The 57,671-nt window shown below is 29.5% G+C and carries 48 protein-coding genes and 3 pseudogenes (2 of these 51 running past the window's edge); 27 read left to right on the forward strand and 24 right to left on the reverse strand.

Annotated elements, in window-relative coordinates:
* On the forward strand, window positions 1-376 hold the 3' portion of the coding sequence (locus N5A56_RS03645; protein WP_265726338.1) for a nitroreductase family protein. It extends 362 nt beyond the left edge of the window; only the last 376 of its 738 coding nucleotides appear in the window; its start codon lies off the left edge, out of view; the stop codon is at window positions 374-376.
* Between the two features lies 1 nt (window position 377).
* On the opposite strand, the gene N5A56_RS03650 is transcribed toward N5A56_RS03645, so the two are convergent.
* Both N5A56_RS03650 and N5A56_RS03655 read right to left on the reverse strand, forming a co-directional pair.
* Entirely contained in the window at window positions 378-974 is a 597-nt protein-coding gene (locus tag N5A56_RS03650) for a lycopene cyclase domain-containing protein (protein ID WP_265726337.1), read from the reverse strand.
* 100 nt (window positions 975-1,074) lie between these two features.
* Window positions 1,075-3,453, reverse strand: coding sequence for a penicillin acylase family protein (locus N5A56_RS03655; protein ID WP_265726336.1), 2,379 nt, complete (start codon window positions 3,451-3,453; stop codon window positions 1,075-1,077).
* Window positions 3,454-3,526: 73 nt separating this feature from the next.
* On the opposite strand from N5A56_RS03655, the gene N5A56_RS03660 reads away from it, so the two are divergent.
* Window positions 3,527-4,675, forward strand: coding sequence for a DegT/DnrJ/EryC1/StrS family aminotransferase (locus N5A56_RS03660; protein WP_265726335.1), 1,149 nt, complete (start codon window positions 3,527-3,529; stop codon window positions 4,673-4,675).
* A gap of 19 nt (window positions 4,676-4,694) precedes the next feature.
* Complete coding sequence (gene galE / locus N5A56_RS03665; protein WP_274270188.1) at window positions 4,695-5,708, forward strand: UDP-glucose 4-epimerase GalE; 1,014 nt, start codon at window positions 4,695-4,697, stop codon at window positions 5,706-5,708.
* An 87-nt stretch (window positions 5,709-5,795) separates the two neighbouring features.
* On the opposite strand, the gene N5A56_RS03670 is transcribed toward galE, so the two are convergent.
* The 4 genes and pseudogenes from N5A56_RS03670 to N5A56_RS03685 all read right to left on the reverse strand — a co-directional run bounded on the left by N5A56_RS03670 (window position 5,796) and on the right by N5A56_RS03685 (window position 9,625).
* Complete coding sequence (locus tag N5A56_RS03670) at window positions 5,796-6,338, reverse strand: DUF2911 domain-containing protein (protein WP_265726334.1); 543 nt, start codon at window positions 6,336-6,338, stop codon at window positions 5,796-5,798.
* Between the two features lie 214 nt (window positions 6,339-6,552).
* Window positions 6,553-8,663: pseudogene (gene feoB, locus N5A56_RS03675) on the reverse strand (ferrous iron transport protein B).
* Entirely contained in the window at window positions 8,663-8,893 is a 231-nt protein-coding gene (locus N5A56_RS03680; protein WP_265726332.1) for a FeoA family protein, read from the reverse strand. The pseudogene feoB and the gene N5A56_RS03680 overlap by 1 nt, the downstream one beginning before the upstream one ends.
* 51 nt (window positions 8,894-8,944) lie before the next feature.
* Entirely contained in the window at window positions 8,945-9,625 is a 681-nt protein-coding gene (locus tag N5A56_RS03685; RefSeq protein ID WP_265726331.1) for an SCO family protein, read from the reverse strand.
* Window positions 9,626-9,800: 175 nt separating this feature from the next.
* Here N5A56_RS03685 and rseP point away from each other — a divergent pair, with 175 nt between their 5' ends.
* Window positions 9,801-11,147 (forward strand): RIP metalloprotease RseP, encoded by a 1,347-nt coding sequence (gene rseP / locus N5A56_RS03690; protein ID WP_265726330.1) that lies wholly within the window; start codon window positions 9,801-9,803, stop codon window positions 11,145-11,147.
* Between the two features lie 602 nt (window positions 11,148-11,749).
* Here rseP and bioB read toward each other — a convergent pair.
* From bioB to N5A56_RS03710, 4 genes are all read right to left on the reverse strand, one after another.
* Complete coding sequence (gene bioB / locus N5A56_RS03695) at window positions 11,750-12,847, reverse strand: biotin synthase BioB (RefSeq protein ID WP_265726329.1); 1,098 nt, start codon at window positions 12,845-12,847, stop codon at window positions 11,750-11,752.
* A 48-nt stretch (window positions 12,848-12,895) separates the two neighbouring features.
* A complete protein-coding gene (locus N5A56_RS03700; protein ID WP_265726328.1) occupies window positions 12,896-14,056 on the reverse strand; it encodes a beta-ketoacyl synthase N-terminal-like domain-containing protein in 1,161 nt (386 codons plus the stop codon).
* Between the two features lie 157 nt (window positions 14,057-14,213).
* On the reverse strand, window positions 14,214-15,479 hold the full coding sequence (bioA, locus tag N5A56_RS03705) for an adenosylmethionine--8-amino-7-oxononanoate transaminase (RefSeq protein WP_265726327.1): 1,266 nt from the start codon (window positions 15,477-15,479) through the stop codon (window positions 14,214-14,216).
* Window positions 15,480-15,521: 42 nt separating this feature from the next.
* Entirely contained in the window at window positions 15,522-16,817 is a 1,296-nt protein-coding gene (locus tag N5A56_RS03710) for a Y-family DNA polymerase (protein ID WP_274270189.1), read from the reverse strand.
* A 34-nt stretch (window positions 16,818-16,851) separates the two neighbouring features.
* On the opposite strand from N5A56_RS03710, the gene N5A56_RS03715 reads away from it, so the two are divergent.
* The 9 genes from N5A56_RS03715 to N5A56_RS03755 all read left to right on the forward strand — a co-directional run bounded on the left by N5A56_RS03715 (window position 16,852) and on the right by N5A56_RS03755 (window position 22,374).
* Entirely contained in the window at window positions 16,852-17,844 is a 993-nt protein-coding gene (locus tag N5A56_RS03715) for an aminotransferase class I/II-fold pyridoxal phosphate-dependent enzyme (RefSeq protein WP_420793185.1), read from the forward strand.
* A 194-nt stretch (window positions 17,845-18,038) separates the two neighbouring features.
* A complete protein-coding gene (locus tag N5A56_RS03720) occupies window positions 18,039-18,533 on the forward strand; it encodes a YdcF family protein (RefSeq protein WP_265726326.1) in 495 nt (164 codons plus the stop codon).
* A gap of 2 nt (window positions 18,534-18,535) precedes the next feature.
* Entirely contained in the window at window positions 18,536-19,153 is a 618-nt protein-coding gene (gene bioD, locus N5A56_RS03725; protein ID WP_265726325.1) for a dethiobiotin synthase, read from the forward strand.
* Window positions 19,154-19,165: 12 nt separating this feature from the next.
* Window positions 19,166-19,600 carry a LexA family protein gene (locus N5A56_RS03730; protein ID WP_265726324.1) on the forward strand — a complete coding sequence of 145 codons (435 nt, stop codon included), beginning with the start codon at window positions 19,166-19,168 and terminating at the stop codon, window positions 19,598-19,600.
* Between the two features lie 73 nt (window positions 19,601-19,673).
* Window positions 19,674-20,897 (forward strand): hypothetical protein, encoded by a 1,224-nt coding sequence (locus N5A56_RS03735; protein ID WP_265726323.1) that lies wholly within the window; start codon window positions 19,674-19,676, stop codon window positions 20,895-20,897.
* Window positions 20,898-21,140, forward strand: a complete 243-nt coding sequence (locus N5A56_RS03740) for a hypothetical protein (protein WP_265726322.1) — start codon at window positions 20,898-20,900, stop codon at window positions 21,138-21,140. It abuts the gene before it with no gap.
* A gap of 3 nt (window positions 21,141-21,143) precedes the next feature.
* Window positions 21,144-21,659 (forward strand): DUF2975 domain-containing protein, encoded by a 516-nt coding sequence (locus tag N5A56_RS03745; protein ID WP_265726321.1) that lies wholly within the window; start codon window positions 21,144-21,146, stop codon window positions 21,657-21,659.
* Between the two features lie 3 nt (window positions 21,660-21,662).
* Window positions 21,663-22,166 (forward strand): DUF2975 domain-containing protein, encoded by a 504-nt coding sequence (locus N5A56_RS03750; RefSeq protein ID WP_265726320.1) that lies wholly within the window; start codon window positions 21,663-21,665, stop codon window positions 22,164-22,166.
* Window position 22,167: 1 nt separating this feature from the next.
* Window positions 22,168-22,374, forward strand: coding sequence for a helix-turn-helix domain-containing protein (locus tag N5A56_RS03755; protein ID WP_265726319.1), 207 nt, complete (start codon window positions 22,168-22,170; stop codon window positions 22,372-22,374).
* 213 nt (window positions 22,375-22,587) lie between these two features.
* Here N5A56_RS03755 and N5A56_RS03760 read toward each other — a convergent pair whose 3' ends face one another.
* Complete coding sequence (locus tag N5A56_RS03760; RefSeq protein WP_265726318.1) at window positions 22,588-25,107, reverse strand: S9 family peptidase; 2,520 nt, start codon at window positions 25,105-25,107, stop codon at window positions 22,588-22,590.
* 96 nt (window positions 25,108-25,203) lie between these two features.
* Window positions 25,204-25,653, reverse strand: coding sequence for a nucleoside deaminase (locus N5A56_RS03765; protein WP_265726317.1), 450 nt, complete (start codon window positions 25,651-25,653; stop codon window positions 25,204-25,206).
* A gap of 56 nt (window positions 25,654-25,709) precedes the next feature.
* Here N5A56_RS03765 and dxs point away from each other — a divergent pair, with 56 nt between their 5' ends.
* Window positions 25,710-27,476: a 1-deoxy-D-xylulose-5-phosphate synthase gene (dxs, locus tag N5A56_RS03770; protein WP_265726316.1), complete on the forward strand. Its 1,767-nt coding sequence runs from the start codon at window positions 25,710-25,712 to the stop codon at window positions 27,474-27,476.
* A 43-nt stretch (window positions 27,477-27,519) separates the two neighbouring features.
* Here dxs and N5A56_RS03775 read toward each other — a convergent pair whose 3' ends face one another.
* From N5A56_RS03775 to N5A56_RS03800, 6 genes are all read right to left on the reverse strand, one after another.
* Window positions 27,520-30,312, reverse strand: coding sequence for a PA domain-containing protein (locus N5A56_RS03775; protein WP_274270190.1), 2,793 nt, complete (start codon window positions 30,310-30,312; stop codon window positions 27,520-27,522).
* Window positions 30,313-30,406: 94 nt separating this feature from the next.
* Entirely contained in the window at window positions 30,407-30,688 is a 282-nt protein-coding gene (locus tag N5A56_RS03780; protein WP_265726313.1) for a hypothetical protein, read from the reverse strand.
* A gap of 55 nt (window positions 30,689-30,743) precedes the next feature.
* Window positions 30,744-32,078, reverse strand: a complete 1,335-nt coding sequence (gene dgt, locus N5A56_RS03785) for a dGTP triphosphohydrolase (RefSeq protein ID WP_265726312.1) — start codon at window positions 32,076-32,078, stop codon at window positions 30,744-30,746.
* Window positions 32,079-32,148: 70 nt separating this feature from the next.
* The gene (locus N5A56_RS03790) at window positions 32,149-32,820 is read right to left on the reverse strand and encodes a hypothetical protein (RefSeq protein WP_265726311.1); all 672 of its coding nucleotides are present in this window, start codon (window positions 32,818-32,820) and stop codon (window positions 32,149-32,151) included.
* A gap of 354 nt (window positions 32,821-33,174) precedes the next feature.
* Window positions 33,175-35,571, reverse strand: coding sequence for a ribonucleoside-diphosphate reductase subunit alpha (locus tag N5A56_RS03795; protein WP_265726310.1), 2,397 nt, complete (start codon window positions 35,569-35,571; stop codon window positions 33,175-33,177).
* Between the two features lie 143 nt (window positions 35,572-35,714).
* Window positions 35,715-36,686 carry a ribonucleotide-diphosphate reductase subunit beta gene (locus N5A56_RS03800; protein ID WP_265726309.1) on the reverse strand — a complete coding sequence of 324 codons (972 nt, stop codon included), beginning with the start codon at window positions 36,684-36,686 and terminating at the stop codon, window positions 35,715-35,717.
* 399 nt (window positions 36,687-37,085) lie between these two features.
* On the opposite strand from N5A56_RS03800, the gene N5A56_RS03805 reads away from it, so the two are divergent.
* Both N5A56_RS03805 and N5A56_RS03810 read left to right on the forward strand, forming a co-directional pair.
* Window positions 37,086-37,277, forward strand: coding sequence for a cold-shock protein (locus N5A56_RS03805; RefSeq protein WP_249980345.1), 192 nt, complete (start codon window positions 37,086-37,088; stop codon window positions 37,275-37,277).
* A gap of 89 nt (window positions 37,278-37,366) precedes the next feature.
* Window positions 37,367-38,389, forward strand: a complete 1,023-nt coding sequence (locus N5A56_RS03810; RefSeq protein ID WP_265726308.1) for a COX15/CtaA family protein — start codon at window positions 37,367-37,369, stop codon at window positions 38,387-38,389.
* 49 nt (window positions 38,390-38,438) lie between these two features.
* On the opposite strand, the gene N5A56_RS03815 is transcribed toward N5A56_RS03810, so the two are convergent.
* Window positions 38,439-38,861, reverse strand: coding sequence for a molybdenum cofactor biosynthesis protein MoaE (locus tag N5A56_RS03815; RefSeq protein ID WP_265726307.1), 423 nt, complete (start codon window positions 38,859-38,861; stop codon window positions 38,439-38,441).
* 91 nt (window positions 38,862-38,952) lie between these two features.
* On the opposite strand from N5A56_RS03815, the gene N5A56_RS03820 reads away from it, so the two are divergent.
* Window positions 38,953-39,225 (forward strand): DUF3817 domain-containing protein, encoded by a 273-nt coding sequence (locus tag N5A56_RS03820; RefSeq protein WP_265726306.1) that lies wholly within the window; start codon window positions 38,953-38,955, stop codon window positions 39,223-39,225.
* A gap of 5 nt (window positions 39,226-39,230) precedes the next feature.
* Here the strand turns inward: N5A56_RS03820 and N5A56_RS03825 are convergent, their stop codons facing one another.
* Together N5A56_RS03825 and N5A56_RS03830 are read right to left on the reverse strand one after the other, a co-directional pair.
* Window positions 39,231-39,404 (reverse strand): MoaD/ThiS family protein, encoded by a 174-nt coding sequence (locus tag N5A56_RS03825; RefSeq protein WP_274270191.1) that lies wholly within the window; start codon window positions 39,402-39,404, stop codon window positions 39,231-39,233.
* 93 nt (window positions 39,405-39,497) lie between these two features.
* Entirely contained in the window at window positions 39,498-41,963 is a 2,466-nt protein-coding gene (locus N5A56_RS03830) for a DUF5686 and carboxypeptidase regulatory-like domain-containing protein (RefSeq protein ID WP_265726305.1), read from the reverse strand.
* A 318-nt stretch (window positions 41,964-42,281) separates the two neighbouring features.
* Here N5A56_RS03830 and N5A56_RS03835 point away from each other — a divergent pair, with 318 nt between their 5' ends.
* The 7 genes and pseudogenes from N5A56_RS03835 (at window position 42,282) to N5A56_RS03865 (ending at window position 53,762) form a co-directional block, all read left to right on the forward strand.
* Window positions 42,282-44,558 carry an NADP-dependent malic enzyme gene (locus tag N5A56_RS03835; protein WP_265726304.1) on the forward strand — a complete coding sequence of 759 codons (2,277 nt, stop codon included), beginning with the start codon at window positions 42,282-42,284 and terminating at the stop codon, window positions 44,556-44,558.
* 31 nt (window positions 44,559-44,589) lie between these two features.
* A complete protein-coding gene (gene ruvA, locus N5A56_RS03840) occupies window positions 44,590-45,171 on the forward strand; it encodes a Holliday junction branch migration protein RuvA (RefSeq protein WP_265726303.1) in 582 nt (193 codons plus the stop codon).
* A gap of 4 nt (window positions 45,172-45,175) precedes the next feature.
* Window positions 45,176-47,128, forward strand: coding sequence for a T9SS outer membrane translocon Sov/SprA (sov, locus tag N5A56_RS03845; protein ID WP_274270192.1), 1,953 nt, complete (start codon window positions 45,176-45,178; stop codon window positions 47,126-47,128).
* 14 nt (window positions 47,129-47,142) lie between these two features.
* Window positions 47,143-52,226 (forward strand): annotated as a pseudogene (gene sov, locus N5A56_RS03850) (T9SS outer membrane translocon Sov/SprA).
* A gap of 30 nt (window positions 52,227-52,256) precedes the next feature.
* Window positions 52,257-52,637 carry a glycine cleavage system protein GcvH gene (gcvH, locus tag N5A56_RS03855; RefSeq protein ID WP_265726301.1) on the forward strand — a complete coding sequence of 127 codons (381 nt, stop codon included), beginning with the start codon at window positions 52,257-52,259 and terminating at the stop codon, window positions 52,635-52,637.
* On the forward strand, window positions 52,603-52,986 hold the full coding sequence (locus N5A56_RS03860) for a VanZ family protein (protein ID WP_265726300.1): 384 nt from the start codon (window positions 52,603-52,605) through the stop codon (window positions 52,984-52,986). Before gcvH ends, N5A56_RS03860 begins: the two co-directional genes overlap by 35 nt.
* 57 nt (window positions 52,987-53,043) lie before the next feature.
* A pseudogene (locus N5A56_RS03865) lies at window positions 53,044-53,762 on the forward strand (energy transducer TonB).
* 317 nt (window positions 53,763-54,079) lie between these two features.
* Here the strand turns inward: N5A56_RS03865 and N5A56_RS03870 are convergent.
* On the reverse strand, window positions 54,080-54,433 hold the full coding sequence (locus N5A56_RS03870; RefSeq protein ID WP_265726299.1) for a toxin-antitoxin system YwqK family antitoxin: 354 nt from the start codon (window positions 54,431-54,433) through the stop codon (window positions 54,080-54,082).
* Window positions 54,434-54,592: 159 nt separating this feature from the next.
* On the opposite strand from N5A56_RS03870, the gene N5A56_RS03875 reads away from it, so the two are divergent.
* From N5A56_RS03875 to N5A56_RS03885, 3 genes are all read left to right on the forward strand, one after another.
* Window positions 54,593-54,793 (forward strand): dodecin family protein, encoded by a 201-nt coding sequence (locus tag N5A56_RS03875; protein WP_265726298.1) that lies wholly within the window; start codon window positions 54,593-54,595, stop codon window positions 54,791-54,793.
* Between the two features lie 44 nt (window positions 54,794-54,837).
* Window positions 54,838-55,167 (forward strand): DUF1304 domain-containing protein, encoded by a 330-nt coding sequence (locus N5A56_RS03880; protein WP_337994745.1) that lies wholly within the window; start codon window positions 54,838-54,840, stop codon window positions 55,165-55,167.
* Window positions 55,168-55,247: 80 nt separating this feature from the next.
* Window positions 55,248-56,048: a mechanosensitive ion channel family protein gene (locus N5A56_RS03885; RefSeq protein WP_265726296.1), complete on the forward strand. Its 801-nt coding sequence runs from the start codon at window positions 55,248-55,250 to the stop codon at window positions 56,046-56,048.
* Here the strand turns inward: N5A56_RS03885 and tsaB are convergent.
* Entirely contained in the window at window positions 56,038-56,724 is a 687-nt protein-coding gene (tsaB, locus tag N5A56_RS03890; RefSeq protein WP_265726295.1) for a tRNA (adenosine(37)-N6)-threonylcarbamoyltransferase complex dimerization subunit type 1 TsaB, read from the reverse strand. The genes N5A56_RS03885 and tsaB overlap by 11 nt on opposite strands.
* A gap of 93 nt (window positions 56,725-56,817) precedes the next feature.
* Window positions 56,818-57,671 carry the 3' portion of a TolC family protein gene (locus tag N5A56_RS03895; RefSeq protein WP_265726294.1) on the reverse strand. Its footprint extends 478 nt past the window's final position, so only the last 854 of its 1,332 coding nucleotides appear in the window; its start codon lies beyond the right edge, outside the window; its stop codon occupies window positions 56,818-56,820.

Genomic DNA, 57,671 nt, shown 5'->3' on the forward strand with positions numbered 1-57,671 from the left:
TAGAAACTATTATGGAAAGATAATACCTTTTGCGTATGGTGATTTTCTTGGTATTCTTGGTTTATTAAAATATGTTATGGTGTCAATTATCGGAATTTTTAAACCAATATACAGACAGGTTAAAAAAAGTGACATGAGAATTGTGGCTCATAAAACTTGTGGTTTAGCTGCAGAGAATTTTATGATTTCTATGGCTGCAGAAGGATATGATACCTGCCCAATGGAAGGTTCTGATACATTACGCGTAAAAAAACTATTAGGCTTACCATTTGGTGCTGAAATAAATATGATTGTTTCCTGTGGTATTAGAACAGAAAAAGGAGTTTATGGCGAACGTTTTAGAATCCCTTTTAACGAAGTTTACAAAGAAATATAATCTAAAAAGAGACTCTTTTCTTTCCTGAAACAAACTCATAAAAAATACCAATCGTTAAACCCATTGTAATAAAATACAACATCTCCGTTAACGGAATATTTAAAAAAGTAATATCATATTTAGTATTTGCCAATAAATAATATTTTCTCCAATAAGTAGGACTGTAAAAAGTAAACAATGGAATGTAAAACACCAATTGTATACACCAACTTAAAAGAGCCGTAACTAACGATTCCCTAAGCATATCTCTTCTAAAATAAAGCATAATAAATGCATAAAGTATATAAATACTACTGTATATAAAAATTGAATTTATTTTTAAAACTCCAGTTAAAACATACACTACAACAAAACTAACAACAAACATTACATAAAACGTATGCTGTAGTTTTTTCTCTTTTCTATAAGGAATCAATTTTAATTTAAAAACAGTTTCATAAATTGTAGATACTACACTTATTATTAACGCACCCATTAAAACATCTTCAAAATAAGCATATTCCAAATCTATAATAGAAGGAGGAATCCAATAATCTCTAAAATGAAAATAATCTGTAAAAGGGGCAATTATTCCTCCTGCAATAGATGTTCTAATCAACTTTTTTCTTAAGTCTTTTCTTTTAAAAAAAATATATAGCCAAATTGGAACATAACAAAGGCACAAATAAAAAAAGCGTATTCCTCTTTCATAAAATATCTTACTTAGGATTAATAATTAAAACATTCTTACTTTTTAAAATTTCTTCTTTATTAATTTTCATCTTTACAAAATCTCCATTTAAGTACTTTTTTACTTGATCTTTATAATGTTTACTAAAAACACGACCAGATTGCCCTGTTGGTAAAATTGACAAACTATTTTCTACATCAGAAAAATCTACAATTCTCCTTGTTGATGGACCAGCTTTTACTTTATAAACACCTGTAGAATCGATATCATAAATTTGATTATTAATTACTTGATCTCCTCCATTAGTTACAAAAGGACCAACATTAAAGTATTTTCTTAAAGCAGCAACCTCACCAACGGCATGTTTGTATTCTACAGAAACAACTCTATCCCAAGTCCAATTTTCTACATTTTCTCCTAATTGACTTTGTAAGAAAGAAAATGTATTTCTAAAAGAACTTGTTACTATTTCTTCTTTAGTTTCTATTTTATTTTTTGTGGTAACATCATCCCACCAAACAGAGTTCACTCTTTTAGATTGTACAGGTAAAACTTTTTCAATAAAAGGAGTATTCTCAAACTGTTTAAAAGCCTCTCCCATTTCGTCTGAAAAAGTATTTTTCTGAAACTCATACACCATTCTATTATAAATAACCGGTGCAACTTCATTTTTATCAAAATTACCTTTCCAGCTTTTTAATATTGATATTGCTTTCTTCTCGCTTGCAGATAATTTATTTTGATTAATTGAATTCACAAAATCTGATGCAATTTTTGGTGCATTTGGCGATGTAACATCCATAATCATTTTGGCAACATCCTCCTTTGTCCAATTATTTTTAGGCTCTAATAATTGCACAATTCTTTCTGCTCTATCCTCATTTAAATAATATCCAGGATACAAGATTCCAGCAATAGAATCTGGCTGATTATTTGCAGAATACACATAATTCCAACTCGGATTCACAGCTTGTGGGTTTTGTTCAAAGTCTAAATACTCTAGTATTTCATCCTTACCAGAAGCTCCATTCAAATAGGTTTTAGTGTATAATGAATCTCTGTATTTATACAACTTTCCAGAGGCAAACCAAGCTATGTTATTTTTTGCATCGCCATACATTATATTTAAACCAGGTGCATGCAATTTCTTTGTTCCTGCTTTAAATTCTGACAATGAATTTGCATGAGACAACTCGTAACCAACCTCTAACAATTCGTTTTTGTGCATTGTATAAATCCATTGCATAGCAATAGAGCGAGTGTCATCTAAATGATCTACAAGACCATTCATTACCGGTCCGTGTCTACCAACTTTTATAGTATAAATAGAATCTTTTCTTCCTTTAATTTTAAGCCGCTTCTCAATTAATTTATAATCTACAAATCCGTTTTCTGTTTTATATTGTAGATTGTTATCCGGGTTTTCCTCTTCTATATAAAAATCTATATCATCGTTTTCAAACATTGTTAAACCGTAAGCATACTCTCTATTATGTCCTAACAAAGGAAATGGAGTTAACGCTAAATTAAAACCATACATTTCATAATTTGGTGTTTTAATATGTGCTTGATACCAAACAGAAGGTTGAGAAAAACCAATATGAGGATCGTTTGCAAAAATTACTTTTCCGTTTTTTGTTTTATCCGCACCAATTACCCAAGAATTACTCCCAATAAATGGTGATATTGGCAAAACACTATACAAATCGTGCATTGCTTTAGTAAAACTACCTGTTAATTCTGGTTTTGCTTCATTTTTAATATATGTTAGGTTTTCAAATTCCGCTCCTATTAATTCTTTAAAATAAGCAGAACCTAATTTTTCTTTCACTTCATTTAAAAGCGGATCTGTTTTATGAGCAATAGCAAAGCTAAAAGCCATATAGCCATACACATTGTACATATCTTTTAACGTATACTTTTCTTTCTCTACACCTACCAAAGTATACTCAATTGGCGTCTTACCATCTTCTATATATTGATTTACACCGTTTAAATAAGCTACTGCTAATTTATAATGCTCAGAATTTTTATCTAAATTTTTAATAGTTTCATCAGAAGCTTCTTCGATTCCTAAACCAGAAAAAAGTTTATCTGTTCTTATTAACTTTTCTCCAAAAATTTCAGACAATCTACCAGCTGCAATCCTTCTAACCAAATCCATTTGCCATAATCTGTCTTGTGCATGCAAATAACCTAAAGCTGTGTAAGCATCTTTTTGATTTTCGGCATTTATATGAGGCACACCAATTTCATCAAAATAAACAGTAACTTTTTTGGTTAAATTATTAAGTTCCAACTCTCCACTATAATTAGGATGATACGTTTTAGAATACAACCAAGCACCTGTAATTATTAGAACGAATACTATAATTACAATTTTGACTATTTTTTTTAATAAATTCATTTTAAAAATTTTAAAGAACTCAAAGATAATAGATTTATATTGTATTTTTGAATCACTAATACCTTATGCTTACATGAAAAAAATTCAAATGGTAGACCTTCAGGGTCAATATCAACAAATTAAAGAAACCGTAGACAACTCTATACAAGAAGTACTAAATTCATCAACATACATAAACGGACCTTTAGTTAAAGAGTTTCAAAAAAATCTAGAAGACTATTTAGATGTAAAACACGTAATACCATGTGCAAATGGTACAGATGCTTTACAAATAGCAATGATGGGTTTAGGTTTAGAACAAGGAGACGAAGTTATTACAGCAGATTTTACATTTGCAGCAACTGTAGAAGTTATCGCCTTATTAAAGTTAACACCAGTTTTAGTAGATGTAGATCCTAAAACATATAATATAGATATTGATGCTCTTAAAAAAGCAATTACACCTAAAACAAAAGCTATTGTGCCTGTTCATTTATTCGGACAAGTTGCAAACATGGATGCTATTTTAGAAATTGCAAAAGAACATAGCTTGTTTGTTATTGAAGATAATGCACAAGCAATTGGTGCTGATTACACCTTTAAAAACGGAACAAAACAAAAAGCCGGAACTATTGGTAATGTTGGTACAACTTCATTTTTCCCTTCTAAAAACTTAGGTTGCTATGGAGATGGCGGAGCTATTTTTACAAATGATGATGAACTTGCTCACACTTTAAGAGGTATTGTAAATCATGGAATGTATACCAGATATTATCATGATGTAGTTGGTGTAAATTCTAGATTAGATTCTATACAAGCAGGAGTTTTAAAGGCTAAATTACCATTATTAGATTCGTATTGTGAAGCTAGAAGAAATGCGGCTCGTTTTTATAATAACGCTTTTGCAAACAACTCTAATATTATAACACCTACAACAGCTTCTTGTGGAGAAGTTTGCGACACTTGTAACTGTCATGTTTTTCATCAATATACATTACAAATTACGAATGGAAAACGTGATGAATTACACAAACATTTATTAGACAAAGGAATTCCGAATGCAATTTATTATCCTGTTGCTTTACATTCTCAAAAAGCATATAAAGATACTAGGTATAAAGAAGAAAATTTCCCCGTTACAAATAACTTAATAAAAACGGTAATTTCTTTACCTATGCATACAGAATTAGACACAGAACAACTTACTTTTATCACAGAAAGTATTACAAGTTTCTTAAAATAAATTTTTAATTACCCCAAATATGAAAAGAATATTAGTAACAGGAGGTTTAGGTTTTATAGGATCTCACACAGTAGTAGAATTACAAAACGAAGGTTTTGAAGTAGTAATTATTGATGATTTATCTAACACTACAATTTCTGTTTTAGATAATATTACAGAGATTACAGGTATAAAACCAGAATTTCACCAAATTGATGTTAGAATTAAAAGTGATATAAAAACTTTTTTTGACAACAATAAAGTTGATGGAATTATTCATTTTGCAGCTTTTAAAGCAGTTGGAGAAAGCATTGCGAAACCCTTAGATTATTATGAAAATAACTTAAGTTCTCTTATTTATATTTTGCAAGAAGTTAGAGATCGTAAACTAGATAACTTTATATTTTCTTCTTCTGCAACTGTTTACGGAGAACCAGATTCATCACCAATAACAGAAAATGCTCCTGTAAAGAAAGCTGAATCTGTGTATGGAAACACTAAAAAAATTGGTGAAGAAATTATTAAAGATACAAGTAATGCATATGGTATTAATACAATAGCTTTACGTTATTTTAATCCTATTGGAGCACACCCAACTGCAAAAATTGGAGAGCTTCCTTTAGGTGTTCCTGCCAATTTAATTCCTTTTGTTACACAAACTGCTGCAGGAATTAGAAAAGAATTATCTGTTTTTGGTGATGATTACCCTACTGAAGACGGAACAGCAATTCGTGATTACATTCATGTTGTAGATTTAGCAAAAGCACATATTGCAGCATTAAAAAGGCTTATCAACAAAAACAATAAAAGTTCTTTTGAGTTCTTTAATATTGGAACAGGTAAAGGAACTTCTGTTTTAGAAGTAATAAAAGCTTTTGAAAAAGTAAACGATTTAAAATTAAATTATAAAATTGTTGGCAGAAGAGAAGGTGATGTTATGACTTGTTATGCAGACACAACAATTGCAAACAAAGAATTAAACTGGAAAACAGAAATTAGCTTAGAAGAGGCTTTAAAATCTGCTTGGAAATGGCAACAAAAACAATCTGTTTAAGTTTTAAAACACCATTTTAAAATTTATAAAAAACCTCATAAGTATAGTTACTTTTGAGGTTTTTTTATGATCTAATTAAATATAATATTATCCTTTTACAGGAATAGAAACAATTGTATTTGCCCAACCTAAGTGCATTGTAGCATTGTTTTCTTCACCATTAAAAGCTATAGAAAAAGCTTCAATAGACTTTTCTGATTTAGAAACTTTACCAGAAACTCTTACAACATCTTGGTCTTGTTTGTAAAAATAAGATCCCCAAATATTTTTATGAGTACTTAATATTACCGTCCAATCTCCATCTGTAGGAATTGTAAACAAAGTATACGTTCCTGCTTTTACTTCTTTATCTCCAAAAGTTACATCTTTATAAAATGTAATTTCGGCAGCTTCGTTTGCTCCAGTTCTCCAAACCTTGTCTTTTGGTGCTAGTTTTTCTAAAGACCTTCCTTTTAATTGTGGTCTACTATATACCACTTTTACTAACTTATCTGCGTCTCTCCAATTTTTAGGATACGCAGATGCATCCATTGGACTTACATCTAATTTAGAAAATTCTTGAGCAGTTACTTCTGTTGACGAAATTAAAGAAATTGCAAAAACTGCAATTGATAAAATAGCTTTCTTCATGAGTTTAAAATATTTAAGTATTCGATTTTTAATATAAATTATAAGTCATCAAAGTTAGAAAACCTTACAATCTTACATCACTAATTTTCTGTTAATATTTTAATGACAACCACAATCTGTACTGCAATTCTTTTTTTCTTTGAAGTAAAAACATATTTCTTCATTAAAAAAACTACAGCCAAAGCAACTAAAAAATAAACAATAACTTCTTGCATTAACTTAAAATTTGATACGTTAAAAAGGCTGAAACATAAGCCAATAAAGCCAAACCAAACAATTGGATTAATGGCCATTTCCAAGATTTTGTTTCTCGCTTAACAATTGCCAAAGTTGCCATACATTGCATTGCAAATGCATAAAAGACCATTAAAGACATACCAACAGGAAAGTTAAAACGTTTTGCTCCGGTTTCAGAATTAATTTCTGAAGCCATTTTTTGCTTTATGGTTGCTGTATTTTCATCATCTGACTCTACACTATAAATTGTTGCCAATGTACCTACAAAAACTTCTCTTGCAGCAAACGAAGTTATAAGCGCAATTCCTATTTTCCAATCGTAACCTAAAGGCTTTATTACAGGTTCAATTGTTTTTCCTAGAATTCCAATATATGAGCTTTCTAATTTTAAAGATGCAATTTTTTGTTGAATTTCATCAGTATTTAACTGTTGATTAGCCACATTTTCTATAACCGTTTTTTCTGCATTTTTATAATTAGATCCTCCATTCGAAGCCAAAAACCACAATACAATAGATAAAGCCAAAATAATTTTTCCTGCTCCAAAAACAAAAGCCTTGGTTTTTTCTACTACATCAAAAAACACATTTTTAACAGATGGCAATTTATAATTTGGCATTTCTACAACAAAAAACGACTTAGATTCTACTTTTAATGTTTTGTGTAATATATAAGCAGCTATTACTGCAGATGCAAAACCTAAAGCATATAAAGAAAGTAATACTAAACCTTGTAAGTTTAAAAAACCTAGAATTTTTTTATCAGGAATTATTAAAGCAATTAAAATTGCATAAACCGGTAATCTTGCAGAACAGGTTGTAAATGGTGTTACTAAAATAGTAATTAATCGCTCTTTCCAACTAGAAATAGTTCTTGTTGCCATAATTGCTGGAATTGCACATGCTGTTCCTGAAATTAACGGAATTACACTTTTACCATTCATACCAAAGCGCCTCATAATTTTATCCATTAAAAAGACAACTCTACTCATATAGCCCGTTTCCTCTAAAATGGCTACAAATAAAAATAAGATTGCTATTTGAGGTATAAAGATAATAACGCCCCCAATTCCAGGAATAATTCCTTCGGTTAGTAAATCTGTAAACACTCCATTAGGCAAATTGCTTTTTGCAAAGTCTGATAATTGAGCAAAAGTACCATCAATAAAATCCATTGGTACAGAAGCTAAATCAAAAATTGATTGAAATATAATTAACAGAATAAGGCTAAATAATACGTATCCGAATATTCTATGTGTAAAAATCCTATCTAGTTTACCTCGTAAATCTGTTGCTTTCGTTTTATCAACAATATACGTTTTCTTTAAAATTTTATTAATCTCTTGATAACGATAAATAGTTTCTTTGTGTTGGTATTTTTTTAATTTAGAAGTATCTAGCTTAAATGCTAAAAGCTTCTTTTTTCTTCTTTTGTTACCGTTTCTGGAAAACTACTTTGTGTTACCATCAACCATAATTCATACAAGGAATAATTTGGACTTATTTCTTTTAATCGATCAAAGTAATCTGTATCAATTTTAGAATTTATACCACATAAAGGTGATGCTTTTGCTGCCACATGACAACGAATAATTGCTTCCTTTACATCATTAATTCCTTCGTTTTTTCTTGCACTTATTAAAACAACCTCTGTGTTTAATTCTTTCTTAAGCAATGATAAATCTATAGAAATACCTTTTCTATGCATCTGGTCTACCATATTAATAGCCAAAACAGTAGGGATTTCTAAATCTTTAATTTGAGAAAACAACAATAAGTTTCTCTTTAAATTCTCTACGTCTGCAACTACCAAAATTACATCTGGCGATTCTTTTATATCTTTTTTAAGTAACGTTTTTAAAACAATACTTTCGTCTAATGAAGTTGGGTTTATACTATAAGTACCCGGTAAATCTGTAATTAATGCGTTTTGTGTAGAAGACAATTTACTTACACCTTCTTTTTTATCTACCGTAACACCAGGATAATTTCCTACTTTTTGATTTAACCCTGTAAGTTGATTAAAAAGTGAAGTTTTACCTGTATTAGGATTTCCTATTAAAGCAACTTTTATATCGTTTTTAGGCATTAGCTATTCACTTTTAGAATTTGAATTTTTGAAGCAGTTTCTTTTCTAATTGCTAAATGACTTCCGTTAACACAGATGTATAAAGGATCTTTTAAAGGAGCAAGCTGAATTAACTGAACTTCTGCTCCTGGTAAACACCCCATTTCTAATAATTTTAGAGGAATAAAATCTAATGATTCTTCAGATATATAACCTATTTCTCCAATTCGTAAAGATGCAATTGTGCTCAAATTTTTTATTTAGGAAAGCAAAGATAGGAATTTAGAATCATTCTAAACAAGTTATTCTCTAGTATATTCTTCTTTTAAAAGCGCAACGTCTTTCTTTAGTTTTACCATGTCTTCTTTTTCGGTACCATCATAAAACCCACGAATACGTCTTTCTTTATCAATTAACACAAATTGTTCTGTGTGTATAAAATCATTTTCTCCTCCATCACCACCTTCTAAAACAGCAAAGTAACTCTTTCTAGCAAGTTCATAAATATGTTTTTTAGAACCAGTTGTTACATTCCATTTTGCATCTATTACACCTTTTCTCTCTGCATATTCTTTTAAAACAGAAACACTATCTATGGTAGGAGTAACAGAATGTGATAAGAACATAATATCATCATCTTGTTTGTAAAACTCTTGCAACTCACTCATATTATAAGCCATTGCAATACAAATAGTTTGGCAACGTGTAAAAAAGAAATCGGCTACGTAAATTTTATCTTTATAATTATTATTGGTAATAATTTCTCCGTTTTGGTTTATCAACTCAAAATCTGAAATAGTATGATTTTTTCTGATGTGTTTTAGAGTAACATCAACTAAATTAGGGTTTACATCTGCTGGATTATAAATTTTTAATTTCTTATCAACTTTTAACAAATGATAAAAAACAGGAATAGCGACAGCTGAAAAAACTAATAAAAAAATTAATGTTGGAAGTGATTTTTTAAAAAACTTAAAATCCATAAAAAATGTATTTAACACCACAAATTTACGACTTAAAAATACCTTAAAAAAGGAATCAAAAGCAATATCATTCTAAAATCTATGTTAAAATAAAAATCAACTCAAAATTGTTCTTTTTATAGTCTCTTTAAAAACGTACATTTGCGACTATTTTAATTTTTGATTTTAACGCTGAATGGAAATATTAATAAAAGCATCACAATTTATTTTAAGTTTATCTTTATTAATTGTTTTGCATGAATTGGGACACTTTATCCCTGCAAAATTATTTAAAACTAGAGTAGAAAAATTCTACTTATTTTTTGATTATAAATTCTCTATTTTTAAGAAAAAAATAGGCGAAACCGTTTACGGTATCGGTTGGATTCCCTTAGGAGGTTATGTAAAAATCTCTGGAATGATTGATGAAAGCATGGATACTGAGCAAATGGCTTTACCGCCACAACCATGGGAGTTTAGATCTAAACCCGCGTGGCAACGTTTAATAATTATGTTAGGTGGTGTTTTTGTAAACTTTATTTTAGGTATTTTTATCTATATCTGTTTAATGTGGGCTTATGGTGAAAAATATTTACCAAACGAAAACGTAAAAGATGGGGTTTGGGTACAAGACTCTTTAGCAATAAATTTAGGCTTACAAACTGGTGACAAAATTTTAACTGTAGATGGCCAGAAAATTAAAAAATTTGCTGGTTTATCATTAGAGTTTATTAATGGAAATAATTTTCAAATAGAAAGAAAAGGTGAAGTAATTGATAAAAAAATTCCTACGGATTTTATTTCACAATTAATGGATAGAGGTAAAAATTCCGGACCGTTTTTATATCCACGTTACCCTTTTGCTATTGGGAAAGTATCTGAAGATTCTCCGAATCTAAAATCAGGCTTAAAAGCAAAAGATATTGTTACCGCTATTAATGGTAATTCGATAAAATATTATGACGAAGCTAAAAATATTTTGGATAAATACAAAGGACAAGATGTTTCTGCAACTATTTTAAGAGGAAAAGAAACTAAAGAAATAGCTTTAAAGATAACAGATGAAGGGAAAATTGGTGTTGCATTTACAACTTTACCTTCTAAAGATTTAGAGCGATTAGGTTATTATGATTTAGCAGATATTGAGTATTCTTTTTCTGAAGCGATACCTGCAGGTTGGAATAAATCTTGGAAAACATTAACGGATTACGTGAAACAGTTGAAAAAAATATTTAATCCAAGTACAGGAGCATATAAAGGTTTAGGTGGTTTTATTTCTATTGGAAGTATTTTCCCTGATGAATGGAGTGCAGAGTCTTTTTGGAACATTACAGCTTTCTTATCTATTATGTTAGGTTTTATGAATTTACTACCAATTCCTGCATTAGATGGTGGTCATGTAGTTTTTACTCTTTGGGAAATGATTACTGGTAAAAAACCAGGTGATAAATTTTTAGAATATGCACAAGTTATTGGTTTTGTACTCTTAATAGCATTATTACTTTTTGCTAACGGAAACGATATTTTTAGACTTTTTAAATAACAATCTAAAACTTAAAAAAAGCCTCACAATTTAAAATTGTGAGGCTTTTTTTTTAATTCTAAAAGATCTATTGATAAAAGAAAACCACGTATACTCCGTATTACACTTATCACAAGCATAACTTTTAGTACCAGGTATTAATTTTACAAATGCTTTTCTCCTCATTCTGTGATTAGACACAGATTTACATTTTGGGCAAGCTTTCATTCTTATTTTTTTTACTTGCAAAGTACTAAATACTCTAAAATTTCACACAAAGGAAAAACACTTAAATTAGTACAGGAAAAAAATTATTTAAACTCTCAAAGATCTGTTTATAAATGAGAACCAAGTATACTGTGTATTGCATTTATCACAAGCATAAGTTTTTGTTCCAGGTATTAACTTTATAATTGCTTTTCTTCTCATTCTGTGCTTAGAAACAGATTTACATTTTGGGCAGGCTTTCATTTGGTAGTTTGTTAGTTATATAATACTTCTTAAGGGAGAGGAGTTGCAATATAATAAATTAATATATTAACATACAATAACTTACACTTCTTTTTAACAAAAAAAAGCATTCTCTAATTAGAGAATGCTTTTAATATCTTTTTAAAACAAATTTAAATTTTTACAGCTTTTCCTTTCTGCTTAGCAACTTCATTTCTTTCAATTTTATGCTCTGGTCTTGTCCATTTTGGTTTTTCTCCTAAAGCTTCAAATTGAGAATCTTGTGCCTCCACAGTTTGTGGTTGTACTTTTTTAGTAAATGGTTTTTGAGGATTTAACCCTAACAACTTAAACATTTTCATATCTTCATTTACATCTGGGTTTGGAGTTGTTAATAATTTATCTCCAGCAAATATAGAGTTTGCACCTGCAAAGAAACACATTGCTTGCCCTTCTCTACTCATTTGAGTTCTACCGGCAGATAAACGTACTTGAGTTTCTGGCAATACAATTCTAGTTGTAGCAACCATTCTAATCATATCCCAAATTTCAACAGGTTTTTCATCTTCAAGAGGTGTACCTTCTACAGCAACTAACGCATTTATTGGTGTAGATTCTGGTTGTGGGTTTAAAGTTGACAAAGCCACTAACATTCCTGCTCTATCTTCTGCAGATTCTCCCATTCCAATAATACCACCAGAACAAACAGTTACGTTTGTTTTACGTACATTATCAATTGTATCTAAACGATCTTGATAGCCTCTTGTAGAAATTACTTCTTTATAATATTCTTCAGACGAATCTAAATTATGATTGTATGCATATAAACCAGCTTCTGCCAATCTCTGAGCTTGATTTTCTGTAACCATACCCAAAGTACAACAAACCTCCATATCTAATTTGTTAATTCCTCTAACCATTTCTAAAACTTGGTCAAATTCTGGTCCGTCTTTTACATTTCTCCAAGCTGCACCCATACAAACTCTAGAACTACCACTTTCTTTAGCTCTTAATGCTTGTGCTTTTACCTGATTAACAGACATTAAATCGTTTCCTTCTACACCTGTGTGATATCTTGCAGCTTGCGGACAATATCCACAATCTTCAGAACAACCTCCAGTTTTTATAGACAATAAAGTTGAAACTTGTACAACATTAGGATCATGCTGTTTTCTATGAATTGTTGCTGCATCATACAGCAATTCCATCATTGGTTTATTGTATATTTCTAATATTTCTTCTTTCGTCCAATTGTGTCTTACTTCACTCATAAATATCGATTATTTAATAGTTCAAAAATAGGAATAATGAATTGTAATTTACAAATTTTTAGTTAATAATACTGAAACAGCATTCCCTCCAAAACCTACAGCATTAATTAAAATATTTTTTATTTTCTTAGGATGAGTTTGTTTCTCTGCAAAAGGCACTTCAATCACTTGTTGATGCTGTAACATAAGCAATCCTAACTCTAAATTTAACATACCAGATGCTCCGAAAGTATGACCTATTTTCCATTTATTAGTTGTTAAAAATGGTTGATTACTAACAAAAACTTTTTTTATAGCATTTATTTCTGATTGGTCTCCTTTTATAGTTCCTGGTACATGCATTATAATTGCATCAATTTCATCTGGATTAGTTTCACCTAAAGCCTTTTTCATAGATTTCTGAAAGCAAATTGCTTCAGTCGATATAGAAGTATTATGTTTTAAAACCTCTGTTGCAAAACCAATACCAGAAATTGTAGCTATTGCATTTTCTACAACTCCTTTTTCTAAACAGATTGCTGCTGCACCTTCACCCAAAACCATGGTGTTTTGTTTCTTTTCTAAATCGAAAGATTTACAAGGAAACTCATCTTTGTTTTTTGCGTACACTTTTAATGCTTGCATTTGAGCAATTGTAAAATTGGTTAATGCAGCTTCACTTCCACCAACTAAAAACTTTTCTGACATTCCAGAGTTTATCCAAGCAACTCCATTTAATAAAGAATGTAAAGCTGTAGAACAGGTTATTGAATGTGATACTTCTGGTCCAGATGTTTGTAGATCGTGTGCAACCCAAGAAGAAATATTTCCTAAAGTTGTGGTTGGCGAACTTAATGTTGATGACCTTTGCGTTTCTAAAAACTCTTTGTGATATTTTTCAAACAAAGTGGTCGCTCCTCTAGAAGAACCAAAATTTACACCGAAATTACCTTCTGATTTCCATTTTGCATTTTTTACGGCTTCTCTAGAAACATAAATGGCAAATAAAACTGAATCATCTAGATTTCTGTATTTTAAATCTAACTTTCTTAACTCATTTATTATTTGCTGATTTTCTGCTGAAAGCTGCCCTACAAAAACAGATTTACCATTCACTTCTTTTTCTGACAGAAAATGATTGTTTAATAAATAGTTGCTCCAAATTTCTTCAGAATTATTTCCTAATGCAGAAATGGATGCAAATGATGTTATAGAAATTGGTTGATTCATAATTTGCCACAAAGATAGGTTTTCGCGTTAAGGATTGAAGCATTGTTGGAGCTCATTTTTGTTGTTTTTCAACAAAAATAGCGACTGCTGAAAGCCTGACTTTTTTTAATCTAAAAATTTTTATTTCAAAACTTTTAGATTAAAAAAAGGGAACGCCCTAAACAATCTCTAAACTCTCTTCAATAGTTTTGTACACTTTTTCCAACTCTTTTTTGGAAACAATAAAAGGAACTTGAATGTAAATTGTGTTGCCTAAAGGACGTAAAAAAACACCTCTATCCATAAAAAACTTTAAAAGTTTATCTCTTAAACCTCCATATCTTTCTGAGTTTGTATCTAAATCTAAGGCAAAAATTACACCTTGAGAACGTGCTTTTTTTACTTTTGGATGTTTAACAATATGCTCTAAAAATTGTTTATGTGAAGCTGAAATTGTTTTAATATTTTGTTGAATTTCGTCTGTTTGCAACAATTCTATTGCTGCATTTGCAGCAGCACAAGCAATAGGATTTGCAGAATAGGTGTGACAATGGAAAAAGCCTTTTGACATTTCATTACTTAAAAAAGCTTTGTAAATTTTTTCTGTACAAGAGGTAATTGCCATTGGCACTAAACCTGCAGTTAAGGCTTTGCTTAAACAAATAATATCTGGTTTTGTTTCGATAAAATCGGAAGCAAAATTGCTACCTGTTTTTCCAAAACCTGTCATAACCTCATCTGCAATTGTTAGAATATTATTCGCTTTACAAAATTTTAAAATTTCATTTAAACCTTTTGCGTTGTGAATTTTCATTCCTGCAGCTCCTTGAATTATTGGTTCATAGACAAAACCTGCAATATTATTTTCTGCAATTATTTGTGCTAATTGCTCTAAAATTTCTTCGTGATTTTCTCCATTTGGAGTTGGAATTCTTTTTACATCCATTAAAAAATTTTCAAAAGGACCATTGTAAACGGATAATCCTGAAACTGACATTGCACCAAAAGTATCTCCATGAAAACCGTTTTCGAAAGCAATAAAAGTGCTACGTTTTTGATCTAAATTAAAATAGTATTGCAATGCCATTTTAATTCCTGCTTCTACTGCAGTAGATCCATTATCATTAAAGAAAATTCTATTTTGTCCTTTAGGTAATATCTTAATTAATTCTTCTGATAATTTTACAGCAGGTTCATGCGTAAAATCGCTAAACATTATTTGATCTAATGTTTGCATTTGTTTGTGAACTTTATCGATTATAAAATCGTTACAATGCCCAAACATACAGGTATACCAAGATGAAATTGCATCTATATATTCGTTACCATTTTCATCTGTTAACATACATCCTTTTGCTTTTACAATTGCCAAACTTTCTGGATGTGTTTGGTGTTGTTTTAATGGATGCCAAAGGTGATTTTTATCTCTTTCTTTTAATGTCATTATTATTTTCTTATGTAATTCTGAACTTGTTTCAGAATCTCATTATTTATTCTTATACGACCCTGAAACAAGTTCAGGGTGACATTTCACAACTAAAATTTCATTAATATTGGTTGTGAATTTAGGTGATAATCTTTCTTGACGCATTTTCCAAGTACGTTTTAAATCTTGATTTCCTAACTTAATTTTATCTGCTTTGTATTTTTTATTCAATCCATCTATTGCAGACATTAGTGGTTTGTGCTTTGGATTTTCGCGCGTAAATAAATTTAACTGAAAATTATTATTTGGCACTAACCCTGTTACAATAACTCCTGCTCTTTTATATTTAACACCAGCTCTAAAAATTGTTTTTACAGCTTCTACTGCTGCACTTGAAATTGTTAATGTAGAATCTGTTGGATAGGAAAAAACTACTGTTTTACTCTCTCTATGTTGCTGTAAATCTTTCTTATGTCTATCACTAGACAATTGTATAATTAACATGTGACAACTCGATTTTTGAGCACGTAATTTTTCTGCACAACTTGCTGCAAACGTAGAAATTCGTTCTTTAACATTCTCTATATCAGAATACGTATATTCAAAACTTCTAGTTGTTGCAATCATTTTTTTTGATGATACTTCTTCTAACGGAATTTTAGAAATGCCTTGTAAATCTTTTTGCAAACGCCATTCTACAATAGAGAAATTTTGTAAAACCCAATCGCTTGATAATTGTGTAAAATCGTAAGCTGTTTGTACACCTTTTGCTTGTAAACGTTTTTTTAAACGACTTCCAATTCCCCAAACATTGCCAATTTTTGTCCACTTTAATGCTTTTATTCTGTTTTCATCAGAATCAATTATACAAATTCCTTTAGATTGTTTTAAGTTAGAACGTGCAATTTTATTTGCAACTTTACTCAATGCTTTTGTTGGTGCAATACCTACACAAGTTGGTATGCCTGTCCATTTTAAAATTCTACTTCTAATTTTAATAGCATAATCTGTTAAATTATAATTTTCAAAACCTTCTAATTTTAAAAAAGATTCATCAATAGAATACACTTCTACATCTGGAGAAAAATCTGCTAAAATATTCATAACTCTTGCACTCATATCTCCATATAAAGGATAATTTGAAGACAAAACTGTAATATTATTTTCTTTGCAAAACTGTTCCCATTTAAAAATTGGTGCTCCAAAAGGCAGTTGAATTTTCTTTGCTTCATCGCTCATAGAAATAACACAACCATCATTATTGCTTAAAATAGCAACAGGTTTTCCTTGTAAATTCGGATTAAAAACCCGTTCACAAGAAGCATAAAAATTATTACAATCTACCAGTGCAAACATAACAGTAAAGGTATATAATTTTGCTATTTTTGTAATGATGAATTTACCAAAGAAGTTAACAAAAAAATTAAAATTGCGTGAAGAAAAGAATTCTTTACGAACTTTAAAAACACCTTCTAATTTGGTTGATTTTTCTTCTAATGATTACTTAGGTTTTGCAAAATCATCGGTAATTTTTGACAAAACACATCAGTTTTTGGTTGATAAAAATAGCAAACAAAATGGAGCTACAGGCAGCAGATTATTGTCTGGAAATCATCAATTATATAGAGAATTAGAGAATTTTTTAAGTAATTTTCATCTAACTGAATCTGCAACCATTTTTAACTCTGGTTATGATGCAAATATTGGTTTTTTTTCTGCTGTTCCACAAAGAGGAGATATCATTTTATATGATGAATTTATTCACGCTTCTATAAGAGATGGAATAAAATTGAGTAATGCTAAAGCTTTTAAGTTTTCGCATAATGATTTGGATTCTTTAGAAGAAAAAATTTTACGTTATTCTGATCTGTCGACTGCGCTCGAGGAGACATCTAAATTTAAAAATACAGTTTACGTTGTTACAGAATCTGTTTTTTCTATGGATGGAGATTCTCCAAGTTTAGAAAAAATATCAAAAATTTGTAAAAAAAACAACGCTTTTTTAATTGTTGATGAAGCGCATGCAGTTGGTGTTTTTGGTAAAAATGGGGTTGGAATTGTACAAGAAGTAAACCTCCAAAACGATGTTTTTGCAAGAATAATTACATTTGGAAAAGCCCTTGGTTGTCATGGAGCAGCTATTCTAGGAAGTAAAGAATTGCAAAAATATTTAATCAATTTTGCTCGAAGTTTTATTTATACAACTGGTCTATCTCCTCATTCTTTAGCAACTATTAAAGTTGCTTATACTGAGATGATAAAACAAACTCAGGATGATAAAATCTGTTTATTTGAAAATATTCAATATTTTAAATCTGAAGTAAAAAGAAACCACTTAAACTCTTTTTTATTGAAAGTGACTCTGCAATACATTGTTGTTTAATTTCTGGTAACGAAAAAGTAAAATCTATATCAGAAAAATTACAACATAAAGGTTTCGATGTAAAAGCCATTTTATCGCCAACTGTTAAAGAAAATCAAGAACGTTTGCGTTTTTGTTTGCATAGCTATAATTCTAAAAAAGAAATTAGTGATGTTTTGGAGTTAATAAATAATATTATGAATAATTAAAAGTGAATGAAAAAAGAAGTTTTAATTATTTTAGGATCTCCGAATTCACCAAAAGGAGAATTAACCACCATTTCAAAACAACGATTAAATTATTGTAAAAAAATATTTAAAGAAGATATGATGGTTCTTTGTACTGGAGGAAATGGAGCACATTTTAATATTGCAGAGAAAGCCCATGCATACTACACTAAAAATTATTTGATAAAAAAAGGCATCTCGGATACATTTTTTTTAGACTTTGCTTTATCACAAAATACAGTTGAAGATGCTGTAAAATCTAAAGAAATATTATTAAAAACGGATAACATTTCATCATTAAGAATAATTACTTCTGATTATCATTTAGAACGCGTAAAACTAATTTTTAATGAAATTTTAAGCGACTATAAAATGAAGTTTGTTGGACTAAAAAGTAATCTTACTAAAGAAGAGCATACTGCATTAATTAATCATGAGCATAAAGCAATTGAAGGAATTATAAAAAACGGATTATATTACTAAATATGCAAAATCAAAAAAAATACTTTATCACCGGAATTTCTACAGAAGTTGGTAAAACAGTTGCAGCAGCAATTGTAACAGAAGCTTTAGAAGCAGATTACTGGAAACCTATACAAGCAGGAGAATTAGACAATTCTGACACGCATAAAGTTGAACGATTTATTACAAACTCAAAATCTGTTTTTCATCAAAATTCGTATGCTTTAAAAACGCCTATGAGTCCGCATGCAGCAGCAGAAATAGATGGACTTACTATCGATATAAAAAAAATTACAGCGCCAAAAACTGATAATCATTTGGTAATTGAAGGCGCAGGTGGTTTACTCGTTCCTTTAAATAATTCTAAAACAATTTTAGATATTATAAAACCAACATACAAAGTAATTGTAGTTTCTCGTCATTACCTAGGCAGTATAAATCATACCCTTTTAACTGTAAAACTTTTACAAGAAAAAGGCTTTGATGTTTCTATTATTTTTTCTGGTGATGAACACAAAACAACAGAAGAAATTATTAAAAAAATGACCAATGCAGTTATAATTGGTAGAATTGAAGAAGAACCTTATTTTGATAAAAATGTGATTAAAGAATATGCAGATTTATTTAAAGAAAAATTGTAATTTGTAATCATAATGGAATCTTCAAAAACACTTACTTTTTTTACACCAAAAGCTTCATTAGGCAATGGCGCTATTTTAGTTGATGCCGGAATTTCTGCCGGTTTTCCTTCTCCTGCAGACGATTTTAGAGAAACTAGAATTTCTTTAGACGATGAATTAATCCAAAATAAAGATGCTACTTTTTTTGCAAAAGTAAAAGGACAATCTATGATTGATGCTGGTTTAGACGATAATGATTTGTTAGTAATCGATAGAAGTATTGAGCCTGCAAATAATAAAATTGCAGTTTGTTTTTTAGATGGAGAATTTACTGTAAAACGTTTACGAGTAGAAAAAAACGAAGTTTGGCTACAACCAGAAAACCCTAATTATCCTATTATAAACATCACAGAAGAGAATGATTTTGTTATTTGGGGTATTGTAACAAACGTTATTAAAAAAGTATAAAATTACCTTTTTTTAATATTTTATTATTGTTTTTCGATAATTTTTATATATTTGCAATGTCAAATAAATAAAAATGAATACTACAAATACATTAGAAAAAAACTGGAGTAAGCTATTTAAAATAGTTTTTAGGTTTACGTTTAGCTACTTTATTTTATTTATTCTTTTACTTTTTTTAGCATTCTTCTTAGAAGCTCCTTTACGTTGGTTTGCAGATTCTATTCTTAATTGGGGAACTGACTTTAAAATGGAAAGTACTGGAAGTGGAGATAGAACTTTTGATTATGTAAGATTCGCTTTTACTATTATTTTAACCATTTTTACAACAATAATTTGGAGTTTTTTAGATAAAAAAAGAACTTCTTATAACTCATTACAGTATTGGTTTCAGGTTACTTTAAGAATATTCTTGTGTTTTGCTATGATTCTTTATGGTTTAGCAAAAGTGTTTAAAGGTCAGTTTGCAGATCCAAGTTTAGAATTATTAATTCAAAATGTTGGCGAAATGTCTCCTATGGGTTTAGCTTGGACATTTATGGGGCATTCTATGTTTTATAATATTTTTACAGGTTCTTTAGAAATTATTGGAGGACTACTTTTACTAAATCGTAAAACAGTTTCTTTGGGTAGCTTCGTAATTTTAAGTGTTATGATTAATGTAGTTTTCATGAACTTTACTTATGATATACCTGTAAAATTATTTTCAATGCATTTGGTTTTAATGTCATTTTTATTATTGATGTCTGATGGAAAAAGATTTATACAATTTTTTATCAAAAATGAAAATATAGAAAAGCTACAGAACATCAACTATATAAAAAACAAATCTGTAATAAATATAATTAGCTTTTTAAAGAAAGCTCTCATTATAGTTTCTATTCTAATAATAGTAATTCAATGCTTTGTTCATTTTAAAGCTACAGATCAACTTAGATCAAAATCAAAATTAAGAGGTATTTGGAAAACCGAACTTTTTGTAATGGAACAAGATACTTTAGCTCCTTTAACTACAGACTCTAAAAGATGGAAATATTTTATAATTGATTATAAAGAGAAAGCTGTTATTAAATTAATGAATGATACAATAAATCGTTATTCATTTCAAGAAAATATTGATACAGAAGAAATCGTTTTTAAAGGTTTAGAAGATTCTGTTTCTCAAAAATTTAAATATTCAATAGCCAATAAAAATGAACTAAAACTAGAAGGATTTTTAAACGGAAAAGAGCTAAAAATAGAACTAAAAAAATTCCTAAAACTAATTTTAGGCTTCTTAACAGAAAGTTTCATTGGGTAAATGAAACTACATATAATTATTAAAATCGATAAAATTATGGCTAATACTCCAGTTTCGAAACAAAGAACTATTAAAGGCAACAAACTAAATTGTTTGGTTTGTAAAAACGATACTTTTTGGGAAAGGGAAACTTTAATGAATACAAAAAAAATGACTTTCTTTAAATTAGATTGGTTGAATAAAAAGGCAAAAAATTTTATTTGTAATAATTGTGGCCATGTACATTGGTTTTTAAATAAATAAAAAATGAATACAGAAAGAATATTAAAAATTATGAAATTCTTTTCATGGTTTGCGTTTATAGGATTAATGATAAAAAGTGGTACTATTTTAGTTACTTATTTATTAAGCATAAGTAATGTTGATGCTGCAAAAAACATGTATGAAGGATTAAACCTTTACGAGTATTTAAATTATAGCTTTTTAAACTATACTATCATTGTTTTTTATAAAATAATCTTATTTGCTGTTGAAGCTTACATTGCATATTTAATAATTCAATTATTAAAAAAACTAAACTTAAAACAACCTTTTAGCATAGATGTACATACATTAATGAAAAAGATAAGTTATGCAATTTTCTACTTGTGGATAATAGCAATTGTACACAATACACACATTCAAATTATTGGTAAAAAACACAATTTTGAAATGAGTTTATTTTCTAGTGATTTTGTTTTTCTATCACTTATCATTTTTATTTTTGCTCAGATTGTAAAACGTGGAATTGAAATTCAATCTGAAAACGATTTAACAATATAAATTATGCGAAAAATTAATATTTTAAAAGCAATTGTAGATTTACTTTGGTTTTTCTCTATGCCAATAATATTACTAATTGTAGGATTTTCAATTGCAATTTTCTTTGCTGATTTAGGCGATTTAAACGTCAAAATAAATTCAGTGAATTTTAACAATAACACTTTGTTATCAAAAATATTATTGATTATTTCTGGTCTAAATTATTTATTAATAATTGCAGCTTTGTATTTTTTTAGAAAAGTATTAAACTTCTTTATAAGAGTAAAAATCTTTGAAGAAACCGTTATTTTATACTTTAAGAAAATTGGAAACTTACTATCTGTATCCGGAATTATTTCTCTCACAATTTCTATGGTTAGTAAAGCTTATTTTGAGCAAAAAATAGCTTTAGAATTTGGGTTGAATCAACATTTAGTAATTATTTGTTTAGGCTTGTTCTTTCTAGTTTTAAGTGAAGTCTTTAAAATTGCAAAACATCAGAAACAAGAAAACGATTTAACAATATAATATGGCAATCATCGTAAATTTAGACGTAATACTTGCCAAACGTAAAATGCGTAGTAAAGAATTGGCAGAAATTATTGGTATTACAACAGCAAACTTATCTATTTTAAAATCGGGTAAAGCAAAAGCAATACGTTTTTCTACATTAGAAGCAATTTGTAAGGCTTTAAATTGCCAACCTTCGGATATTTTAGAATATCAGCAAGATTAAAAGCATCTCGATACAATTTTACGAGAAAGCAAAATCACTCGATGTGACAGACTAAAACTTTAAAGAAATTTAATTATCAGTTCGAGTGGTTTTTCTTACCAAGGAAGAAAAATTGTATCATCAACTTTTTAAATTATCCATAAAAAAACTCCAAATTTTCATTCGGAGTTTCTTTATAAAATAAGTTATCGACTGCGCTCGAACTGACAAATATTATCTATTCATTGGCTTATCTAAATTCATAAACATCAAATCAACATTTGTTGCTTCTTCACCTAATAAATATTTACTAAAATGATCTGCTCTTAGCCAAAAAGAATATTCTGTCATGCTTCCAAAACCATGTCTTTGCCCAGGCATAATCATAAATTTAAAACGTTTATTGGCTTTAATTAACTCGTTTGCCATTCTAATTGTTCCTGCAGGATTCACATTATTGTCCATATCTCCATGAATTAACATTAAATGTCCTTTTAGATTTTTTGCTAAAGATTGATTATCATCAATTTTATACTTGTGCGAGATTTTCCCTTTGGCATCAATTTCTTCTTTTACACCATGATGCGTTTCACTCCACCAAGAATTATACACATTATTATCATGATTTCCTGCAGATGAAACTGCAGCCTTAAAGAAATCTGGATATACTAACATTGCTGCTGTAGACATAAATCCACCACCAGAATGACCGTAAATTCCAACTTTTTCGATATCAATAAATTTGTGTTTGTTTGCTAATTGTTGTGCTACATATTTTTTATCTGCTAAACCATAATCACGTAAATTTCCATATCCATAATTATGATACCATTTAGAACGATCTGGATGACCACCACGGTTTCCTAATGTAATTACCACAAAACCTACTTGAGCCATTCTATCTAAACGATCCATTCTATAAGAAAAAGACTTGTTTACAGCTTCTGTTTGCGGACCTGGATATACATACTCTAACAATGGATATACTTTTGTAGTATCCATATCAAAAGGCTTATACATAACACCGTAAATATCTGTAATTCCATCATCTGCTTTTACCTTAAAAGGTTCTGGAAATTTATATCCAGAAGCCATTAATTGCGATAAATCTGCCGTTTCTAGATCCATAACTTTACGTCCGTTTACATCTCTCAATTCAGATTTTGGCACCGTATTTACTCTAGAATAATTACTTACAAAGTATTTATTAGAATCTGCCATACTTGTTCTTGCTGTAAAATCACCAGGATTTAAAGTTTTTAATCCTGTGCCATTTAAATTAATTCTATAAGAATGTGCGTAATAAGGATCTTGTTTTTTATGAACCCCATTTGCAGTAAAATAAAGAGTTCTAGTTTTCTCGTCTAATCCTTCAAAATTAGCAACATGATAATTTCCTTCCGTAACCTGGTTTTTTAAATTACCTTCTGTATCATATAAATAAAAATGCGCCCAACCATCACGTTCTGCCCAATGCAACATTTCTTTTTCATTATTCAATAAAATTAATGGGCGAGATTCTATGTAGGTATTAAAACGTTCTTCTATTAAGGTTTTATATTCTCCAGTATTAATGTCTGCAACATTAATATCATATTTTTTACGATCTCTAGAAATTACACTAAAATAGATTTTTCCTTTTTTTGACAACAATAAAGAAGGTCTAAAATCATCATCTCTACTCGATTGTTTTCTAGGAGCTCTAAATACCGAAATACTTTGCTGACGAACCGTATCTAAAGGAACTTTTACATGTGATTTTGTAGGAATGTCAAAAATTAGTAATTCTGATTTGTAATATTCTTGTTCTCCTGGCATGTGGTATTTATACGACTCTAAGGTTGGTCTTTTTTTACCAGTTGAGTTAATTACCCATAAATCTTTAATGTGTCTAGAATCCGATTTTTGAAAAACAAACTTTTTAGAATCGTGAGACCAAGTACCCCAAACACCTTTTCGTTTGTCTTTATTTTTTTCTTTATCAACATTATCTTCTCTTCCACCCCAAGTATAACCGTAATTTTCCTCACCGTCTTTGGTCCATTGGTTTTCTACAACTGTACTGTCTTTTTCATCTTTAATAAACTTTTTAAAGTTTACTTTATCCATCCAATAAATATTATGGTTTTTACCATATAAAACGATAGAACTATCTGGTGCAATATTTGCCCATTTTTTCCAAGGTTCTTTTTCTTTCTTTTTTGTGTCGATAATGGTTAAACCGTTTCCACCTAGTCTATATTCTAAATGATAAACCTTCTTTTCCATTTTAGGCTTTTTCTTTTTTGACTTTTTTGCCTTTTTTGTTGATGTTGAATCTTTTTTTACATCTTTTTTATCCTCCTTTTTTTCATCAACAACCTCAACTTCTTCGGTAGAAGTTACTCTAAAACGAATTGCATTTTCAGCTTTATTAAACTTAAAGCGTAAACGTGGTAAATGTTTAGCATCATAAGGATCCTTTGTAATTTCTGTTAACCATTTTGCCATTTTTACGTTATCGAAAAGTAATTTTTTAGATTTCTTATCAGCATCAACTATATAATAATTAGAGCCTTCAGAAGTTTTATAAGAATACCAAAAACGATTTCCTTTTTTTAGCCAATGCGGACTTACACTTGTAGAGTGCACCATTTTGGCTAAGTTTTTAGGCGAATATTTAGCCGCAGCTCTATAATTAGGCTTAGGTGTATCTTGTGCAGAAATTACTAAAACAGTAAATAAAGACAAGAAAAGAAGTACTATTTTTTTCATCGAGTAAGAATTTGATTAGTTCACGTAAAGTTCTCTAAAACAAACTACCTCACAAGTTTTTAAGATTTTTTTATAAAATATTTAACAGTTTTACCCTTAATTTAAATTACGCTTTTCTACAAAAAAACGTTTTAAGAGTTGAGAGCATTCGTTTTCTAGAATACCACTCACAACTTTAGTTTTAGGATGTAACGTAGTGTTTAAATTTACAAAACCTCTTTCTGGCTCAGAAGCACCATATACAATTTTACCTATTTGCGCCCAATAACTAGCGCCAGCACACATTTGACAAGGCTCTAAAGTAACATACAATATACATTCTTTTAAATATTTACCTCCTAAAAAATCTGCAGCAGAAGTAAATGCTTGCATTTCTGCATGTGCAGTTACGTCATTTAATGTTTCTGTTAAGTTATGTGCTCTTGCAATTATTTGATCTTTAAAAACAACAATAGCCCCAACAGGAACTTCTCCTTTAGAAAAAGCATTTTCTGCTTCTTGAAAAGCTTTTTTCATAAAATAAGTATCATCAAAAGGTTGTATCATGTTTTTGAATATAAAAATCAATATTACAAAATTTGATGTTGTATTTTTGCCTTCGAATGAAAAATTTGTTAGACAACATATCAAATCCATCTGATTTAAGAAAATTAAATCCAGTACAATTACCTCAAGTCGCAAAAGAGTTGAGAGCATTTATTATTGATATTGTAGCAACCAAAGAAGGCCATTTAGGTGCAAGTTTAGGTGTTGTAGAACTTACAATTGCATTGCATTATTTGTTTGACACTCCAAATGACTTATTAATTTGGGATGTTGGTCATCAAGCCTACGGACATAAAATTTTAACAGGTAGAAAAGATAATTTTCATACCAACAGACAATTTGGTGGCATTGCAGGATTTCCGTCAAGAAAAGAAAGCGAATTTGATACTTTTGGCGTTGGACATTCTTCTACTTCCATTTCTGCTGCTTTAGGAATGGCAATTGCATCAAACTTAAAAGGAGCAACAGAAAAACATCATATTGCTATTATTGGAGATGCTTCTATTGCCAGCGGAATGGCTTTTGAAGCGCTAAACCACGCAGGTGTTTCTAAAGCTAATTTATTAATTATTTTAAATGATAATGCTATTGGAATTGATCCTTCTGTAGGTGCTTTAAAAGAGTATTTAACAAAAGTTAAAACCGATAAAAGATTAGCTGTACAAAATAATATTATAAAAGCATTAAATTTTGATTATTCTGGCCCAATAGATGGCCATGATTTACCTAAAATTTTATTAGAATTAGACAGATTAAAAAATGTAAAAGGGCCTAAGTTCTTACACGTTATTACAACAAAGGGAAAAGGTTTACAACAAGCAGAAGAAGACCAAGTAACCTATCATGCTCCAGGAAAATTTGATAAAATTTCTGGAGAAAGAATACAAAAAGAAGCGAGTTTATATACTAAGTACCAAGACGTTTTTGGTAAAACAATTGTTGAACTAGCTAAAAAGAATGATAAAATTGTTGGTATTACACCTGCAATGTTAACAGGTAGTTCGTTAAAATTTATGATGCAAGAGTTTCCTAAAAGAACTTTTGATGTTGGTATTGCAGAACAACACGCAGTTACGCTAGCTGCTGGTATGGCTACACAAGGATTAATTCCGTTTTGTAATATTTACTCAACATTTTTACAACGCGCTTATGACCAAGTTATACATGATGTTGCGCTACAAAATTTACCTGTTATTTTCTGTTTAGACAGAGCTGGTTTGGTTGGAGAAGATGGAGCAACACATCATGGAGTTTTTGATATCGTTTTTTTAAGATGCATACCTAACTTAATAATTTTTGCGCCTAGAAACGAAATTGAATTACGAAACATTTTATACACAGCACAATTAGGTTTAAAGAATCCGATTGCAATTAGATATCCAAGAGGAACAGGAACAATTACAGACTGGAAACAACCTTTTAAAACAATAGAAATTGGTAAAGGTCTTCAACTTAAAGCAGGAAATGAAACTGCTATTTTAACGATTGGTACCATTTCTAAAAATGTTTCTGAAGCAATTAATTTATTAGAAAACAAAAAAGAGATTGCGCATTACGATATGCGTTTTGTAAAACCTCTAGATAAGCAATTACTGCATGATATTTTTAAAAATCATAAAACTATAATTACAGTTGAAAACGGCACAATAAATGGCGGATTTGGTTCGTCTATTTTAGAATTTGCGTCAGAATACAACTATTTAAATAAAATAAAAATACTAGGAATTCCAGATACTTTTATAGAGCATGGTAACATTAATATTCTACAAAGCAAAATAGGTTTAGATGTAAAAAGCTTAACTTCATATTTTTCTAAAGCATAAAAAAGGCGCCAGATGGCGCCTTTTTTATAAACTAAGTTGTAATTTATTCAATTACAATCTTATTTGAAGATTTCTTATTATTACTATCAATTACATTAACAATATAAACTCCAGCATTTAAGTTTACAGAAACATCTTGTTTTTCTTTATCGTTAAAATCTAAAACAGTTTTATAAACTTGCTTTCCATTAATATCAAAAATAACAACATTAGATGCTCCTAAATCGCTTTTAGCAAAAATAGTAAAGCTACCATTTGAAACTGTTGGGTAAACAGTAAAAGATTTATCTTCATTTAAAACTGCATCTACAGAAGCCGTTCTAGCATCAAACTTTCCAGAAAAAATACCTCTACCATGTGTAGCAGCAAACACTGTGTTATCATCACGTAAATCTAAATCTAAAACTTTTACATTTTTCATACCATTAAAAGATTGAACCCAAACAGGAGATGAATCACTAAAGTTTGCTGTTCTCCAAACACCTAATTCAGTTCCAATAATAACTTCTTCTAAATTTAAAGGATTTTGTAAAATTGCTTTAACTGGAATATCTGGGAAATTTCCTTCTTTATTATGCCAAGTTGCACCTGCATCGTCTGTATACCATATACTAACAACATTATAATTATGCATTGTCACAAAAATTTCATCTTCACTAACTCCAAATTCAATATCAGAAATACTTCCTACAAAACTAGGTCCAGAAATTTCTGTCCAAGTTGCTGTTGCATTAGCATTCGTAACCTTTAACAAATCGCCTAATTTAGTACCAACTAAAAGTGTTGTTGATGTAGTAGTGTAAGGAGATACAGTTAAAGCTGCAGGAGCAGAGGTCATTAAACTATTTGTTAATTCTGTTTTAAAAATAAACCCTGATAATAAATTTGAATATCTCTTTATTTTAGGCCCGTTAGTTCCAGAATAATTTGTATATAAAATGTTTAAATTAGAATCTAACTCTTCTTGATTTATAAAATCTCCATTTGAACTAGATTCAGAATTTATTGTTTTACTAGATCCTGTAGCTAAATTGTATAAATTAATTCCGTCATTATAAACATAATTTCTAATAAAATATTTATCTGTACCATCTTGATCAAAGAATGTATATGCACCATCTCCACCATAAGCTTCTATAGAACTATCTACACCAGTATTTGAATCTTCGAATGACTGTGTTCCATTATCTTGTGCTCCTGCTGCAAAATATTCTTTTCCATCAAAAGCAGCAGTAGGACCAACACCTACAGAATAAAATTGAGTAATATTTAATCCATTATTTCTAGAACCAGTTACTGTACCTCCATTATCTGTATAATACACACCTCCGTCATTACCAAATAACATTTTGTTAGTCTCTCCGTTTCCAAAAACTGCAATGTGTTGATCTGCATGAACTTCTTGAAAATTAAATCCTCCATACCAGTGAGAAAATTGATCCCAGTTAGCTCCACCATCTGTAGTTTTAAATAAATCTATACCACCTACATACACATTATCATCATCAGTAGGATTTACAGCAATAAGTAGATCATAAAAAGCTTGAACTCTAGTAAAATCTGCAGCAGTTATTCCGCTATCTGCATCATTAGGTAATGCTGTAGCAGTAGGGTCTGTAGAAAAAGCATCTTCAGTCTTTAAAATTGCAACACTACCACCTGCTGTTAATTGAGCTAATAAATATATTTTATCAGCGTTTGTTGCAGACAAAGCTATCTCTGTTCTATTTCCATTAGGAACCGCATAGGTTTCGTTAAAAGTAACACCATCAGTAGAAGAAAATACTCTACCACCACCATCGTTATAAATTTTACTATTTGTACTAGAAAGCCAAATTTTATTGTCTGCTCCAATCTCTAAATCGTTAGGACATGTAGGGTTTCCATCAGTTGTTTCTGGCAATGATAACTTCGTCCAAGAAGCTCCACCATCTACAGATTTATATAATCCATAAGTTAAAGATCCCTGTACAGTTGTAGCATTTGCAACACCATAAACAGCATCAGAAACACCTACATAAATTTCAGAAACTTCATTGTTTTTTCTAACTACTACATCATTTATGTGTTGTGGCCCAGGAACTACTACTGCTGTAAATGTTCCTGAAGAAGGGTTTAAAGAAACTTCAACATCTCCAGAAGCTAAAGCTGTTTCTAACATATCTCCATCTGCCTGAGAAATCATAATAGACGGTATAGCAATTGTAGTATCATCACCTCCCATTGGTACAGGATCTCCTGCAATATTATTCATAACTATAACAGCAATTGCTCCTGCATTTTCTGCATTTTTAACTTTTACATCAAAATCACAACCTCCTCTACGAATTAAAGCTATTTTACCATTGATATCTGAAGCGTTTGTTAAAGCATTACACCCGCCAGTTGGTGTTCCCGTACCATCATTTGCAAGTACTATTTTATTAACAATAGCTGTTGTAATTAAAGTACCAAAAGCTGTGGTTGGAAAAGAAATGTAATTTCCCTTAATATTATCTGGTGAAAGTACTGTGATGTTGTCTGAAGATTGGAAAAAACTTTTTCCTGTTACACCTCCAAAAATATTTGTCCAAGTTGCTCCTCTATCCGAAGATTTCCATAACCCGTCTCCATTAGCAGAACCAGTTGTATGACCAACATAAGATTCTCCAGTTCCAGCATAAAAAACATCCATATTATTAGGATCGTAAGTTAAGCTTGAAATTGATAAGTTATCTGGAATATCTACTTGTACCCAAGTTGAGTTTGGATCAGAAATTTTATCATTTCTCCATAATCCACCACTAACACTTCCTGCAAAAACAGTTTCGTTAGTTGTGTCATTAGGATCAAACATAACTGCTCTTACTCTACCAGCAACATTATTTGGTCCTCTTTCTATCCAAGGATTATCACTACCATCTCCAGGAACTCTTTTTGCAGTTCTATCATCAGATATTTTTTTGAATTTTAAAAATGTTTTCTGGATATGTTTTACCTGTTAAAGGGCTCATTTCATGAAGAAATTCTTGTTCTATAAAAGCATTTGGAGGCAACCCCATAGATTTTCTCACTTTCTTAGCCAAACTCATCGTTTTTTGATAAGGATGGTTATTAAAGAATTCTGCATGTTGCTGTTTTAAGCTTTCATTTTCACTATTATTAGTGGAAAACTTAAAGATAAGTCCAATACCAACAAGCAATACTGCGGTATAAAGTAATTTTTTTGTCATGGTTTGTTTGAATTAATTATTAATGAGATTCCAAATTTAGCTAATTTTTATAGCTTTATATAATATTTCCAGTTAATTTTTTATGTGTTCTAATAGCGTAACTATCTGACATTGTAGAAACATAAGTACAAACGCTCATAATTCTATGGTACAATATACTTGTCTCATTTTGATACTCTAAGGGCAATAAATTTAGCACCAGTTTATCGTAATTAGATTGGCTACCATCAAACTTATTATTTAGGGCAGAAACGAAAACATGCAATAAGTCTGCTATTATTCTATAACCAGCAACTTCTTTTTCTACAACCTCTTTACTTTTATAGATTTTAGCTACACTTATTTTTATTATGTCGTTAATTTGTGCTTCATACTTACATTTATCTAATAAAGATTTATCAAAACTTCCATTTAAAATAGATTTTTCATTATTTAAAAATATTTCAATTGCCTCTTCAATTAAAGCACTAATTGCAATTGCACGTAAATAAGCTGTTCTGTCTTTAGTATGTTTTAATGCGTAGTATTTATCCCTATTAATACCTGTTATTAATTTAGACATATACTCTAAAGCATAATCTTCATCTATTAGTCCAAGGTTAATTCCATCTTCAAAATCAATAATCGTATAACAAATATCATCTGCAGCTTCTACTAAATAGGCTAATGGGTGTCTATAAAAAGAATTTTCTTCTTTAGACTTAGCTTTTAAACCTAATTCTTCTGCTACATCTAAAAATTCAGTTTTTTCAGATTGAAAGAAGCCATATTTTTTATCTACAATATGATCGGTTGGTTTTTTAGGCAAACTTTCTTTCGGATATTTTAAAAAAGCACCTAATGTTGCATAACTTAAGCGCAAACCTCCAGAAATTCCTTCTCTAGATTCTGTAAGGATTTTAAAACCATTAGCATTTCCTTCAAAATCAATTAAATCTTGGTATTCTTTTGCTGATAATTGCTCTTTATACTTAGCTCCATTTCCTGTTTTAAAATACTCTCCAATTGCTTTTTCTCCAGAATGACCAAAAGGCGGATTCCCAATATCGTGTGTAACAGATGCAGCTGCAACAATTGCCCCAAAATCGTTAAAAGTATATCCTAAATTTACTAAATTAGGATGACGTTCTAATAAAACTTTCCCTACTCTTCTACCTAAAGTTCTACCTACAACAGAAACTTCTAAACTATGGGTTAAGCGCGTGTGTACAAAATCGGTATCGGACAACGGGATTACTTGAGTTTTATCTTGTAAACTTCTAAATGCTGATGAAAATATAATTCTATCAAAATCTACATCAAAGCCTAATCGAGTTTCATCTTGTGCTATTCTTGGGCGTTTTTCTGTGTCGCCAAAACGTTTTAAAGAAAGGAGTTGTTCCCAGTTCATTACTTATTTTTTATTTTTTCGAAAATACGAAAAAAGAGAAGTATTTCTACCTCTCTTTTACCTTAAATAATTATGCTATTTTCCAAAAGGATTTAATTTCCCTCGCAGTTTCCTTAATTTTTTCTATATAGAATAACTTATTTTTTGGAGCATCGATCATTCTGCCATCAAAAACATCTAAAGAAAAACATAATTCTGGTAAAACTTTTGCTTGATATTTATCCTCAATAACTTTTAAATATTTTTCTATTAAAAAAGAAACCTTTTTGGAATCTTCTAATTCAAATACATTTCTTTTAGAGATATGAATTTTTATACCTCCAATATATTTTTCATTATCATAAACCATAGTAAAAATAACATCTGGCGAAACCAAAATTTCAACACCTTCTATGAATATTGATTTTATTTCCGGTTTTTTAATAATATCAAGTTTATGACTTTTTAATATTTTGGGTATTTTTATTTTCATATACCTTTGAATAGCTTCAATTGAAATAGTTTTATTTAAAACTTGTCTTGGCTTAATTGGTACTTTATCTTTAAGCCTCTGAAGACCTTCAATAATAGGATTTTTATCCCCATTATTAGAAAGTGATTTTTTAATACTTGCTCTTGGGGTTTGATATAAAGATATCATGAACTTATTAGGTTCTTTTTGCTGCCTAATTATTCGTTTCTTTTTTGAGTCTGTTCCTTTTGAGAAATCTACAAATTGATTTATTGATATAAAATATTCCATTATATTCTGAATTTTAAATTGTTAATTATTAATTATTATTGTTAATAAGTCTGCTATCAAGTCTAAAACAAGGGCATAATCCATATTTTGACTTTTTATAAAATTTAGAAAAATAACTTGGCAAAAAGAATCCTAATTTGTAAGTTTGAAAAACAAAAAGGGAGATTGAGTAGTCTCAAAATTCTTTTTTATTAACTAAATTTTAGCCCTGCAAGGAAAAAATTAAAGTTTTACCAAGAAGCGATATTTCCAGTATCGCTTTTTTTGTTTGTTACTTTTTTCTCAAATATTATATTTAACTGTTTATTATAAAGAGAAGTCTTTCGACTTCTCTTTTTTTATTATTTTAACTTTCTATGATCCACACATTAGGCAATCATCATCTGGCGCTCCATTTTTAGAAGCATTAACCATAGCTTTAAACTCTGCTGGAGACATTGGTTTATCTTCAATTACTTCTGCTTTCTTTTCTTTAGAAACTGTAAACTGAGTAGCATTTACTGCAGACTTAGTTCTTAAGTAATACATACCTGTTTTTAAACCAGATTTCCAAGCATAAAAATGCATTGAAGTTAATTTTCCGAAATCTGGATCTTTTAAGAATAAGTTTAAAGATTGAGATTGATCGATAAAATATCCTCTATGACGAGCCATATCAATAATATCTTTCATACTCATTTCCCAAACTGTTTTGTATAATTCTCTTAGCTCTGCAGGAATTTCTTCGATGTGTTGAATAGAACCATTTGCACGCATAATGCTTTCTTTCATATCATTATCCCATAAACCTAATTCTACTAAGTCTTCTAACAAATGTTTATTTACAACAATAAACTCACCAGATAAAACTCTTCTCGTATAAATATTAGAAGTGTAAGGCTCAAAAGCTTCATTGTTTCCTAAAATTTGAGAGGTAGATGCTGTTGGCATTGGCGCAACTAACAACGAGTTTCTTACACCATGCTTCATTACTTGCTTACGTAATTTAGCCCAATCCCAGTTTCCACTTAATTCATCATCTTTAATTCCCCACATATTAAATTGGAATTCTCCTTCAGACATTGGAGATCCTTTAAATGTAGAATATGGTTCTTTTGCTTTAGCAATTTCCATAGAAGAAGTTACTGCTGCAAAATACATAGTTTCAAAAATTTCTTGATTTAATTTTTTAGCTTCATCAGAAGTAAAAGGCAAACGTAATTGTATAAATGCATCTGCTAAACCTTGAATTCCTAGTCCTACTGGTCTGTGTCTAAAGTTAGAATTTTCTGCTTCAATTACTGGGTAAAAATTAGCATCAATTACTGTATCTAAATTACGAGTTACTTTTTTAGTAACATCGTATAGTTTTTTATGGTTAAAGTATTTTTCGCCGTTTTCTCTTTCCGAAATAAACATTGGTAACGCAATAGAGGCTAAGTTACAAACTGCAACCTCGTCTTTTGCCGTATACTCCATAATTTCTGTACATAAGTTTGAAGAACGAATTGTACCTAAGTTTTTCTGATTCGATTTTCTGTTTGCTGCATCTTTATACAACATATATGGTGTACCCGTTTCTATTTGAGATTCTAAAATCTTCTCCCAAAGTTCACGTGCTTTTATCGTTTTTCTACCTTTTCCAGCAGCTTCATAACTTGTATATAAACGCTCGAACTCTTCATCGTATGTATCATATAAATGCGGACATTCATGAGGACACATTAAAGTCCAGTCTGCATCTTCTTGAACACGTTTCATAAATAAATCTGAAATCCACATTGCATAGAATAAATCTCTTGCACGCATTTCTTCTTTACCGTGATTTTTCTTTAAATCTAAAAAGTCGAAAATATCTGCATGCCAAGGTTCTAAATACATAGCGAAAGACCCTTTACGTTTTCCTCCTCCTTGATCTACATAACGAGCGGTATCATTAAATACTTTTAACATAGGTACAATTCCGTTAGATGTACCGTTAGTACCAGCAATATAAGAACCTGTAGCTCTAATATTATGTAAAGACAAACCAATACCTCCTGCAGATTGCGATATTTTTGCTGTTTGTTTTAATGTATCGTATATACCTTCTATACTATCATCTTGCATTTGCAATAAAAAACAAGAGGACATTTGTGGTTTTGGTGTACCTGCATTAAATAATGTAGGAGTTGCATGCGTAAAATATTTTTTACTCATTAACTCATAAGTTGCTATTGCTTCATCTATATCATTTTTATGAATACCGATAGAAACACGCATTAACATGTGTTGTGGACGTTCTGCAATCTGACCGTTCAACTTTAATAAATATGAACGTTCTAATGTTTTAAAACCAAAGTAATCGTAATTAAAATCTCTATTATAAATAATAGTAGAATCTAATTTTTCTGCATTGTCTTTGATGATTTCATATACATCATCTGCCAATAATGGCGCTTTTTTTTCTGTACGTGGATTTACATAGTAATATAAATCATCCATTGTTTCTGAGAATGATTTTTTGGTGTTTTTATGTAAGTTAGAAACTGCAATTCTTGCTGCTAATCTGGCATAGTCTGGATGCGCAGTAGTCATGGTAGCTGCTGTTTCTGCCGCTAAATTATCTAACTCTGAAGTAGTTACACCATCATACAAACCTTCAATTACCCGCATTGCAACTTTAACTGGATCGACAATTTTATTTAATCCATAACACATTTTTTTAACTCTTGCTGTGATTTTGTCGAACATCACTGGTTCTTTCTTGCCGTCTCTTTTTGCTACATACATAGGTTTACAGGTTTTATTTTTAGTTGTTTAGTTAGCCACCAAAACATCCACTTTTTGGCAGTTTATTTTCTTACCCCAAAAAAATTAGGGTATAAATTTTTAATATTTAATAGGTATTTAGTGTCCTGGGGAATGAAACTAAATTAAAAATCTGAATCGAAACTTATACTACCAGTTCCACCAGATTTTACTCCAGCTTTTTGATATTCAGAAACTCTTTTTTCGAAGAAATTAGTTTTTCCTTCTAAAGAAATCATTTCCATAAAATCGAACGGATTTGTAGAATCATATACTTTTTCACATCCGAATTCTAACAATAATCTGTCTGCTACAAATTCTAAATACTGTGTCATTAACTTTGCATTCATTCCAATTAAACTAACTGGCAATGACTCCGTTACAAACTCTCTTTCAATATTTAAAGCATCAACTATTATCTCTTTAATACGATCTGGAGAAACTCTGTTTACAATATGATTATTATGTAAGTGTACTGCAAAATCTGCATGCATACCTTCGTCTCTTGAAATTAACTCATTAGAAAAAGTTAATCCTGGTAATAATCCTCTTTTCTTTAACCAAAAAATTGAACAAAATGCTCCTGAGAAGAAAATACCCTCAACAGCAGCAAAAGCAATTAATCTTTCTGCAAAAGAGTCTGACTCTATCCATTTTAGAGCCCAATCTGCTTTTCTTTTAATTGCAGGAAAAACTTCAATCGCTCTAAATAATCTATCTTTTTCAACCTCATCTTTTACATAAGTATCAATTAATAAAGAATATGTTTCTGAGTGCACATTCTCCATCATAATTTGAAACCCATAGAAAAATTTAGCTTCAGAATATTGTACTTCATTAACAAAATTTTCTGCTAAATTTTCATTTACAATTCCATCAGATGCCGCAAAAAAAGCTAAAATATGTTTTATAAAATAACGCTCATCATCCGTTAACTTAGTAGTCCAATCAATAACATCTGCATGCAAATCAATTTCTTCTGCAGTCCAGAAACAAGCTTGTTGTTTTTTATACCATTCCCATAAATCATCATGCTGAATAGGGAAAATCACAAAGCGATTGTCATTAGGTTGTAAAATTGGTTCTATATTAGACATGTATAGGTATAATTTGAGAGTTATTGAATATTATTTAATCGTTAAGAACGACTCCTACAAAGATTGAATTTTTTGTTCCAAAATGAAAGTTATACTTATTCACAAAACCCTTGAAGTTTTTAACAAAATGCACTTTTTTAGGTTTTTTTTCATTTTTTGCATTATCCTCAATTATCTGATATACAGCTTTTTAAAATGTTAAAAAGTCTTAAAGGCCTAGTATTATTGACTTTCTTGAAAAAGTCTAATACACCTCTACCCATTTAAAAAAAGTAAAAATATTTTACTACAGAAACAAAAAAATAAAACAGCTTTTTTTAATAGAAAAGAACAAAGTAGTATAAACCTCATATTATAAGTGTATATTTGTACTTTATTAACAATTTATTATTTATCAAAGTGAAAAACGGAACAGTAAAATTTTTCAACGAATCTAAAGGATTTGGATTTGTAGTTGAAGACGATTCAAAAACAGAGTATTTTGTACACGTATCAGGTTTAATTGACGAAATTAGAGAAGGTGATGCAGTAGAATTTGACTTGAAAGAAGGAAGAAAAGGTTTAAACGCAGTAGACGTTAGAGTAATCTAATTATATTTCTTAAATTTTTAAAAAGTAAAGAATCGTCTAAATATTTTAGACGGTTTTTTTTGCCTTATTTTTGCAAAAACATTTTAAAAATGAAAAGTAAGTTTCCAAAAATTGTACAAATTACAATTATCTCTGTATACTTAATATTTTTAGCTGGATCTGTAGTTAGAATGACAGGATCTGGGATGGGATGTCCAGATTGGCCAAAATGTTTTGGTTATTACATACCACCTACCTCTGAAAAACAAATTACATGGAAACCTAATTCTGATTATAAAAAAGGTTTTATCATTATTAAAGATGAAGCATTATTTGTTGCAGAAAATGACGTAAAAACCTCTATAGAATTCAACCAAAATAATTGGATAAAATACACTAAACACGATTACGCAAAATTTAATAAATACCACACTTGGACCGAGTATATAAATAGATTAACTTCTGTTTTAGCTGGTTTTGTTTTTCTCTTTTTAATTTATGGCTCTTTAAAATATTGGAAAACTAATAAACAAATTACCTATTTAGCTTTTACTGCTTTCTTTTTAATGCTAGTAGAAGCTGTAATGGGAAAAATGGTTATAGATACAAACTTAAAACCTGGAGTAATTACTATACACATGGTTATTGGCCTAATAATTATTGCGCTTTTATTAAAAATAAAATTTATAGTTAGTAAGAATAAAAAGAAAGTTAATTACAACTCAATTTTTAATAAACTTTTAATTTTTTCTGTCATTTTTTCATTAATACAAATTGCTTTGGGTACACAGGTTAGACAATTTATAGACGAACAAGTAAAGCTCTTTGGTTTTGAGAATAAAAACTATAGTTTAATGAATGCTAATTTTAAATTTTACTTTCATAGGTCTTTTACAATAGCAATTGTTTTAGTAAACTTAGGTTTATTTTACATCAATCAAATTAAAAATTTAGGCTATAAATTAGTAAATTGGATTGTCTTTTTAATCTTTCTAGAAACCATTACAGGTATTTTAATGTACTATGCAGAATTTCCCTTAGGAACACAAGCTATACATTTGTTATCTGGTGCAATTTTATTTGGTTTGCAATTTTATTTATGGTTACAAAGCAGAAAAGGAATTAGTGGTTAGTAAAAATAAATACTATATCACTTTGAGCCACTAAAGCTTTGAATCTTATTTAAGGATGCGCATTTACCCAAACTTCTCCGTCAGAAAAATATTCTTTTTTCCAGATAGGAACAGTTTCCTTTAAAGTATCTATTGCAAATTCGCAAGCTCTAAAAGCAGCTTTTCTATGCTTTGCAGATGCAGCAATTATCACAGGAATTTCCCCAATTTGCAACATACCTTCCGCATGATGAATAGCTATTTTTTGAATGTCAAATTTCTCTAAACATAAAACAGCAATCTTCTTCATCTCTTTTATTGCCATTGGTTTGTAAGTTGAAAAATCTAGCTGTTTTACTTCTTTTCCTTTAGTATCATTCCTAACAGTTCCAATAAAAGCTGAAATTCCACCACAAGAATCATCTTCTACAAAATGATAGCATTCTTGTAAACTCAATTTATCGAAAGTTATTTTTATAGAAGTTCTTTGCATAATACTTTATATTAAAACAAGTTCAATACTTATAGCAAAAATAATAATTCATAATGTATCTTTGCACTCAAATTTCCAATACTTCAACAAAATGAAAAGTATCTTTAGAATTGTTAGTCTTTTAGAAGGAATTTCTTACTTGCTTTTACTATTTATAGCAACTCCAATCAAACATTTTCAAGGAGATGCTTCTTATGTAAAAATGCTAGGTATGCCTCACGGAATACTTTTTATGCTATATGTAGTTTTAGCTATTGTAATTAAAAAAGAAATGAATTGGGACAATAAAACTTTAGGAATAGTTTTAGTTGCCTCTATTTTACCTTTTGGAACCTTCTATATTGATAAAAAGTATTTACGCTAAAAAAACTAACCTCCACTAACAGGTGGAATTACTGCAACGATATCATTTTCTTTCAAAATTAAGTCGTCTGCAGCATATTCTTCATTTACCGCAATAGCGTATGAGTCTATATTTTTTAGCAGAGAATGTTTTTTTGATAATTTGCTTAAAACCACTAACAGTTGTTCCTTTTTTTGCATTTATATACAAGTTTGAGGCACCTACTAAATCTGTTGTAATTCCAAAAAAAGTGTTTTTATATCCATTTAATGCAAAGATAAAAAAGTATTAATTTAAAAACTCATCTTAAACAAGAATCCATCGTTTTTAATACCTGCATTAAACGACTTAACATAATCAACCCTTAAAAAACGCCACTTACCAATACCCACATTTCCTAAACCAACTGAAAATTCTGTGTAAGGATTTTTATTAGCCATAAATAAAGTTTTTGCCCCTCCAATTAAATGAAAATTCAACTTATTTATTAAAGGTAATTTACCTAAAATAGATCCTTTAAAATTATGTTCTACATGTGCTTCTGCATATTTATCATTCGTATAAAATTTATAATACTCTAGTAAACCAAAACTATTTAATTGGGTATCTGTAACAAAAAACAATTGATTACCATTCGCTTGTAAATTATCCATTAAAGCAATATTTTTCTTCTTAAAAAAAAGACCTCCTCTAACATTGTAAGCCGTATTCCCAAAATTCCCTGCATCTAAACTTTGCCTAATATTTGCTGTAAGCAAATCAGAATTTAACCCAGAATCTGAGGCTCCAAAGTTTTTCTTATAATTAACACTTAAAGAAGGGAATTTATTATTTCCAATATTTTCTTTTCTATCTGGATATGACAAATATTTCTGATTAAAAATAATTGTTGCTCCAATATTAAATGTTGCCATTTTATGTACGGAAAATGCAGGATTTATATAGTCTGAAGAATTTAGAGGATTATTAGACGTATAAGGATCTGTTTTACTTTGTCTTGCAAAAGAATAATTACTTGTATTAAAAAGCGGCTTTCTATTTGCATATTCTAAAGAAGTAGAAAAATAAACTCCGTTTTTAATTTCTTCAGAATACCTAATTTTAGCAAACTCTTTTTCATAAATTTTCATATAATTTTCTCTTTTCAACAACGATCTAATCATATTATCCATTTTAGAAATTGGCTCCCTATCATTAAACTGAGCAGTTTTTACACCTCCAGAAATAGAAAGTCGTGGCCTAGAAATATTATTCCATTTTTTTGTAAAAAAGAAAGTTGGTCTTGCTTTTTCCTCAGACAAACCATAATTAACATTTACACCAGCATTCCACCATTTTCCTTTTTGGTTTAAGCTTTTAAAATAGCTAACGCCAATAGATGTATTTAAACCTTGAACGGTATTAAAACCTAAATCGCTAATAATACCTTTGTACGATAAAGACCATTTTTTATGTGAATTCCTATAGGTATAACCAGTTATTGGAGAAAGAACACTTAACTTATTTTGTTTTTTATTTACAGAATCTAAATATTTTTTTGATTTACGAACAACTTTAATACTATCCTTAATAACATAATCACTAACTTCTTCTTTGGTTAAAGGAACAGGTCTTAAATCATTCCAATACGTTGAGTCTTTTTCTGTAGCTTCTTTTTCGAAAGTTAAAACCTCATTTGTAAACGTTTTTTCTGTAAAATTTGGTTTAAAATTATAATCCGAAAAAGCAGCAGAAAAACGACCGTCAAATTTAAAACCAAAAGCGTTTACCTTAAAATCTATAGTCTGACTTATTAAAACCCAAGCATCATTTTCTTCGGAATAATTATAATTCTGTTTCAACTTTAAAACATCAACAACAGGAATATTAACTTGAGCTCCAGTAACAGAAACATCTACACCATATAAAGCCCAATCATCTTCAACTATATATAAAAACCCATTAAAAACCCGATCGTTTTTACGTTTGGGAATTAATTTTATTTTATTGATTAGCTTACCTTTTTCATCATAAAAAGTACCTTTCAATTTAAATTTATAATAACTGAAAGCATTTGTAGAAATTGGAGAAACTAAATCATTTCCAAGCTCTACATTATTATTATAAAAATTGATATTTGCATCTTCTGCTCTATTAAAACTAATTCCATTATCCCTGCCACTTACCTTGGAAGCTATAATATTTTCTTTAAATCTCTTTGGTTGTTTCTGAAACTTAATATCTGAAACAGTTTCAGAAAGATAAATAATCCCACTTCTTGTAGAATCCAAACCTCCACCAAAATCACCTAAAGTTTGACCTAAAAATTTTTCTGGTGCATCTTTAATTCTATACAAACCTCTTGAATAAAAATTGGCAGTATACTCTGCAAACTTATCTGTATTCTTGTCTTTATTTGCAATAACTTTTCTAATGATTTGATTAGCAGGATTATCTTTAGTTGATATAGAAATACCAGTTAACTGCACACTTTCTTCTTCTAATTGAACATTTAGTTCAAAAGGAAACGAAGTAATATTAATTTCTTTTTTTAACGTTTTAAATCCCAAAAATTGAAAAACTATAACTTGTTTCCCTAACTTATTTAGATCTAACACATAATCTCCATTATCATTTGAAGTTGTTCCTGTTACTGTCTTATTTAAATAAACACTTACAAATGAAAGCGGATTATTTTCAGTGTCTATAATATTACCTTTTACTTGTGCAAAAAAGCTTAATGAAATAAAAAGAAAAAATAGAAAAGTATTTTTTTTCATAGTTTGGTTTTAGTTGAAGACGTAAAGCTAAAGTTTATGTTACAATAAAATGTTTAATTTTTGTTAACGATATTGTAAATTGTTCTTAATTATTAAGACGTCATAAAAGCTCTAATAGTTGCTCTTTTTTATATATATTTTCAAAACTATCAAAAACAAAGTCAAAAAAGACTTTTAAACCCTAATTTAAAATAAAAAACGAGCTATAAATAACAAAACACAGTTAGAAAAAATCAAATCATAAAAGATTAGTATTCTTCGTTTTCTCTTTAACCGAAAAGCCTATATTTGTATGCTTAAATAAGGAAAAAACATTTTATGAGCGATTCTAGAAAAAGACATGAGGCTTTACTATATCACGCAAAACCAAAACCAGGAAAAATTGAAGTTATTCCTACAAAAAAGTACGCCACACAGCACGATTTAGCTTTAGCGTATTCTCCAGGTGTTGCAGAACCTTGTTTAGAAATAGCAAAAGACAAAAACAATGCATACAAATACACATCTAAAGGCAATTTAGTAGCTGTAATATCTAACGGAACTGCTGTTTTGGGCTTAGGAGACATTGGCCCTGAAGCTTCAAAGCCTGTAATGGAAGGTAAAGGTTTGTTATTTAAAATATTTGCAGATATTGATGTTTTTGACATAGAAGTTGATACCACAGACGTTGATAAATTTGTAGAAACTGTTAAAGCAATTGCCCCTACTTTTGGAGGGATTAATTTAGAAGACATAAAAGCTCCAGAAGCTTTCGAAATAGAAAGAAGACTAAAAGAGGAATTAGATATTCCTGTTATGCATGATGATCAGCATGGAACCGCAATTATTTCTGCAGCAGCATTAAAAAATGCAATAGAAATAACCCAAAAAGACATTTCTAAAGTAAAAATTGTAGTAAATGGTGCAGGTGCAGCAGCAATTTCATGTACACGTTTGTATGTAAAATTAGGTGCACAAAAAGAAAATATTGTAATGTGTGACAGTAAAGGTGTCATTCGAAAAGATAGAGACAATTTAACATCTCAAAAAGAGGAATTTGCTACAAACCAAAATTTAAACACTTTGGACGATGCTATGCAAAATGCAGATGTTTTTATAGGTCTTTCTATGGGAAATGTAGTTACTCCAGAAATGCTCTTAACAATGTCTAAAGATCCTATTGTTTTTGCAATGGCGAATCCTACTCCAGAAATAGATTATGATTTAGCAATTGCAACTAGAGATGATATTATTATGGCTACTGGTAGATCAGACCATCCTAATCAAGTAAATAACGTACTCGGATTTCCTTTTATTTTTAGAGGTGCGCTAGATGTTAGAGCTACTAAAATTAACGAAGAAATGAAATTAGCTGCAGTGTATGCATTAGCTGATTTAGCAAAAAGATCTGTACCGGAACAAGTAAACATTGTTTATGACGAAGTAAGTCTTTCATTTGGTAGAGAATATATTATACCAAAACCATTTGATCCTAGATTAATTTATGAAATTCCACCAGCTATTGCTAAAGCTGCAATGGAATCTGGTGTAGCACTAGAACCAATATCTGATTGGGAAAAGTATAGAGAAGAATTAATGGATAGATCTGGTTCGGGTAGCAAAGAAATTAGAATGATTCATAATCGAGCAAAAAGCAATAAAAAACGTATTGTTTTTGCTGAAGCAGACCATTTAGATGTTTTAAAAGCCGCTCAAAGGGTTCACGAAGAAAAACTTGGATTACCTATACTTTTAGGTAGAAAAGAGGTTATTTTAGAGTTAAAAGAAGAAATTGGTTTTACAGCTAACGTACCTATTTTCGATCCTAAAACAGATGAAGAAAGTGAACGTAGAAATCGTTTTGGAGATGCGTACTGGAAAAGTAGACAACGAAAAGGTAGAACATTGTCTGAAGCAAAAAAACTAATGCGTGAGCGTAATTATTTTGGAGCAATGATGGTTAATGAAAATGAAGCAGATGCACTAATAACAGGCTATTCTAGGCCATACCCTAGTGTTCTTAAACCAATGTTAGAATTAATAGAAAAAGACAAAGGTGTTTCTAAAGTTGCGGCATGTAATTTAATGCTAACTAAACAAGGCCCTTTGTTTTTAGCTGACACAACTATTAATATAAATCCATCTGCTAAAGATTTAGTTAAGATTACTCAAATGACTTCTAATTTAGTAAAAATGTTTGGAATGAAACCAAATGTTGCTATGTTGTCTTTTTCTAACTTTGGATCTATAAGTACAGAAACTTCTAATAAAATAAAAGAAGCAGTATCTTATATTCATCGCCATTTCCCTAATGCTGTAGTTGATGGAGAAATTCAAGCAGATTTTGCTTTAAACCCAGAAATGTTAGCTAAAGAATTTCCTTTTTCAAAATTAAATGGAAAAAAAGTAAATGTTTTAATTTTTCCTAATTTAGAGTCTGCAAATATTACTTATAAATTATTAAAACAAGTAAACAAAGCTGAATCTATAGGCCCAGTTATATTAGGTTTAAGTAAAGCAGTACACGTTTTACAACTTGGAGCCAGTGTAGATGAGATAGTAAATATGGCAGCTTTAGCATGCTTAGATGCACAACAAAAGGAAAAGAGTAAATAAATTGCTACATTAGAGCCCAGAAAAAGATTTTATGATTACACAAATTAGAGGAAGATTAGTAGAAAAAAGTCCAACTGAAGTTGTTATAGATTGCAATGGTGTTGGTTATTTATTGCATATTTCTCTAAATACGTTTTCAAGTTTACCTACTAACGAAAATGTAATTCTTTATACACATTTATCTATTAGAGAAGATGCTCACACACTTTTTGGCTTTATAAATAAAACTGAAAGAGAAGTTTTCAAATTATTAATATCTGTTTCTGGTGTTGGGCCAAGTATTGCAAGAACAATGTGTTCTTCTATGACTTCTGAAGAAATACAAAATGCAATTGCTTCAGAAAATGTAGCGCTAATTCAATCAGTAAAAGGAATTGGTGCAAAAACAGCGCAAAGAGTAATTGTAGATTTAAAAGATAAAATTCTAAAAACCTTTGATATAGATGAAGTTTCTATTAGCACAAACAATACTAATAAAGATGAAGCGTTATCAGCTTTAGAAGTTTTAGGCTTTCAAAGAAAACAATCTGAGAAAATAGTAAATTCTATTGTAAAAGAGAACCAAGATGCTTCTGTAGAAAAAATCATTAAACTAGCTTTAAAAAACTTATAATCAATTGAGTAGATTATTAAAAAATATATTTTTATTAGTCCTTTTTACTTTTTCAGTAAACTTAACTTCCTACGCGCAAACTAATAAAACTAAAAATACTACAGGTGTTAAAAAAGACACTTTAAAACTTAAATACAACTTTAATCATAACCAAAAAGGAGGGCTCTTTTTAGATGATTTAGCAAAAAAAGAAGTTGTTTTTGACAAGGAGTTAAATATGTATGTTATCCTTGAAAAAATTGGTGACTATATTACAAAAAATCCAATTTTTTTAACCGAAAAAATGTATCAACAATATCGTTTAAAGCGAGATATGTTGCAATATTTTAAAGATAAAGTTAGCGCTACAAATAGTAAGAAAAAAGGAGCTGCAGCTGCACAAAAAGACTTATTACCAACTTACTATGTAAATAATAAATTTTTCGAATCTATTTTTGGCGGTAATACTGTAAAAGTTACACCTACCGGAAATCTAAATTTAAAGCTTGGGTTCATTTATCAAAACACAGATAATCCACAAATATCAGAAGAAAACAGAAGTAGTTTTACTTTTGATTTTGACCAACAAATTAACGCAAGTTTACGTGCAAAAGTTGGTGAGCGATTAGAGTTTACAGCAAATTACGACACACAAGCTAGTTTCGATTTTCAAAATCTAGTAAAAATTGATTTTACTCCAACTGAAGACGATATTCTACAAGGGCTAGAAGCTGGTAATGTAGAAATGCCTATTAAAAACTCTTTAATAAATGGAGCTCAAAGTTTATTTGGGGTTAAAACAAAATTAAAGTTTGGAAATACGAATATTACAGCTGTATTTTCTCAGCAAAATTCTGAAAGTAAAACTGTAGTTGCACAAGCAGGAGCTTCTATTCAACCTTTTGAACTAAGAACTACTGACTATGATAATGATAGACACTTTTTCTTATCACAATTTTTTATCGATAACTATGCAAACTCTTTAAAAAACTACCCTTTAATTAGTAGTCAGGTTAATATAACTAGAATTGAAGTTTGGGTAACTAATAGAAATGCAAGTACAGAAGATTTTAGAAGTATTGTTGCCTTTGCAGATATTGGAGAGTCTAACAATACAAATTCTAATTACAAAAATTTAGTAGATAATAATGGAGCGGTAGTTAATACAAACCCAGTTAGTATTAATACTAATGGACAGATATTAAATTTACCTCAGAATAACTCTAACAACATATACGAAGCAAATATTTTAGCAGGAATTAGAGATGTTTCTACAGTAGATAATACTTTAAATGGTAGTTTTCAGATGGAGCAAGGAACAGATTATTCTGTGCTAGAAAATGCTAGAAAATTAGAATTAAATGAATTTACACTAAACCCACAATTAGGTTATATCTCTTTAAATAGAAGACTTAATGATGGAGAAGTTTTAGCTGTTGCTTATGAATATACTGTTGCTGGTTCTGTAAACGGTAGCACCCAAAAATCATTTAAAGTTGGAGAGTTTTCTAACGATGGAGTGCTAGCTCCACAAAATTTAGCTGTAAAATTATTAAGGTCAGAAATATTAAAAACAAAACGTTTTAATACTACTACAAATAAAGATGAGTCTTTTCCTACTTGGCGTTTAATGATGAAAAACGTGTATGCATTAGGTGCTTATCCATTATCACAAGATGGTTTTCGCTTTGAAATTCAGTATAGAGATGATAAAACTGGTGTTTCTTCTAATGTTCTTCAAAATGCTTTAACTACAAATATTCCTAACACGCCATTAATTCAAGTTTTAAGCTTAGATCAATTAGATCAAAGTCAATTTAGAAATGCAGATGGTTTCTTTGATTATGTAGAAGGAATTACTGTAAACTCTCAAAACGGATATGTTATTTTCCCAGATCCAGAACCTTTTGGTAATGGATTAGAAAAAAACTTACAAACGTTGCAGACGAATCTTATTTATTTAAAGACCTATACTTAAATACTAAAATTAATATTAAAAACAACTTCCAAGATAAAGACAAGTATTTCTTAAAAGGGTATTTTAAATCAGAAAATTCTGGAGGAATACCTATTGGTGCTTTTAATGTTCCTAGAGGATCTGTTAGGGTTTCTGCTGGCGGAAGACAATTGGTTGAAGGTGTAGATTATGTAGTAGATTATCAATTAGGAAGAGTACAAATAATAGATCCAGGATTACAAGCATCTGGTACTCCAATAAACGTATCAACAGAAAATAATGCTGTTTTTAATCAACAAAGAAAAACCTTTATGGGTGTTGATATTGAACATAAATTTTCTGATGAATTGGTAGTTGGAGCAACTATTTTAAATATTAATGAAAGACCAATTACACCTAAAGTTAATTTTGGAGCTGAACCTATAGATAATACTATGTTTGGTGTAAATATTGATTATGCAACAGAAGTACCATATTTTACAAAACTAGCTAATAAATTACCTTTTGTTGATACAGATGTGCCGTCTAACCTTTCTGTTAGAGCCGATATGGCTTATTTGCTACCTGGAACTCCAAGCGGAATTGATGTTGCAGGAGCTGCAACTTCTTATATAGATGATTTTGAAGCATCTCAAATACCAATAAGTTTATTATCGCCTTTAGATTGGTATGAAGCAAGCACACCAAGATATGAAGTTAACGACAGATTTAACGGTAAAAACAACGATTTAACCTACAATGATAAAAGAGGTAAATTAGCTTGGTATAGTATAGATCAAATATTTTATGGAATTGGTCAAACACCTGCAAGTATTGATGCTGATGAATTATCTAGAGCAGAAACAAGGCAAATTAACTATAGAGAGCTTTTTCCAAATGTACAATTAGATATTACTCAAAACTCTTTAGTTAGAACTTTAGATTTAGCATATTTTCCACAAGAAAGAGGATCTTATAATTATAATCAAAATGCAAGTAATATAGACGGAACTATAAAACTACCAAATCCTGAAACAAATTGGGGTGGTATTATGCGTCCTTTAACAACAAATAATTTTGATCAGGCAAATGTTGAGTACATTCAATTTTGGATTATGGATCCTTATCAAAATTATTCACTTACAGCAAAAGAAGGATTACCTGCAGGAATAGACCCAAATGATATTTCAAATCAAGTAGGAGATTTATATATTAATTTAGGTAATATTTCTGAAGATATTGTTAAGGATAATCGTAAAATGTTCGAAAACGGATTACCTGAAGATGGCTTAAAAGTAAACGGAGCAAATGTAAACAGAACTACTTGGGGTGATGTTCCAAGAAATCCATCAATAATCTATGCTTTTAGCGAAGAAGATGAAGCGAGAACAAATCAAGATGTTGGTTTTGATGGTTTAAATGATATTGATGAAAAATCATTAGCTAACATTGGCTTCTATAGTTCATTAGAAGATCCTGCTGCAGATAATTTTCAGTTTTTAGAGGTGCACAATTAGACGCAATTGATGCCTCAATTTTAAAAAGATATAAAGACTATAACAATACTCAAGGGAACTCTCCTACCTTAAATCAATCACCAGAAAGCTACCCTACTTCTTCTTCTACTTACCCAGATGTAGAAGATATTAATAGAGATCAAACAATGAATACTGTTGAGAGTTTTTATGAATATAAAATCTCAATGAATCAAGCAGATTTAGTAAAAGGAAATAATTTTATTGTTGATGAAAAAACTACTTCAGTTTCTTTAGAAAATGGTAGTACACAACAAACAAAATGGTATCAATTTAGAGTACCAATTAGAAACGGAACAGCAATAAATGGAATTTCTGATTTTAACAGCATTCGTTTTGTGAGAATGTTTTTAACCAATTTTAAAATGCCTGTTGTTGTGCGTTTTGGAGAACTAGATTTAGTTAGAGGAGATTGGAGACGTTATACAAAAACAATTGACCCTGCAATTGCACCAGACAGAGATTTAAATCAATCTGAATTAGAAGGGTTTGAAGTTGGTGTTGTAAGTATTGAGCAAAATGATGGAAGTTACATTCAGCCTCCTGGTATAGAAAGAGAGCGTTTACAAGGTAGTACAACTGTTCAACTACAAAATGAGCAATCTGTAACTTTAAAAGTAACAAACTTAGCTGCTAATAAAACAAGAGCTATCTACAAAAATATAAGTGTAGATTTAAGACGTTTTAAAAACCTAAAAATGTTTATGCACTTAGAAGGTAACGATGGCTTCTCTGGTGTTATTAGATTAGGAACAGATTTAGATGACAATTACTACGAAATTGAAGTTCCATTAACTGTTAGTAATGGGGGAAGTAGTCAAGTAGATATTTGGCCAGAAGAGAATAATTTAGATGCATTTTTAGATACTTTTGGTAAAGTAAAATTAGAAAGAGATAAACTACAATTACCGGTTAATGAGCCTTACACATCTGTTGAACAAAGTGCAAGTTTACCTTACACTATTACTGTAAAAGGAAACCCAACATTAGCACAATTAAGAACCATAATGTTAGGTTTAAAAAATACGGGGAATGTTGCTAAGAGTGGAGAAATTTGGTTTAATGAGTTACGTTCTTCTGGTTTTGACAATAAAGCAGGTTGGGCAGCAGTAATGAATGCTGATGCTAATTTTGCTGATGTAGCAAACGTTGCTTTATCTGGAAGCGTGCAAACTATAGGTTTTGGAAATGTAGAAGATAGAGTTAACCAACGTAGTTTAGATGAAACCAAACAATATGATGTTTCTACAACTATTAATTTAGGTAAAGTTCTTACTCCCAAAAAATGGGGAATACAATTACCAATGAGTTATAGTGTAGGTGAAAAATTTATTGACCCTAAGTTTGATCCAAAATACCAAGATGTAACTTTAAGTGATGCTTTAAATGCCGATTTACCTGAAGCTTTAGATGCAGAGTTCTCTAGAGATTATACTAAAAGAACAAGTATAAGTTTTATCAATGTAAAAAAGAATAGAAACCCTAATTCTACTAAAAAACCAAAGTTTTATAATGTAGAAAATGTAGCAGTATCTTATTCTCACAATAAAGAATTTCATAGAGATTATAACATTAAGAAATATATAAATGAAAATGTAGCTGCATCTGCTGCTTATAATTTTAATTTCGATTCTAAATCTATTGAATTATTTAAAAACTCAGAGAAGTTTAAAAGTAAATACTGGAAATTTATAAAAGATTTAAACTTTAATCCAGTTCCTAAAACCATATCTGTAAATTCTAGAATTAATAGAAGTTACAACGAGCAGCAATCTCGAAATTTAATTGCAGGTTTACCAGTTCAGCCAGAATTAAAACAAAGAAGATTTTTATTTGATTGGGATTATACCATAGGTTTTGATCTTACAAAATCTTTACAATTGAATTTTAATGCTTCTAATAGCTATATTTATGATGCTTTTGAAAGTGGTGAGGACTTACAAATTTTTGACAATTTCTTTAATACAGGAAGACCAAATCAATATCATCAAAAATTAAATACTACTTATAAATTACCATTAGATAAATTTCCTTTCTTAAGTTTTATTAAAGCAGATTATGCTTATACAGCAGATTTTGATTGGCAAGTATCGTCTCAAGATGAAACTATAGTAGAGCAAATTGGTAATGTTATTCAAAATGCAAATACTCATAACATAAATAGCACAATATCTTTTGATAAACTTTATAAAAAAGTAGGTTTCGAAAAATTACTACTTACAAAATCGCAAAGAAAGAATGCGAAAGGAAGAAATATAAAACCAAAGAAAAACTTACCTACAGGTAAAAAAATATTAAAAGGTGCTTGGAGTGTTTTAACTTCTGTAAAACAAGGTAAAATAAGTTACACAGAAAATAACGGACAATATCTACAAGGTTATACTGAGGATATTGGTTTTTTAGGAGGAGCTCCAACATCATTTGCGTTCGGTAGTCAAGTAGACATTAGAAATAAAGCTTTAGAAAACGGGTGGTTAGTTACAAGAGCAGATAATGGAGAGTATTTTAATAAAAGCTATAGTAGAACTCAATACAATAAATTAGATTATACATTTACTTTAAAGCCTATTAAAGATTTAAATATTGATGTTAGAGGAAATAAAATAAAAACTAGAGATCTATCTCAACAAGTAGACTTAGTAGAGGGTAAAAATATATTTGAAGATACGCCCGTTTTTGAAACAGGAAACTTTAGTACAAGTCATTCTATGATTTCTACAGCTTTTACTAGTGGAGATCAATTATTTCAGAATATGAAAGGCTATAGAAGTATAATATCTCAAAGACTTTCTACAGAAAATGGAGTAACTTCTGGTTATGGAGAAAATAGTCAGCAAGTATTATTACCTGCATTTATGGCTGCATATTCTGGTAAAAATCCGTCTAAGGTAAATACGAGCTTGTTTAGAAATATACCAATACCTAATTGGACTTTAAGATATAACGGTCTTATGAAAGTGAAATGGTTTAAAGAGAATTTTTCAACATTTGTACTTTCACACGGTTACAGGTCTTCTTATACTGTTTCTAGTTTTACAAACAACTTACAATATGAAGAAGGACAAAATAAAATAAATCAAATTTCACAAAATTTAGAACCCGAATTATTGGTTTCTAGCGTTACATTAGTTGATGAATTTTCTCCTTTAATAAAAGTTGATATGAAAATGAAAAACTCGTTTTCTTTTAGAGGTGAAATAAAAAGAGATAGAACTTTAACTATGAACTTTAATAATAGTACTATAACAGATATTGCAGGAACAGAATATGTTTTTGGTTTAGGTTATGTATTTAAAGATGTTAAAATGAAAACAAGGTTTACAGGTAAAAAAACTACCTTAAAAGGTGATGTAAATTTAAGAGCAGATGTTTCTTTAAGAGATAATTTAACACAAATTAGGTATGTTGATGAAGATAATGATCAAATTAGTGGTGGTCAAAAGTTATTTTCTATTAAATTTACGGCGGATTATGCATTGAATAGTAATTTAACAGCATCGTTGTATTACAATCATCAAACATCTAAATATGCGATATCAACTACATTTCCAAGACAAGCAATTAACGGAGGTATTAATATTGTATATAACTTAGGAGGAAATTAAAATAAATAAATAAAATTAAAATTTAAAAAAATGAACATTCCAGCTGAATTAAAATACACTAAAGATCACGAGTGGATTAAAATTGAAGGCAATATTGCAACTGTAGGTATTACAGATTTTGCACAAGGTGAATTAGGAGATATCGTATATGTAGACGTAGATACGCTAGATGACACCGTAGAAGAAGGTGAAGTATTTGGATCTGTAGAAGCTGTAAAAACAGTTTCTGATTTATTTATGCCATTAACTGGAGAAGTAATAGAATTTAATGAAGAGTTAGAAGATGAGCCAGAGTTAGTAAATACAGATCCTTACGATAAAGGATGGATGATAAAAATAGAATTTTCTGATGATTCGGAACTAGAAAAATTATTAGATGCAGAAACGTATCAAAGTCTTATTAAAGGATAATATTTATATTTTTGCTATTGCTGTTACTTTAATTATTATTTGTTTAAGTTTAATAAAAATGCCTAAGACAAATATTAAAATAAGTAATATTGATAAATTATATCATAGTATTGCATATTTTACATTAACAATTTCTTGGTTACTTTCATTTTACAAAAAACCTAAAAAGAAATATATTATAGTAATTAGTTGCATAATTCTTGGCATAATAATTGAAGTTTTACAAAATACAATAACTATTTATAGAACTGGAGATTTGCTCGATGTTATAGCAAATTCTATTGGAGTTCTATTGGCTTTATTGATATTTAATATAATTTTTAAAAAAATTACATTAATTAACGTTTAGACTTGTATTTAAAACAATAATTTAATTAAATTAGCGAACTATTAAAAACTCTTTAGAATGGAAATTAAGAAAAATCCTAAATCAAATTTAGAAAATTTTAGTAAAATATTTATGCAAATTGGTCTAGTTTTAGCACTTTTTGTAACATACGCTGCCATAGAACAGAAAACATACGACAAAACTTATGGAGACTTAGGTACTGTTACTATGAATGCTGAAATGGAAGAAGAAACAATTATTACTGAAAGAGTTGAACCAGTTAAACCTAAAACTCCACCACCACCAACTCCAGAAAAAATAGAGATTGTTGAAGATGAAAAGGAAATTGAGGAAACAGTAATAGAATCTACTGAAACTGATGAAACTGAAGCTGTTGAAGTTGAAGAAATTGAAGAAGTTGAAGAGGTTGAAGAGGTTATTGAAGATGTAAGTTTCATGGTTATTGAAGACGTACCAGTTTTTCCTGGATGTAAAGGAAATAAAGCAGCTCTAAAAAATGTTTTAGTAAAATGGTACAAAAACATTTTAGCAGAAAATTTGATGCAGAATTGCCTAATGAATTAGGTTTATCATCTGGTAGGAAAAGAGTTTTTATTGGTTTTAAAATTGATAGAAATGGAAACGTAGTAAATATTCGTGCCAAAGCACCACACCCGAAAATTAAAAGTGAGGTTATTAGTGTAATGAAAAAATTACCTAAAATGACACCTGGGAGACAAAGAGGTAAAGCTGTAGGTGTAAAATATAATATTCCTTTTACTCTTATTGTTGAGTAAATAATATAAAGTAAAGATTTTTATAAAACGTCTAGAATTAATTTCTAGACGTTTTTTTTATTTACCTCTATCTTTTATAACTATTTCATTAAGAGATATTAGATATATTTAAAATGACAATTAGTTATCTATTTTACATTACAAACAATCTACACTTCATCTAATTAATAAATTAGTGAGTAAGCATAGAACAAAAAGAACGTTCTAAAGAATTAAATATATTATAATCGGATAATTGTCCAATTTGTAAATATAAAAGAAACAAAAAAACTCATTAGAATTAACTAATGAGTTTTATGTTTTGTAATTAATAAGTACTATTCGTTACTAATAGCTAACTTTGTAGCTGGTTTCCATACATTAACAGAAGCAATTACGTTATTATTATAATTAATTTCTTTTAATGATTCATCTGTCCATACAAACCATTTACCAACTTTTTTTCCATCAGAATAATAAGCTAACTGAGTTCTATTTCCAATTTTATCAAAACGAACCCATTCTCCAGTTAACTTTTTGTTTTTAAAGTATCCTTGAGTTTTTATTGATCCATCATTATAGTAGTAAGTTGCTTTAACCAAATCATTTTCAGCCTTAAAAGTAGGTTCATTATTTTGTGAAAATCCTATTGTAGCAATACTAAGCATACAAATTGTTAATATATTTTTCATTATTTTTCTTTTTTAAGGTTAACATTATTTTTACAAATATAATAAAAATTTACATTTAAAATACATTTACGTAACATTAAGTTAACATTGAAAATCTAAAAAAGGATCTTTTATAAAAAAAATTATATTTACTTATTAAAAACAATAAAAAAAATTATTATGGCAGTAATGAAAGTTATAGAAATATTAGCTAACTCAGAGAAAAGTTGGGAAGAAGCAACGAGAAAAGCAGTAAAACATGCATCTAAATCAGTTAAGAACATCAAATCTGTTTTTGTACAATCACAAAGTGCCGTAGTTAACAATAATGAAGTTACTGAGTTTAGAGTAAACTTAAAAATCACTTTTGAAGTAAACTAAAGTCATTTTATTTACTATTAATCATTCTAAAGATATATTTTTATATGAATTATTTACAAATCACGTTAATTTCAATTGTTTCTATTATACATATTTATATAGTTTATTTAGAAATGGTGCTATGGACTACAAAGAAAGGGATAAAAAGTTTTGGCTTAAAAAACAAAGAATTTGCTGAAGAAACAAAAGTTATGGCAGCTAATCAAGGACTTTATAATGGTTTTTTAGCAGCAGGTTTAATATGGTCTATAATAACCATAAAGATTGATGTTGCTATTTTCTTTTCTTGCTGTGTTTTTATAGCTGGAATTTATGGAGCATATTCAACAAAAAAATTAGAATTTTATACATCCAAACTATTCCAGCTTCATTAGCAATCATTTCATTATTATTCTAATTTATATATAAATCTACCTTATAATCCTTTATTTTTGTGATCTAATAAAAATATAAAATGGAAAAATACTTACAAACAGCACAAGATTTATTAATAAATTATGCTCCTAAAGTAGTAATGGCGTTAGCTATACTTCTTATTGGGTTATTTGTTATAAAAATTGTTATTAATTCGTCTACAAAAATTATGGCAAAAAGAGGTGTAGATATTACACTTCAAAAATTTTTAGCAAACTTAGGAGGTTGGGCTTTAAAAATATTATTAATTATAGCAGTAATATCTAAATTGGGAGTAGAAACTACTTCTTTCGCTGCAATTTTAGCTGCTGCAGGTTTAGCAGTAGGTTTAGCTTTACAAGGATCATTAGCCAATTTTGCTGGAGGAGTTTTAATTATGATATTTAAACCTTTCAAAATTGGAGACCTAGTGGAAGCTCAAGGTCAAATAGGCGTAGTTAAAGAAATCGAAATATTTACAACTAAACTTACCGGATTGTCAAACCGAGAAATTATAATTCCTAATGGTTCATTATCTAACGGAAATATAATTAATTATACCACAGAAGGAACTCGTAGAGTAGATTTAGTAATTGGAGTATCTTATGATGCAGATATTAAAAAAACAAAAGAAGTTTTAATGAATGTATTAACCTCTCACCCAAAAATATTAAAGACACCAACTCCTGGAGTTACAGTTTTAGAATTAGCAGATAGCTCTGTAAATTTTGCTGTTAGACCTTGGTGTGAAACTGCTAATTATTGGGATGTTTATTTTGATGTTACTGAAAATGCAAAACTTGCTCTTGATGAAGCGGGAATTGAAATTCCTTACCCACATAGAGTTAATATTAATAAATAGGCTTTTTCTTTTTTTGAGGAATAACAACAAAATCTTTTAAATAAAAAGGTTCAAAATAAGCGACATTTTCAATGTCGTTTTTTTTGTGCTTATTGTAAGATAATTTAGCCATTTCTTTTGCCGAAGGGAATTTATCATCTACATAAACTGCATTTTTATGAGTGATAATTTCTTTACACTTTTGAGCGCCATCACCAACAAAAAAGACTTTGTTAGCATCTAAATATTCTGAAAATGAGTTTTCATCAATAATTTCTGCTTTAATTTCACGTATATTTTCATGATTCTGATTAAATACAGCAGAATATACTTCCATTCTTCTTGCGTCTAACATAGGAACTATGTAACCTGAATTAAAAGAAATCGAATAAGATAAAGAAGTTAAAGTATCTATAGAAATCAAAGGCTTATCAAAAGCAAAACAAAGACCTTTTGCAGCAGAAACTCCAATTCTTAAACCTGTATAAGAACCTGGACCTTTACTTACAGCTACGGCATCTATATTGTTAGAAGATAAATTAGCTTCTTTTAAAACATCAACTATAAATGGATGTAAAACTTCTGCATGAGAATAATTTCCATTATTTAATTCTTTAATGGCTAAAATTTCTCCTTTGTTAGCAATACTAATAGAGCAATTTTTTGTGCTAGTTTCAATATTTAATATAATACTCAAATCTTAATATATTTTTTTACAAATATAGATTAAAAAGAAAACCTCACAGCAAAATTAATTGCAGTGAGGTAAAATATATATTTTTTAAAAAGATTATTCTAGAACTAAATCTCCAGCATAAAACTGTAAAACTTTTGTTTTAAAAACATAATCGTACTTAGAACGTATTAATGCTGCTTCTGCATTAACCAATCTCGTTCTTACTTGATCAAAATCAAATAAAGTCATTGCTCCATAATTGTAACGCTCTTGTGCATTTTTAAACGCTTCTTTTTGTGCTTCTAAAGATATTCTAGCGGCCTCAAAAGTTTTTAAAGCAGATTTTACATCAAGAAAAGACTGCTCAATAGTTTGCTTTAAACTTAATTTTTCGCTTTCTAATCTTGTTTCTGATATTTCTTTGTTTATTTTTGATCGAGTAACATTTGCATCCGTTTTAAAACCATTAAAAATAGGAACATTTACACTAAAACCTAAACCATAACCTAAATTACCATCTAATTGGTCAAAAAAGTTACCAGTAGAAACACCTTTTGGTTTTATTATGTAATTATAACTAGAATTCATAAATATAGAAGCAGATACAGATGGCAGATAAGCCGATTTAGCTATTTCAATACTTAAACCTGCATTTTCAATTGCCAACTTAGCTCTTTCAATTTCTGGCATTCTATCTACAGATTTTTCATAAACTGATGCTGAATTATTATACAATAAGTTAGCCGAAGGCGAACCAACATTAATAGAAGCTACATCAAAGCCATCTACAGAAACTTGTAAAAGTTGTGCTAGGTTTAATATTGCTAAGTCTAAAGAATTTTCCTGAGTTATTACAGATTGTAAGTTAGTTGCTGCAGTAGATTGTGTGTTTAATAAATCTCCTTTTGGTATTACACCAGAATTAAATCTACTTTCTGCAGCTTCAATTTGTTTCTTACTTATTTCAT

The organism is Polaribacter ponticola (genome assembly GCF_026191475.2).
In the GTDB taxonomy this organism is placed as follows: Bacteria; Bacteroidota; Bacteroidia; order Flavobacteriales; family Flavobacteriaceae; genus Polaribacter; species Polaribacter ponticola.

What these genes read in the sequence shown, in the direction of transcription:
- N5A56_RS03835 (WP_265726304.1), top strand. Translation starts at nt 42,282, where the DNA reads ATGAGCGATTCTAGAAAAAGACATGAGGCTTTACTATATCACGCAAAA.
- N5A56_RS03870 (WP_265726299.1), bottom strand. Translation starts at nt 54,433, where the DNA reads ATGAAAAATATATTAACAATTTGTATGCTTAGTATTGCTACAATAGGA.
- rseP (WP_265726330.1), top strand. Translation starts at nt 9,801, where the DNA reads ATGGAAATATTAATAAAAGCATCACAATTTATTTTAAGTTTATCTTTA.
- N5A56_RS03685 (WP_265726331.1), bottom strand. Translation starts at nt 9,625, where the DNA reads ATGGATTTTAAGTTTTTTAAAAAATCACTTCCAACATTAATTTTTTTA.
- N5A56_RS03800 (WP_265726309.1), bottom strand. Translation starts at nt 36,686, where the DNA reads ATGTCTAATATAGAACCAATTTTACAACCTAATGACAATCGCTTTGTG.
- N5A56_RS03735 (WP_265726323.1), top strand. Translation starts at nt 19,674, where the DNA reads ATGAATACTACAAATACATTAGAAAAAAACTGGAGTAAGCTATTTAAA.
- N5A56_RS03820 (WP_265726306.1), top strand. Translation starts at nt 38,953, where the DNA reads ATGAAAAGTATCTTTAGAATTGTTAGTCTTTTAGAAGGAATTTCTTAC.
- N5A56_RS03885 (WP_265726296.1), top strand. Translation starts at nt 55,248, where the DNA reads ATGGAAAAATACTTACAAACAGCACAAGATTTATTAATAAATTATGCT.
- N5A56_RS03780 (WP_265726313.1), bottom strand. Translation starts at nt 30,688, where the DNA reads ATGACAAAAAAATTACTTTATACCGCAGTATTGCTTGTTGGTATTGGA.
- N5A56_RS03730 (WP_265726324.1), top strand. Translation starts at nt 19,166, where the DNA reads ATGGAATCTTCAAAAACACTTACTTTTTTTACACCAAAAGCTTCATTA.
- N5A56_RS03775 (WP_274270190.1), bottom strand. Translation starts at nt 30,312, where the DNA reads ATGTTTGATCCTAATGACACAACTAACGAAACTGTTTTTGCAGGAAGT.
- dgt (WP_265726312.1), bottom strand. Translation starts at nt 32,078, where the DNA reads ATGAACTGGGAACAACTCCTTTCTTTAAAACGTTTTGGCGACACAGAA.
- bioB (WP_265726329.1), bottom strand. Translation starts at nt 12,847, where the DNA reads ATGAGTGAAGTAAGACACAATTGGACGAAAGAAGAAATATTAGAAATA.
- N5A56_RS03860 (WP_265726300.1), top strand. Translation starts at nt 52,603, where the DNA reads ATGCAGAAACGTATCAAAGTCTTATTAAAGGATAATATTTATATTTTT.
- dxs (WP_265726316.1), top strand. Translation starts at nt 25,710, where the DNA reads ATGAAAAATTTGTTAGACAACATATCAAATCCATCTGATTTAAGAAAA.
- N5A56_RS03745 (WP_265726321.1), top strand. Translation starts at nt 21,144, where the DNA reads ATGAATACAGAAAGAATATTAAAAATTATGAAATTCTTTTCATGGTTT.
- N5A56_RS03825 (WP_274270191.1), bottom strand. Translation starts at nt 39,404, where the DNA reads ATGCAAAAAAAGGAACAACTGTTAGTGGTTTTAAGCAAATTATCAAAA.
- N5A56_RS03720 (WP_265726326.1), top strand. Translation starts at nt 18,039, where the DNA reads ATGAAAAAAGAAGTTTTAATTATTTTAGGATCTCCGAATTCACCAAAA.
- ruvA (WP_265726303.1), top strand. Translation starts at nt 44,590, where the DNA reads ATGATTACACAAATTAGAGGAAGATTAGTAGAAAAAAGTCCAACTGAA.
- gcvH (WP_265726301.1), top strand. Translation starts at nt 52,257, where the DNA reads ATGAACATTCCAGCTGAATTAAAATACACTAAAGATCACGAGTGGATT.
- N5A56_RS03660 (WP_265726335.1), top strand. Translation starts at nt 3,527, where the DNA reads ATGAAAAAAATTCAAATGGTAGACCTTCAGGGTCAATATCAACAAATT.
- N5A56_RS03790 (WP_265726311.1), bottom strand. Translation starts at nt 32,820, where the DNA reads ATGGAATATTTTATATCAATAAATCAATTTGTAGATTTCTCAAAAGGA.
- N5A56_RS03795 (WP_265726310.1), bottom strand. Translation starts at nt 35,571, where the DNA reads ATGTATGTAGCAAAAAGAGACGGCAAGAAAGAACCAGTGATGTTCGAC.
- N5A56_RS03875 (WP_265726298.1), top strand. Translation starts at nt 54,593, where the DNA reads ATGGCAGTAATGAAAGTTATAGAAATATTAGCTAACTCAGAGAAAAGT.
- N5A56_RS03880 (WP_337994745.1), top strand. Translation starts at nt 54,838, where the DNA reads ATGAATTATTTACAAATCACGTTAATTTCAATTGTTTCTATTATACAT.
- N5A56_RS03670 (WP_265726334.1), bottom strand. Translation starts at nt 6,338, where the DNA reads ATGAAGAAAGCTATTTTATCAATTGCAGTTTTTGCAATTTCTTTAATT.
- N5A56_RS03710 (WP_274270189.1), bottom strand. Translation starts at nt 16,817, where the DNA reads ATGTTTGCACTGGTAGATTGTAATAATTTTTATGCTTCTTGTGAACGG.
- bioA (WP_265726327.1), bottom strand. Translation starts at nt 15,479, where the DNA reads ATGACATTAAAAGAAAGAGATAAAAATCACCTTTGGCATCCATTAAAA.
- galE (WP_274270188.1), top strand. Translation starts at nt 4,695, where the DNA reads ATGAAAAGAATATTAGTAACAGGAGGTTTAGGTTTTATAGGATCTCAC.
- N5A56_RS03740 (WP_265726322.1), top strand. Translation starts at nt 20,898, where the DNA reads ATGAAACTACATATAATTATTAAAATCGATAAAATTATGGCTAATACT.
- N5A56_RS03655 (WP_265726336.1), bottom strand. Translation starts at nt 3,453, where the DNA reads ATGAATTTATTAAAAAAAATAGTCAAAATTGTAATTATAGTATTCGTT.
- N5A56_RS03760 (WP_265726318.1), bottom strand. Translation starts at nt 25,107, where the DNA reads ATGAAAAAAATAGTACTTCTTTTCTTGTCTTTATTTACTGTTTTAGTA.
- N5A56_RS03700 (WP_265726328.1), bottom strand. Translation starts at nt 14,056, where the DNA reads ATGAATCAACCAATTTCTATAACATCATTTGCATCCATTTCTGCATTA.
- N5A56_RS03750 (WP_265726320.1), top strand. Translation starts at nt 21,663, where the DNA reads ATGCGAAAAATTAATATTTTAAAAGCAATTGTAGATTTACTTTGGTTT.
- N5A56_RS03765 (WP_265726317.1), bottom strand. Translation starts at nt 25,653, where the DNA reads ATGATACAACCTTTTGATGATACTTATTTTATGAAAAAAGCTTTTCAA.
- N5A56_RS03810 (WP_265726308.1), top strand. Translation starts at nt 37,367, where the DNA reads ATGAAAAGTAAGTTTCCAAAAATTGTACAAATTACAATTATCTCTGTA.
- bioD (WP_265726325.1), top strand. Translation starts at nt 18,536, where the DNA reads ATGCAAAATCAAAAAAAATACTTTATCACCGGAATTTCTACAGAAGTT.
- N5A56_RS03815 (WP_265726307.1), bottom strand. Translation starts at nt 38,861, where the DNA reads ATGCAAAGAACTTCTATAAAAATAACTTTCGATAAATTGAGTTTACAA.
- N5A56_RS03715 (WP_420793185.1), top strand. Translation starts at nt 16,852, where the DNA reads ATGATGAATTTACCAAAGAAGTTAACAAAAAAATTAAAATTGCGTGAA.
- N5A56_RS03755 (WP_265726319.1), top strand. Translation starts at nt 22,168, where the DNA reads ATGGCAATCATCGTAAATTTAGACGTAATACTTGCCAAACGTAAAATG.
- N5A56_RS03830 (WP_265726305.1), bottom strand. Translation starts at nt 41,963, where the DNA reads ATGAAAAAAAATACTTTTCTATTTTTTCTTTTTATTTCATTAAGCTTT.